Raw genomic sequence first — 53,222 nt, 5'->3', positions numbered from 1 at the left:
TGCTCAACGTGCCTGCACCGTCATGCGTCCACAAAATACTTAATTCATTCGTGATTACTGCATCAGTAACCGTGTACGCTGCATTACTACACGTCTCATCTGCTGCTCCTGCATCAACCGTTGGCTCAGCTGTAATCGTTAGAGTCATTTGATCTTGAGCATTGACACAAGGTGCTGTAGCAAAAGCTGTTAAAGTAAAAGTAATTGTTGCCCCTGCATCAGCCGGAACTGGATTGTATTCTGGGGTTAAGGTCGTTTCTGTACCGCCTGTGATCGTTCCTGATCCATCATGCACCCATGATAAACTCGCGAAATTCGAAGCACTTGCTCCAATACTCTGTGAAGAAAAATTATAAGGACTATTAACACAAGTTGCCTCATTACTGCCTGCATCAACAGTGGCGGCAGGCACTATATCTATTTCTACTGACCCTGTCATAGTTTGATCTAAGCACGATCCTTGAGATGCAATGATGGTGATGACATCACCATCCACAAAATCTGTATCAGTAAGAGAAAAGGTTAGATTACCACCATTTCCGGTTTCGAAACAATCTGCACAAGCCGCAATAGATCCATTGATATAAATGTTATACTCCACATCTGGTTCAGGGGCTACAGCCAGGTCACTTCCTAACAGCACTATGTCTGTTCCTTCACCGTCACACACTTGCCTTAATCCTGTATTTTGCAAGCTATAAGTATTTGGTGATGGATCTGACAACGCTATCGTAGCATCAATTAACTCAGCACTACAAACCGAATAATCATCAAGTACTTCGATCTCATATTGTCCTCCTGGCAAACCAACTACGCCTAAATCTGTAGCCAGATCAAGTGTAATGGATGTTGTTGCTGGAACATTATTTATTGTTAAAGGAAGACCAGTCAGTCCATTATCAGAACTCCAAGTATAACTAATCGAACCGCCACCTACTAAATCCAGTGACCCTCCGGTCACTTGCACTTCTACTTGTCCATCCGGTCCAAAAGGTGCAAGTTGACATGTACTATTGTCACCTGTGTTAGCTGTTGCTGAGATTAAGATATTATTTAAATCAAATAAAAACACTCCATCAAGAGCATTAAAAATACCTCTGTCTATATCATCTGTGCCGTCTGAAATATAAAACCTAAATTCTCCACTTTGTAGTCCGGTACCTGCCTGCCCCAGCCAAGTGAAGGTATCCCCAACATTAATTGATACTGTTCCGAAATTACTTGATGATGGGTTGGGGCCAATAATAGGATTTAAATCGGCAGATGCCGCATTCGCTGAAACTAAAGTAAAATCTATATAACCATTATTTGATCCATCACAAGGATTGCTAACAAACACATCAACTTCAAGTGCTCCAGAAGTAAAAGTAGTAGTTTGCGCTTTCAAAGATGGCGCAATTAAAACAACAAAGAGAAGAGTAATTAATTTCCTAAGCATAAAATAACTGATCAAACATTAATTAACAGTAAATTCAGACTTCTTTTTACATCCCTGTTTATCAATGACAAAATAGATGTACTTTCCCTTTTTTAAATTTTCAACTACTTTTTGATTTTTCGAGACCAATTGATCATCAGGTCCAAAAAGAAAATAACTTATTGCCTCGGAAGAACTCTCGACATCAAATTCCACTATTCCATTATCTAGTCCATTAGTAGAATCTGTAATTTTCAATTCCACTTTAAAGTTTGAACAATCCCCTAAATCAAATCCAAGAGCATTGTATCCCGACAAAGAGGAAATTAAGAAGAGTATTAAAAACAATCTGTACATCTCAAAAAAAGTAATGATTTGACACCACTATATATAGTTTAAAAAATCAAAGTAACCGTCTTTTAAAAATTGCATTTTATTAACAGTGTACTAAAAAGTAAAGATGTGCGTTTATTTCATAATTTCAAATCATAAAGCCACCTAATCGGTCAATTTAGCGATATAAGTAATATAATTATAGGAAATAAGAGGTTTTATCAAGAAAAACACCTCTTTTAAAGATGAAAAGTAAATATTTAGATAATATTTAGTATTTTCTGTTTAATATTTCAGATAAGATTATAGCCTTTTTAGCACTTTCGTCATCCTGCAATAGCTTTGCATACTCACTTTCTTCCTCCTCAGTATCTTCTTCTGAATAACCTTCAAAATGTGTGAAATTTCCGGTATGACGATCATCTCCATGGGAGGCCTCTTCATACTTTTTGGAAGCCGCTACTGACTCTTCAAATATTCGTTGGATTTCTGTCTCATCTTTATAGTCAAAATCTTCGTAATCAACCACTTCAGGCTCCTGACGTTTCGGAGCACTCGGTGGTTCTTCGGTAAACTCTTTAAGCAGGTCTTCAAAAGACATTGGCGCTTTTTTCTGGCCTTGGCCGCTTGAGTGGTTAGTCTTGCGCTGTCCCGTAGCTGGTGTTGCTGTTTTATTGGGCACTTCCTTCTTCTTCTTTAGCACCTTTGATACAATGCCAAACAGAATCAAGATTATATATACGACTATTTGAATATCATCCATAGTATGACAAATTTATCAATTTAAATTATAAATTTGTTGGCCTTTCTTCATTCTATAACTAGAATAGTGAAGAACTTCTGATCTTCTAAGAATATGCCTCATACGGCCTGTTTAGAGGTCAAAAATTAAATTCATAACACAAACTATTGTTGTTCAATGCAATTATCTAAGCTTGAAATTAAAGGTTTCAAAAGTTTTGGCGATAAGGTGACCATCAATTTCGATGAAGGTATCACCGGTATTGTTGGACCTAATGGTTGTGGAAAATCCAATATTGTAGATTCAATAAGATGGGTGCTGGGAGAGCAAAGCAGTAAAACACTACGTTCTGAGAAAATGGAGAATGTCATTTTCAATGGCACTAAAAAGCGCAAGCCTACGCAACTGGCAGAAGTATCGCTGACCTTTAGCAATACTAAAAACCTTTTGCCCACAGAGTACTCCCAGGTAACATTAACAAGAAGGTATTATAGGTCAGGTGAAAGTGAATATTTACTTAATGGTGTCACTTGCAGATTAAAGGACATCACTAATTTGTTTTTAGATACAGGTATTGCATCAAACAGCTATGCCATTATTGAGCTGAAAATGGTAGATGACCTGCTTAACGATAAGGACAACTCTCGCAGAGGCCTTTTTGAAGAAGCTGCAGGGATTACCAAATTCAAAAAACGCAAGAAAGAGACCTTAAAAAAGCTTACAGATACTGATGCTGACCTCGAGCGTGTAGAGGATTTATTGTTTGAGATAGAGAAAAACATGAAGTCGCTGGAGCGCCAGGCCAAGCAGACTGCTAAATATTATGAGCTAAAAGAAGAATATAAAGCCTATAGCATTAAGCTGGCCCGATTGACAATCCAAAAGTCTACACAACTTTATCAATCTCTATCAAAAAACATAGAGGCTGAAAATGATAAGAAGATAAGCCTTAACAAACAGGTGAAAGAAAAAGAAGCTCAGCTTGAAAAGTCTAAAGCCGATCTTATTTTAAAAGAGAAAACCCTGGCTTCCCGTCAAAAGGCGTTGAACGAACATGTCAACAAGATTCGTCAGTACGAGAGTGAAAAGAAGATCAAAAATGAGCGTCTTCGCTATTTAAATGATAAGTCTGAGAGTCTGAGAGACCAGATACAGCAGGACAAGAAAAGTAATGAAAGGGCGGCATTCAGTATTGAAAGCCTTACACAGGAAAAAAACTCTGCTGAAAAGATGTTTCTTGAAATAGAGTCTAAAGTGGCTTTATTGAAAGAAGATTATGAAAGCCAAAAGATAAAAACCTCAAGGTTACAGGAAGAACAGAATACTGTAAGGCAACTTCTTAAAAATAAGCAGGAGGAAGTTTATCAGCTGAAAAAATCTGTGGAGATAAAGGAGCTGCAGCTATCCTCTTTAAAGCAAGAGCTAGAGAAAACTTCAACAGATACTTCTGCACAAAATGCCAGTTTGTTGCAATTTGACAGAAAAGTAAATGAGCTTGAAGAGCAACTGAAAGTTAAAAACAAGGAGCAGGCAAAGAGAAAGGAAGCACAGACTGACCTTGAAAATAGAATTACCTCGACTGAAAAAACCATTGAGGTAATTAGAGAAGAGCTAAATCAAACCAACAGGAAACTTGATGCCCGTCAGAACGAATTTAACCTGACCAAATCTTTGGTTGAAAACCTAGAGGGCTTCCCGGAGGCTATCAAATTCCTGAAGAAAAAAGCAGGATGGAAAAAGAATGCCCCTCTCCTTTCTGATATCCTTACCTGTGATGAAGAATATCGTGTAACAGTAGAAAACTATTTGGAGCCTTTACTCAACTACTACATAGTTGACAAAGAAGCCGATGCCTATGAGGCCATTAATATCCTTAGCGATGCAGCAAAAGGAAAAGCCAACTTCTTTATTCTGGAGTCATTTGAAAAGTTTACGGCCGCTGATGCCAAAATTTATGACAATGCATTCCATGCTACAGAAATAATGGAGTATGACGGTAAGTATAGAAAGCTCATGGCCTATATACTTGATGGGGTTTACATTTTTGAAGGCGATTATAAGAATTTACCCCAGGATGATAACAATACGTTCATTACCAAGAATGGAAAAGTTACAAAACGGAGGTTCAGTCTTTCGGGTGGATCAGTTGGCCTGTTTGAAGGAAAGAAAATAGGTCGTGCTAAAAACCTGGAGAAGCTAGAAAAGGAAATAAAGCAGTTGAGCAAAAAGCTTAGCGAGGTTGAGCAAAGCTTGTCTGAAAAGCAAAAGGAACTGGGAAAGCTTAAGTCCAGCTCTTTAAAAGAAGAAATAGAGACTACTCAGGAGGACATTAACCATGTCAATGAAGAGTATATTTCGATAAAAACCAAGCAAGAGCAATTTAGCAAGATGCTTTCTGATGCAGATATGCGTAAAGAGGACATCATTGCTAAAATTGATGAGCTGAATGAAGAAATTCAGGAAAGCAAGCCAAGGGCTGAGCAGGAAGAAAAAGAGCTTGCAATATCAGATACCAAACTCTCTTCATTAACGGCTGACCTTACAGAACAGACAGAGTTACTGCAAGAAAAAAGTGCTGCTTTTAACGAACAAAACATCTTTTTTCATCAGCAAGATAACCGAGTTAAGAGCATTAGTCAGGAGATTGAATATAAGCAAGATGCATTTAACAGTAGTAAAGAAAGGATTGAGAAAAATCAGGATGAGCTAAAGCAAACTGATGAGGAGATAAAGGCATTACTTGCCAAAAATGAAACCAATGATGATGAGTTGGTGGAGATGTATTCTGAGAAAGAAAGCATTGAGCAAGGCGTAAATGAAGCCGAAAAAGAATATTATTCTGTTAGAGGTAGTATTGATGAAATTGATAAAAGTGAAAGGGAGATTCAGCGTAGCAGAGAGAATGTAGATGCCATTATTATGGAACTACAAAACAAACTCAATGAAACTAAATTAGAGTTAAGCTCTGTAAAAGAAAGGCTTTCTGTAGAGTTCAATATCGATTTGGACAGTCTGATGGAAGAGGAAGAGGCTGACACTAAAGAGGAGTCGGTTGATGAGTCTTCTTTGCGTGAGGATGTTCTGAAAATAAGAGATCGTATGGAGCGAATAGGGCCTATTAATCCTATGGCCATGGAAGCTTATAACGAAATAAAAGAAAGAAATGATTTCATTGTAGAGCAGCGCGAAGATTTACATAAGGCCAAGGAATCGCTACTGGCAACTATTGATGAGATAGACACAGTAGCGAAAGAGACCTTCCTTGAAGCTTATGAGAAAATCAAGGAGAACTTTGTAAAAGTATTTAGAAGTTTGTTTACGGAAGAGGATGATTGTGATCTTCGACTGAGTGATCCTGAAAACCCATTAGAATCAAGCATTGAAATTATAGCCAAACCTAAAGGTAAGCGGCCATTGACTATCAATCAGCTCTCTGGTGGTGAAAAGACACTTACAGCGACTTCACTCCTTTTTGCCATTTACCTTATCAAACCAGCACCCTTCTGTATTTTTGACGAGGTGGACGCACCCTTGGATGATGCAAATATTGACAAGTTCAATAACATCATAAAAACTTTCTCGAAAGACTCTCAGTTCATCATTGTGACGCATAATAAGCGGACAATGGCCAGCACTGATATTATTTATGGCATTACCATGATTGAGCAGGGTGTTTCCAGAGTAGTGCCAGTAGATTTAAGAGAGCTTGCTGATGATATTTAACTTCTGATTGCATTGTCGCAGACTATGGCCGCGGCCATGGCTACATTCAATGATTCAGCACCACCTATTTTTGGAATAGTAATTTTGTGATCCACCAGCTTTTCAATTCTTGGTGATATGCCATTGGCTTCATTGCCAAAAACAATTATACAGCCTTTCTTAAAACGGGTTTTATGAATATCGTCACCCGCCATAAATGTGCCATATACAGGGAGCTGAGATTCCTTAATAAGTCTTTCTAAATCCCCATAAACTACTTCTACTCGTGTAAATGATCCTTTCGATGCTGAGATCACTTTTGGATTATACAACTCTGCCGTTTCCTCCGAGGCTAAAATAGTATTGATACCATACCAGTCTGCCACCCTTAAAATTGTTCCCAGATTGCCGGGATCATTAATGTCATCCAAGGCGAGATAAAGCTTATCAGCATCTGCTTTTTTACCATCTGCAACTGGCATCTCGACTACCGCGAGAGCAGCATTGTTAGATTTTAAGGTGCCTACGTCTGTTAATTGTTTTTCAGTAACCTTTAATACTTCCAAACCTTTAAGTTGATTCGAAAACTGCTCATAAAACTGTTCTGTACACAATACCGTTCTTACATTAAAATGAGAGTTTATGACTTCCAAAGTACTTTTTGACCCTTCCACTAAAAACAGTTGTTCCTGCTTTCTGTATTTTTTTAATTGCAGTGATTTAATGAACTTCGCTACCGATTTGGACATCATAATAGAACGCTATATTGAGGCTTGATAAAAATCAATTATTACTACTTACATGCTCTTTCCTTCTCTCCGGATGTCTGGGATCAAAATACTTAAAAGAGGATGAAAAACTACTTTACAAACAAAGTGTAAAGGTTAGCAAAAATATTGATAAAGACGAGCTTAATCAGCTTTACGCCCAAGAACCAAACAGACAGTTTCCCATTCTGCCTTTTGCTCCATATGTATGGCTATACTATTGGGGGCAAAGGTCATATAACATTGAAAAATATGAACAAAAGAAGGTTGACATCACAAGTAAATTTGACGAAAAAATAGCTCAAACAGATAAAACCAAGAAGGAAAATCGACTGGAACGTAAAAAGAAAAACAAGCTAGATAAAGTCAATAAAACCATTACCGAAGGCAATTGGCGCATGAGGATTGGGGAGCCACTGGCCATATATGATTCATCATTAACTAAGAATACCAAAGACAGGTTTGACCTATATCTTGACTCCAAAGGATATTTTAATGCTAAAGTAGACTATGAGAATAAGGTAGTTGGAGATCGGGTAAGAACAATATTTACAATAGATGCAGGCCCTGCATTTAAAATTGACACCCTCTTTTTACAAACAGCCGACACAGCAATTACCAAGCTTATCAAAAAACATGCGGATGAGAGCTTCCTTGAAGTAGGCAGAAATTATGAACAGGCTAATTTGACAAGAGAAAGAGAACGGCTAGACCTTCTTATGAAGGATAATGGATACTTTGATTTTAGCAGGCAGTACATCCAATTTGAAGTTGATACATCATATCAGGAAGCTCAGAAAGTAGCCGTGCTAACACGTGTAAACAAACCAGCCAAAAGGGATTTTCATAAAATTTTTCATGTTGACTCAGTTATATTTACCACGAATGCCAATGCCAAAACACTCCCAGATTCAATAAGGCAATCTAACGAATACAAAGGCATTAACTTCAGGTACTTCGAAAAAGCGTATAGTCAAAAAGTATTAAGTAGGCGTATTTTCATCAAAAAAGACAGTTTATATAGTAAATCAAAATCTTATGGCACTCAGCGACAGCTTGCCAATTTAGACCATTTTAGATTCATCAATATCAACTATGATTCTACTGGCGGACAATTAATTGCAAACATCTTTACCAGCCCGTTGAACCGGTATCAGTGGACCAATGAAGTTGGAGTAAATGTAACACAAGGTTACCCCGGTCCTTTCTACAACATTTCCTTTAAGAAACGTAACATCTTTAGAGGTCTTGAAATATTTGAAATGAATGGCCGTATTGGTGTTGAAGGTGTAACCTCCATATCTGGTGCTCAAAATGTCTACAGAAGTATCGAAGCTGGGGTAAATGCCAGTTTAACTTTCCCTCAATTTATCTTGCCAATAAGCAATGATCTGAAGTCCCGATTAGGTCAGGTCAACCCAAAGACGCGATTACTTGCTGGTTACACTTACACAGACAGACCAGAATACAATAGGGAGAATTATAATTTTTCAAACACCTACAGCTGGCAGAATGCAAGAAACACATTTTATCAGGTGACAATTACTGATATAAGTTTAATAGAATCTGAAATTAATCAACAATCCTTTCAGGACCGACTTGATGAGCTAGAGCGACTTGGTAATAGATTAATTAATTCATTCAGGCCTTCTCTTGTTACCAATATGAGTGCCAGTGCTACCTGGAATTTCAATAGCTATGGCCTGAATTTCTCCAACTCATCTTTTTTTAGGGTTTATCTGGAAAGTGGCGGAACATCCTTGAATTTTATCAACACAGAATTTCTTGATAATGAAGCCCTTGAATTTTATAAGTACTATAAATTCAATTTCGACTATCGAAAAATACACCCGGTAAATAAAAACACAACGGTGGCCTACCGTTTTAATGTAGGTTATGTAAAGCCATATAGTGACAATGGTGTATTGCCTTATGAAAAATATTTCTTTGCTGGTGGTAGCAATGGTATCAGGGCATGGCGACCAAGGCGACTAGGACCGGGATCCTTTTATGAAGTAGATTCAGAAACTGGTCTGGTATCATACAATTTTGAACGACCTGGTGAGATTTTACTTGAGGGTAGCTTTGAGTTGCGCAAGAATCTTGTTGGGTTTGTTGATTATGCTTTTTTCGTTGATTATGGAAACATCTGGACAATTGAAGAAGATGAATCCAGGCCTGGAGCCCAGTTCAAAACAGACAATTTCTTTAGAGAAATTGCTGTAGGCTCAGGTTTAGGCTTGAGATTTGACTTCTCTTTCTTGGTATTACGGCTAGATGCAGGTCTGAAAATCTATGATCCTGCCAGGCCAGAGAAAAGCAGGTTTATCCTGAGTGATGGCTTCTATGATGCTCCATTCACCCGTGAAGCCACAGAACCAATTGTTTTTAACATTGGAATTGGATACCCTTTTTAAACAGATGAGTTCTCATTATTAGTAAGCCAACAGATTTCCTAAAGCTTCTTTTACCTTCTCAGCATTTGGTAGCATTTGCTTTTCAAGATCGACATTTAAAGGAATAGCAGGTAAACTCACCGCTCCCATAATTTCTACTGGAGCATCAAGCTGTTCAAAGCAATGTCTTGAAATTCTACCAGCCAGAGATTCAGCGAATGAATTGAGCAGAGGTTCTTCAGTCAGTACAAACGCTCGGTTATGTTTTTCAATAGCTGTTACAATAGCGTCCCAATCTATCGGATTCAAAGTTCTTAAATCCAGAATCTCAACCCTACCCTCAAAAGACTTAGCGGCAGCTTTAGCCCAATGCACCCCCATACCGTAGGTGATAATTACTGCTGTAGAATTATTAGCATCCTTATTCGCTTCCAAAACAGTATTAGCTTTACCCAAAGGGATAATATAATGCTCATCAGGCTCAAAGGTCTTGGCATCACCAGTGCCTGGCACCTTAGACCAATACAAGCCTTTGTGCTCAAGCATCACAACAGGGTTAGGGTCATAAAAAGCTGCTTTCATTAAACCTTTCATATCAGCTGCATTACTTGGGAATACTACTTTTATACCCCTGATATTTAGCAAGGTAGATTCAATGCTACCGGAGTGGTAAGGCCCTCCTCCTCCATAGGCACCAATAGGGACTCTGATTAATGACTGAATTGGAAATTTACCATTTGACAAATAACAGCTTTTTGATAGCTCCTCAACCAATTGATTGATTCCCGGCCATATATAATCTGCAAATTGTATCTCAACAATGGCCTTGGCGCCTACTGCTGACATACCAGCGGTAGAACCTACAATATATGCTTCCTGAATAGGTGTGTTGAATATTCTTTCATCACCAAATTTATGGGCCAATGTAGCTGCTTCCCTGAATACGCCACCAAGCGTACCGCCAACATCCTGCCCATAAAATAACGCTTCAGGATGCCTCTTTAAAATATCTTCAACGGCATGAAGTGCCGCATCTACCATCACTACCTTTTCAGCACCTTTGGGTTTGCGTTCCCCTTTTTCTTCTATAATTGGTGTCTCTTCAAACTCGTGTTTATCAAATGACGCCAAAGCGGGATCATCCGAATTTAAAGCATATTCATAATCTTTAACCACTAACTCATGGGCTGACTGCTTTAAGTCTTTGAGAGTTTTGGCTGTGATACCAACTGACTTTAGATAAGTTTCAAACTTAATGATAGGATCATCTTTGGAGTGCAGTTTCAAATTTGCATCGCCACGGTACCATTCTTTTCTTACCCCTGACGTGTGATGACCAAGCAAAGGACATTTGGCATGAACCAAAATTGGCCCCTTCCTATTCCTTACATGATCAATGGCCTTTTTAATTCCCTGATAGGAATCAATAAAGTCAGACCCGTCTAAACGCATACGCGACATACCAACAAATCCGGCAGCGAAATCATAAGCATCCATGGCTCTCATTTCCTTACCAGTAGCCGAGATGCCCCAGTCATTGTCCTGAATCAGATAAATGATTGGTAGGTCCTTAAGTACCGCCATTTGAAAAGCCTCAGACACTTCTCCTTCGGTGACCGATCCATCCCCTAAGGAGCAAAGCACAATGGGTTTATTATCACCTTCCAACAACCCCTGTCCTTCCAAATACTGTAATCCATGAGCCATTCCGGTTGCCGGTATGGCCTGCATGCCAGTAGCAGAGCTCTGATGGGGTATTGTAGGAAAACCATCTCTTTTCAATGAAGGATGCGCGTAATAAGTCCTTCCACCAGAAAACGGGTCGTCAGCCTTAGCCATCAATTGCATCATCAACTCATAAGGCTGCATCCCGATACCTAAGAGAATAGATTCATCCCTGTAATAAAGAGATGCAAAGTCATAAGACTTCAACTGCATACCTGCTGCCAGTTGAATGGCCTCATGACCCCTGGAGGTGCTATGCACATATTTGCTGCAAACCTCTTTAAACTCATCATAGGTATGTGCCATCCTTTCGGCTGTACACATGAGTTGATAAGCTTTTAAAAGTATGTCTGAATCTATTTTAGAAGAATTGACGCTTTTTTTATTTGATTTTGACTTAGCTGTTGCTGTTGAAGACATATATAGAAACTGATTATTTCAATCGTTTGTGAAGTTAAAAAATTTACAAAAAAGAAGGCTGTTTAAACAGGAATTAAATAATTGAAAATGATTCAATAGCTTTGCCGGCATGCCTACAAAAGAAACCATAACCGAGTGGTTTAAACAACTTCAAGATCAAATATGCACAGCGCTGGAAACTGCTGATGGGAAAGAAACCTTTAAAGAGGATGTCTGGGAACGCGAGCAAGGTGGTGGCGGGAGATCAAGGGTGCTGACCGATGGTAAAATAATTGAAAAAGGAGGTGTTAATTTTTCAGCAGTTCATGGCCAACTCTCAAATAAGATTTCTACGGCTTTAAAATTGCCAGACTCTGATTTTTATGCTACCGGTGTCTCCATTGTTTTGCACCCAAAGAGTCCAATGATGCCAATCATTCATATGAATGTCCGGTATTTTGAAACGGTGTCTAAATCAGGTGAATCGACCTGGTGGTTTGGCGGTGGCATAGACCTTACACCTCATTATGTGGTTAAAGAAGATGCGAAATATTTTCATAATACCCTAAAGGAAGTTTGCGACAAACATGATGGGAGCTACTACCCGAAATTTAAGGAATGGGCTGATGAATATTTCTTTATCAAGCATAGAAATGAGACCCGAGGCATTGGTGGTATTTTCTTTGACAGGATGAATGAATCAACGGGGAAAACCAAAGAAGAACTTTTTGCTTTTGTAAAAGATGTAGGACAGGCATTTGCCCCTATTTACACTCATTTCATGGCCAAAAATTCAGCACTGTCTTATACTGAGCAGAATGAACTGTGGCAAAAGGTAAGGCGCGGCAGGTATGTTGAGTTTAACCTTGTCTGGGACAAAGGCACCAAATTTGGGCTTGACACCGATGGCCGAACCGAGTCAATACTGATGAGTTTGCCACCTCAAGCCAATTGGATTTATGACCACAAGCCAATGGCTGGCTCCGAAGAGGAAGAGACTGTTAAACATTTGAAAAAAGGGATTAAATGGATTTGAAAACCAAATAAAAGTAGTAAATTTGTCATATGACAGAAGGAAATAAGTCATATGAGCAAATAAAGAACAAAGACATCGTTGTAAACGAGCCGGTTGGCACATTTGCGCTTTCTCAATCCCCACTTCAAACACTTATTCATATCCTGGGCTTAAATCAGCTATCAGATAAGATTAAAAACACTTTAGATTTATTAACCCTCACAGAGCAGGGCTTTCCTATTAATGTATTGAAGCGACTGCAAGCTCATACAAAGTTTACCAACAGAGAAATGGGCAAAGCTTTAGACATGTCAGAAAGTACGTTGCAGCGTAGGTTGAGGAGCAGTCAACCACTTGATAAAAGACAATCTGAGAGTGCTGTTCAACTGGCTTCTGTTTGGGCTAAAGGCTTAGAAGTGTTCGAAGATGAAGATGACTTTAGAACGTGGCTTCATGCCGAAAATCAAGCACTAGGAGGAAATAGACCCATTGCTCTTTTAAGTTCTTCTATTGGTCAAGAAGAAATCAAAAAAGTTCTTGGACGCATAGAATGGGGCATCTATTCATAGTTTTACATGCGCCTATTTCGAATTAGCAAACAACAGCACTCCTATGATCTTTCCGGGGCGGGTGGTCTATATTATGATGGCCGATGGCACAAACAAGGTACGAAGATCCTTTATTTTTCGGAGCATGTATCATTGGCTAAATTAGAAGTTATAGCCAATTCAATAGTAAGGCCTAAAAATATGATGTTAATCACCGTTTCTATTAACCCTCCATTTACTATCAAGCAAATAAACCCGGAAGACTTACCTGCGCAATGGGATGGATATCCTTACCTTGAAAGTGTGCAAGTTATAACATCAAAATGGATTGAAAGTAATGAATCCTTACTGTTAAAAGTACCTTCTGCCCAAGCAGAATATGAGAGTAACTTTCTGGTTAACCCTGTGCACCCTCAAATGGCAAAGATAGAGATAGTTTCCGTTGAGCCTATTAAATTTGATCAGCGCCTTAAGTTTTGATACTATGGATTTAATAATCGAGTTAGACAAAAGTTTATTTTTCTTCCTCAATGGGCTAAATACCCCATGGCTGGATCAGGTTATGTTTTGGATTTCTGATAAGAAAATATGGATCCCATTCTATGTGTTAATTGCTTATTGGATAGTCAAGACCTATAAATGGAAATCAATCATTTACCTTTTGGGAGTAGGACTTGCCATCACCTTTACTGATCAGGTAATATCAGGTTTTATGAAAGGGTACTTTGAGCGTTTTCGACCCTCTCGCGACCCCGAGTTAGAGGGGCTGGTACATATAGTTAACGATTACAGAGGGGGTAAATACGGGTTTGCCAGCTCACATTCAGGCAATGCCTTTGCCCTTGCCATCTTTATATTCATGCTGTTTAGAGAGTACAAATGGATTGGTCTCATGTTTGTCTGGGCAACAATAGTAGCTTATAGCAGGGTTTATCTGGGTGTGCATTACCCGGGAGATATATTGGTTGGCGGTATTATTGGATTAGGGTTTGGATACCTTTTTCAACACCTGAGCAGGAAAGTGCACACAAAGTATTTCTCCTAAGTGACTGCCTAAAGATTCATCAGTCGCTTTACATACTTACCCACGATATCAAACTCTAAGTTTACAACACTGCCAACTTTCACATTTTTGATGCTGGTGTGCTCGTAAGTGTACGGGATGATAGCCACGGTAAACTTATTCAGATCTGAATTAAAACACGTCAGGCTGGTTCCGTTTACAGTTATTGAGCCTTTTTCAACAGTTACATTTTGTAATGCAGGATCATACTCAAAGTCAAACTCCCAGCTTCCACCCTTCTCTTCTATCCTCGTGCATGTTGCAGTTTGGTCTACATGGCCCTGAACGATATGACCATCAAATCGTCCATTGTTTAACATACATCTTTCTAAGTTTACCACACTGCTAGGCATCAACTTATCCAGGTTACTTTTCTTTAATGTTTCATCTATTGCTGTCACCCAATGAGTGTCCTGATCAATTTTGGTGACGGTAAGGCAAACACCATCATGCGCCACACTCTGGTCTACCTTGAGTTCTTTGGAAATGTCACTGACCACCTGGAAGTGCTTGTTCTTCCCTTCGGTCTGTATTTGTCTGATCGTGCCTATTGATTCTATGATACCTGTAAACATGCTTCAAAGTTAATCTGCCTGATTGATAATAAAAATAAATTTGGTTTATAATATAAACTACTTTACATTTGAGAAAAATATTTAATTATGGAAGATTCTAAAAACTTAAGCAGCGAAGAAAGTTTAAAGATCATCACCAGTATGATTACAACCGCGAAAGGCAATATAAAAGGTAGCAGCTTTCATTTTTTACTTTGGGGTTGGGTGGTTGCTATCGGGAACCTTGGCCACTTTGCACTAATTGAATATTCCACCTTTGACAGGCCTTATTATATCTGGTTTATCACCATTCCAGCTTGGATCGCAAGCATGCTATACGGCTACAGACAGTCAAAGAATTCGCGTGTTTCCACCTACAGTGATGGCCTCATTCTATGGATATGGCTAAGTTTTACCTTTAGCGCTGTTATCGTCATTTTCTCTGGACAATTTGGGCCTACAATACCAGTATTGATGTTGCTACTTGCCGGTATGTCTACTTTTATGACTGGTATGGTATTAAAATTCAAACCCTTGATAATTGGTGGGTCATCTTTCTGGATATTTGCAGTAATTTCATTCATAGTCGGGCCGCTTTATAGCTTACCAGTTTCTGCACTAGCGGTAATAGTTGGTTATTTAATACCTGGCTATAAACTAAGAAATGCATAATGGCAGGGATGAACGACTTAGACCCATTAATTCATTCACAACTCAGGTTATCAATCATGTCGCTATTGATAAGTGTGCAATCGGCTGATTTTGTGTACATAAAAGAGAAAACCGGTGCTACTGCCGGAAACCTAAGCGTGCAAATTGATAAGCTCAGCAGCGCCAACTATATAGAAGTGATTAAATCATTTAAAGGAAAAAAACCACTTACCACTTGTAAGATTACAAAGGTGGGAATCACTGCTTTTGAGAACTATGTAAACCAAATGCAGCAATATTTAAAACCTTAATTTTTTTATCCTTATAGTTTATAATATAAACTACTTTATAATTAGTCAAAATAATGAATAACTAAACTTAATAATTATGAAAACCGCTCAGTATTTAATTGCCCTAATCTTCTTTTTAGGATTTACCCTAAACACGTCAGCTCAATCCAATGATTTTGAACACTTGAAACCACTTGTTGGCAACTGGTCTGGGAGTGGATGGTCTCGCACTCCAGATGGTAAAATCGAGAAGTTCAATCAAACTGAAAAGATTGAATTAAAGCTAAAAGACAACATTCTAGTAATTAACGGTATTGGCAAAAACCCCGAATCAGGAGAGATCACTTTTGAAGCTTTCGCTATTGTTTACAAAGAAGCTTCTGGCGAATATAAGATGACTGCCCATACTCAGGAAGGCGGCCACACTTTGGCCAGCTTCTCAGTCGAGCTTAATAAGTTTTCATGGTGGTTTGACGTACCGGGCGGCACGATAAAATATGATGCCGAATTTTCAGATGACACATGGACAGAGAAAGGCAACTTCTCCCCTGATGGCCAGCAATGGTATCCATTTTTCGAAATGACCCTTACCAAGAACTAAATAAACCCTAAAAACCACTATTATGAAATCGTTACAATTCATCATAATCGCCCTATTTACTTTTCTAAGTATTGAAGTACCAGCACAATCCGAGGCTGATGAAATGGCTTATTTTGCTTACACGAGCAACAATAAGAGTTTATGGAAACAACTCGTTGCTAAAGAACAGGCAAGCTACAACAAGTCTAAAACCAACAGCAATCTATATGCACTTTTATTGGCTCAGCATGGTCTGCTAAACGCTACCATGTCTGACCAGGACGAAGATCTTTTTGATGAACATTATGAAAGTGCCAAGGACAATGTAGAAAAGCTTATTGACGCTGACCATCAGGCAGGTAATTCCAAGGCCATATTAAGTGCCATCTGGGGTTGGGAAATGGGCTACAGTTCCTATAAGGGAATGTTCCTTGGAGGAAAAAGCAGCTCTAACATTGAAGAGGCAACCAAACTGGCGCCTAATGAACCTCTTGTGTGGCAAGTATATGGTTCTTCTAAGTTCTTCACGCCTTCAATGTTTGGTGGTGATACAAAAGAGGCTCAAAAGGCCTATGAAAAGGCCGTGAAGCTGTATGAAGACAACAATTTAACCAAATCCAATTGGAGATACCTTGATGCTCTCGCGTGGCTCGGAAAGGTTTATGAGAAAAATGGAGAGAAGGCATTAGCCAAAAGTACATATGAAAAGGCTTTGGCGGTAGAGCCTAATTTCGGATGGGTAAAATATGCCTTATTACCATCATTATCTAAATAAAATGAAATACGTCCTGATCATCTTATTTTCTACATTATCCTTGGTTGCCATGGCACAAGTTGCAACCAAGGGTATTGTAAAAGATGCCTCCACAAATGAAGCACTTATTGGCGCCAATATTTTTTCAAAAAGCAATTGGAAGATCGGTGCAAGCACTGACCTGAATGGAGAGTTTACAATTACGAACCTCACAAAAGGTGACACTTTGATAGTTTCATACATCGGCTATAAGGAGAAAGAGGTTGTTTTTAAGGGGGATGAACATTTAACTATTCAGCTGTTTCCTACTGTTCAGAGCATGGCTGAGGTAACAATTACCGCTGAGAAAATGGTAGCTGAAGAGTTCACATACAAAAAGGTGAAGCGTATGGACATCTATCTAAATCCAAGTGCCAAAGCTGACCCTTTGCTGGCAACTAATTCTTTACCTTCCAGCACAACACTTGACGAATCAGCAAACATTAGTTTCAGAGGCAGCAGCCCGGACGAGACAGGAGTCTTTTTCAATAATGTACCGCTTTACGATGCTGTAAGATTTTCTCAATTGAATGGCATCGGTACTTTTGGGATTTTCAATACGGCCATTGTTGATGAAATGCTGGTGTTTCCTGGCAATCCTCCTCTAGAGTATGGCAACACAACTTCAGGTCTCATAGCCATAAAAACTGCTGAAGATATTCCTGAAGAAAAAGTACGAACAGCTACAGTCTCGCTGGCCAGCTATGGGTTGCTAATGAGTCAGAAGCTTAATAAAAAACAGGCCATTACTGTTTTTAGCAATTATCAGCCTGCCGCAATTATAAAGGCTTTTAACACTGAAGCGCTAAACGATATCAAGGACTTTAATTCTGTCGATCTTGGCCTGAGCTATTTGAATGCCATTAATGAAACTACCATTCTAAAAGTATTCAATTACACCCTGTTGGAAGGATATGATTTTAACTACCAAACGCCAACGCTAACAACAACATTCGAGCAGCGTAAAAAGAGGAACTTCACGATCACCAACCTCAGAAAGAAAATTGGTAAATCGGAGCTAAGTTTTAACAATAATATCAGCTTTACTAAAACTCAATTCAACTATGCTGATGCCAATATTGAACTGAATTACTTTGATGGTTTTGCCTCTGCCAATTATAAGTATGCTACAACTAATCTAATTTTTAAAACCGGAGCTGCTTTTGATTATAGAGAGCAGCACTTTGATGGCACATTTTACATAATAGATTATGCCGAAGGTGAAGGTTACCCAATGGCAAGCGCAACTAATACAACCGAGCTAATAAGGCCTGAAGTGTATGGGTTTCTTACCTATTTCATTAATGACAAATGGACATTAGGTAGCGGACTACGTAAAAATTTACCCGTTGATAATCAAAGTAACTTTCTAAGCAGTCAGCTGAGCACAAAGTACAATCTCGACATTAACAGTTCACTAACATTCGCCATTGGCAATTACCACCGCTTTGATTTCCCTCAAAATGAAAAAGCTATCCTTAATGAAAGCAAACAAGTATCCATTGATTACAGCTATGAAAGCAATCAGGTGAATTTTACAGCTTCAGCATTTGGTAAAGAGTCAATCACTGATGGCATAACCAGCGAAGTAGCTGGCATTGAGCTATTTGTTAAGAGCAAAATCGTCAATAAACTGACAGGCCAAATTTCTTATTCTCTCATTGATGGGATATCTAAACAAAGTGACGGTCAAGAATATCCTAACAAATATGATTTAGACTATTTTGTACGTGGTAATCTTGAATGGCGCATTAACGCTAACTGGACAGCTAACTCTACATTCTCATTCCGGCAAGGAAATTTTTATCAACCGCTTATAACTAGCACATTCGATTCAAACCTGCAAGTATACAGACCTGAATATTCATCATTAACTGATCAATCCAGGTTGCCAGACTATGGCATCATTGATATGAGCATTTCCAGGATGATTCCAGTCAATGAAAACCTGAATATCATTTGCTTTGGTTCGGTCAATAATATTCTAAACAAAGAAAACATAAGAACATACCGTTACAATTTTGATTATACCGAAAGAAGCAGCTCGTTATTTTCGCAAAGGACCCTATATTTTGGTGCCATCATCAATTTCTAGGTCGCACATTACGAATGCTAACTAATTGATGTTATTTTTGAGCCCTGAAAGAAGGAATTAATTATAACATCAATTATGTCATTAAAGGACAAGTATCCAATCACGCTCTACAATACGCTTAGCAAGAAGAAGGAGAAGTTTGAACCCATTCATGAGGACCACGTGGGTATGTATGTTTGCGGGCCAACGGTATATAGTGATGTGCATTTGGGCAATGTAAGAACCTTTATGAGTTTTGATGTTATCTACCGTTACCTTCAGTACCTGGGTTACAAAGTGCGCTATGTGAGAAACATTACCGATGTTGGGCATTTGGAAAATGATGCCGATGAAGGTGAAGATAAGATTGCAAAAAAGGCAAGACTGGAACAGCTGGAGCCAATGGAGATTGTGCAGCATTATACCAATGGCTTCCATGATGTGCTGAAACAATTCAACCTCCTGCCTCCCAGTATTGAGCCATCGGCTACCGGACATATTATGGAGCAGATTGAAATGGTGCAGGATTTAATAAAAAATGGCCTCGCCTATGAAGTAAACGGCTCTGTTTATTTTGATGTAACCAAGTACAACAAAGACCATAAATATGGTAAGCTTTCAGGAAGGAATATCGAAGAGATGATGGAAAGCGGTCGTATGCTGGATAGCCAGGATGAGAAGCGCAATAAAATTGACTTCGCTGTTTGGAAAAAAGCCTCTCCTGCTCATATTATGCGTTGGAACTCGCCATGGGGTGAGGGCTTCCCGGGCTGGCATTTGGAATGTACTGTAATGAGTACCAAATACTTAGGTGAGACTTTTGACATCCACGGTGGCGGAATGGATTTGGTATTTCCGCATCATGAATGTGAGATAGCCCAGTCTGTTGGCACTACTGGCAAAGAGCCTGTTAAATACTGGCTGCATAGCAATATGCTGACTGTTAATGGTCAGAAGATGAGTAAGTCATTGGGCAACTCTTTTTTACCGCATGAACTATTTGCAGGTACGCACAAACTTCTTGAGCGTGGCTATGGCCCGATGGTGGTGCGTTTCTTTATGTTGCAGTCGCACTACTCCAGTACGCTAGACTTCTCTAACGATGCATTGACTGCCGCTGAAAAGGGCTATAAAAGGTTGATGGAGGGCTATAAAATAGCCAATGGGCTCGAATATGCGGAAGGAACCGTTGATGGGGAATTAGAAACTAATGTTAAAGCTACTATTGACAGCCTGTTTGATAATATGAGTCAGGATTTTAATACAGCTAAAGCTTTAGCTGTATTATTTGAAATGACTACCACCATGAATAACTTCAAGGCTGGTAATATCAAAACAGGTCAATTGTCTAAAGAAACTTTTGATAGCCTGATTAAGTACTACCAGGGCTTTATAACTGAAGTACTGGGTCTAAAAGAAGAAAAAGGCGAAGACAACCAGTTGGTTGATGGCGTGATGGACTTACTGATAAAGCTAAGAAACGATGCCAAGGCTGCTAAAAATTATGCTGTGACTGATAAGATCAGGGATGATTTAAAGGCTTTGGGTGTTTCACTAAAAGATGGCAAAGAAGGAACCGAATACACTATCGATTAAGGGCGTAATTTCTGCGATACTGATATTTCCGATTAGGATTTATCAGTTGACCATTAGCCCATTATTAGGTTCTAACTGCCGCCATACCCCTACCTGCTCGCGTTATGCCATAGAAGCCATCAAAATCTGGGGGCCAGTTAAAGGTTTATGGTTGGGGTTAAAAAGGATTAGCAAATGCCACCCGTGGGGAACACATGGCTATGATCCAGTGCCAGAGAGGGAGGAGTGAATTACTGATCTGTTTTATCTATATAAAGCTATCGTATCAGCATTAATTAACTCATGAACAAATGATACATCATTAAATACCCCATGGGAATATCTAATTCTATCTTGAGAACTTTCCTTAAGATCAAGAATTTTTTTTCTGAAGTCATTTTTGTTATCCACATCAAAAATACACTTAACTTTTTCAAAATGTTTCCTTGAAGATATTCTGCTAAAAAAGTCAAAAGCTTCATGCTTGTCGCCATATAAGTACGTACTTGGAAACCAGCGATCGTGATAATCCTCATTGTTCAAATAACTAACTGCATAGCAAACAGTATCCCCTAAAATAATCTGATTTTTAGATAGCTGATCAGACAAATTAGTAATCACATAGTCACCAAAACCAGTGACCTTATTATAAGTCTTCCAAAGGTAATCTTCTAAATTCTTATGATAATTATACAAGAATGCAAAAGTACTCGGCTCCTCATTTCGTTGATGGGGATCCTTAATAAAGTATTTTGAGTTAAGAATCTCCGATACGAATTCATAATTTTTATTTTTCAAACCCAATGCAACAGTATAAATAAACAACTCTTGAAAAATGATATTTAATGAGTCGAATTCTGCTGGGGACCAACCACCTCTATCATCTTTCGGCCTTAAGTATAGCGGCTGGTATTCAAAAAATTCGATAATTGGATCACTTACAAAGTCCAATTGATAACTAGTAAGAATATTTACAAACTTTAAAAAGTCCTCTCTTAATGGTTTAAAAGATTTCAAAGTATCTGTTAAAACCATTCCAAACTCATCAAGATTATTAGGTGTTTTATCAAGATTAAAATTCCACAGCTTTTCCAGAAACAGCTCGGTAAAATCGTATGCGTACTTTGGATTCAAAGTTTGGTTTCTCTTTAACTGATTTTCAATAGTTCTAATTTTACTATTAGTATCAGATAAATTGATTCTATTTTCTGTAATATAAACTGGTGGCTTTGTTCCTAATAAGGGTTTAGGAATTGATGGAACTTCCAAGATATTTCTTAGCAATTCCTCATAGCTATCTTCAAAACCTTCCTCCTGAGAGAAATCAATATATTTTCTGCTTGACAAATAAATTGGAAGATATGGTTCCCCGTTTTCATCTCTTTCAAGTAAAATAGGAATAAATTTTTCTTGTTTTATGTTTGAATATAAATTTGGAGATATAATTTGAGTTTCTGTACCTACACCTCCTTCTCTATCATCAGCCTTTTCAGAATATTTTTGATTACAAATAATCAAGACACGAAATATATCATCGGACTTAACCATTTCTTCCATAAAACTATGAATATCATGACCATCTTTTAGGCTCCATCTATCTAAAATTACGTCAACCGTATCGGACATCAACCTCCTTCCCAGGTTTACCACCCAATCTTGGTGATCGCTACTTCCCCAGCTGTACGATATAAAAACTTTCTTATCCATTCAAAAAACAACTTAATTATTATAATAGCTAAATATACGCCAATACGCCTCGAAGTAATAAATTTATTAAAATAATTATATACAAGAAGTGCCCTTCAGTTTTTGAGAATTAATGTGGAGACCTCTCACTGCGTATCGAGGAGACATTCAGCAGGCTTGATCCCCAATCTCATTAACAAGATGCTGAACCAAGTTCAGCATGACATACTAACTTAAATTGTCACCTTGGGCTTGTAGAAGGGTATTTAAAGAAAATCATCCTCATGCCTGAACCTGCTCCTTGTACAAAACAAAGGCATTACTATTGTGGTGTGGTTCTGTTGATTAGGCCAGTTTCACAAAATCATTCTCCAACTTGACATTGAAATTTATTTCTGCTTTTAACGCTTTAAAAACCTTAATAATAGTATCAATGGTAGCGCTATTGGCACTACTCTCGAGTTTTGAAATTTGTGCTTTTTTGACCCCAACCAATTGTCCCAGTTGCTCTTGTGTCAGGTGTCTCTCCTGTCGGGCAGCTTTGATCATTTTACCTAAAACATCCATCCGAAGTTCGTACTCATATTCATCACGCTCCTTAATACCATCCTTGCCGATGTACTTATCTTTCATCTCGGCAAGCGTGTAGGTTTTCATTTTTTTAGTTGCCATCTCAAAATTCCGTTACTTATTGTCAAAATATTTGTCTTTCAAATTAAGTGCCCTGTCAATTTCCCTCCCAGGCACTTTATCTACTTTCTTAATAAAACCATGCGTTGCTATCACCAAAGTCTCTTTATTATCTGTCTTATCCCAAAAAGCGAGAAGACGAATTTGTAACCCCGAGTACTTTGTTCTAAACTCCCAGATCTCATTTTTAAGTTTCTTAAAAAGCCTGGGGTCATTGGTTTGTTCAGCTAAATCAATATTATATAAGATTTTCTTGACAGTTTTTGCGTCAAGTCCAGCCATGAACTTATTGGCCTCCTCCAAAAACCTTGACTCAAAATACCTCATACATTATCGATCACTCTAACGACCACAAAATAATAAAAGTTTCTAAAAATAGAAACTTTATGTGATATAGTTTAATGAGGAGATTCTTACGCCCACTAAACGGTGGGCTCAGAATGACGTTCATGATAGCAAGATGCTGAATCAAGTTCAGCATGACATTCTAATTTAAATTATCACCCTGAGCTTGTCGAAGGGCACCTACCTTCTACAATAAATATGCTTCGACAAACTCAGTATGACAATAAAATCAAGAAATTATAACCGACTTCAGCTCACTCAACATCATAGCAGTGGCGCCCCAGACTATCCGGCCGTTAATGTCAAAATAAGGGGTTTTTAGCTTGAAGCCGTTACTGAATTCTATCACAGTTTGTTTTACTGTAGTTTCTTCAATCAAATAACTTAAAGGCATTTCTATCAGCTCTTTTACCTCATATGGGTCTATTTCAAACTGGGGTAGTCTTTCAGAAAAACTCACCACTGGAGTCACCTTAAAATTGCTGGGCGGTATAAACAAATCAGACAGCTGGCCAATGACATTTACCTCTTCATAGGTCACGCCTATTTCTTCATTGGCCTCGCGCTTGGCAGTAAATATCAAATCAGGGTCAGACTCCTCCCATTTGCCACCAGGAAAGCTGATCTGTCCGCTATGCGTGCCGCCATAATCATGGCGCTGGGTCAAAGGAATGTATACCTCACCATTCTTTTCATAAAATAAGATGAGCACGCTACTCAGTCGTGCTTTGGCCATTTTGGCTTCATCAAACCGCGACTGTTCTGCGCCTTTGGGCATCATGAGCAAGTGCGCCTCTCTTCCGGGAAGCGGCTGTTTTAGTTTATCAGAAAGCCTTTCGATTAGTTCATTCATGAAGCGCAACTCAGCGAAGTGTTCACCCGCTCTTTCCTTTCAATCGCTAATTTATAGTTTTTGCAGGCTTTTTTCAGGTCATTGGTGCTTTCATACACCTGCCCCAGGAAGTTATACACCTGATCTACAAAAGGGTCCATCTTCGCAGATCTCTCCAGCAAAGTAATGGCATTTTCTATATCTCCCGTCTTGAAATAATAAAGGCCTTTGTTTCTATACACCCAGGCATTGTCACCATCAATGGTCATACTCCTGTTAATATCTTCTTTTGCCGCAGAAAGATTGTCCATCAACAAATAAATGTACCCTCTATTGTTAAGGAAGTAAGGCTGTCCAGGCTCCAGGTCAAGTGCTTGGTTTACCAGCTTCATAGCACCTTGCAGATCATTTCGCTCTATGGCTATCAGGGCCAAAGCATTATAAGCATTAGGTTCAAGCGCATCAATTTTCAACGCCTCTTTAAGATCAGCCTCTGCCCCATCCAAATCTTTCAAATAATATTTAACCGTACCTCTATTAATAATGGTCTCAGCATTTCCAGGGTCTTTTTCTAATGCCATATTAAACGACCCAACAGCCTCTTCAAAGTCACGCATTTTGGTTTGCACCAGCCCCTTTCTGAAATACACATCGGCACTGTCAGGCAGGTTCTTCTGCACGTACTCAATATCATCTAAAGCCCTGTAAAGTTCATTGAGTTCATAAAAGGCATTGGCCCTGTTGAGAATGGCATCATAATATTCTGGTTCACATTCTATGGCTTTATCATATTGTAAAACGGCCTGTCCGTACTGTCTCTGTCTGTAGTACACTATACCCAGGTTATTATGTGCCGGAGCATAGCATGGATCCAACTTAATGGCTTCTGAGTAAAAACGTACAGCCTCGCGGAAATTCTGCTGTCTACTAGCTTCATTACCCCTTATCAGGAAACGCTGTTTTTGTGTTTCGGTGTTGGTGCCGCAGGAGAGACTGAAAAGCAATACCACTACCACAATGAAATTTTTCATATTCAAAGCTACTTCAGACTGCTGAAAAAATCTTAATCTATTAGGAGGTAATCACCTCGGCCTTCAGCTCATTGAGTAAATTATATAAACCAAAGTAAGTGCGGTTTATATAAAGTCCATGTCTGTTGCCTCGGGCCGTTTTAGAGTTTCGAATCTCCTTCATTTTAGAAACCCTATCTCCTACTTCAAAAATCTGCTTAAAGTAAGTATCATCCCCAAAGTCAAAAGTCTTTGATCTGAATGGCCTGCCCAGCAACTCAATCATTTCAGTGAAAATTTCCAAGTAGAAAGCCTTCTCTTTTTCTGTGTCCTTATCACTCAAAAAGCCAAGCTCAAAAAACAGGTCTTTTAAATTATAGTCAGGATTAAGCACATCATCTTTCATCAGTTTGAAATACTGCTCATAAAAATCTTCGGGTATTTCCTTCACACAACCAAAGTCAATGATACCGAGCTTGTTATCATCAGTAATCATAAAATTTCCAGGGTGCGGGTCGGCATGCACTTGTTTCAGGCTATGAATTTGAAAGTCATAAAAATCCCATAGTCGTTGGCCAATTTCATTCTTTTGTTCTTGACTTGGATTGGTCGCTAACCACTCTTTAATATGCAGGCCATTGATCCAGTCCATCACCAAAATCCTGTCAGAGGACAACTCAGGATAATAGGTTGGAAATTTTATCCCCTCCAAATGCCCACAAAGGCCAGTGATTTCCATTGATCTCTTAAGTTCAAGGGAATAATCTGTTTCTTCTATGAGCTTAGACTCAACTTCACCAATATATTGCTCCAATTCTGCCGTACCGATCTTGAACATTCTAGACGCTATGGGACGCACTATTTTTAAATCTGATGAAATACTATCCGCCACACCAGGGTATTGAATTTTGACAGCCAACGTTTTGCCATCTAGGGTAGCTTTATGCACCTGACCAATAGATGCCGCATTTACGGCATTTTTGGTAAATGTTTCAAATAGATCATCAGGGGTTTTGCCTAAATACTTACGGAAAGTCTGCACCACTAAAGGATAGGACAATGGAGGTGCACTGTATTGTGACATGGCAAATTTATCCTGATAGGCCGTTGGAAGTACGTTTTTATCCATGCTAAGCATCTGTGCAATCTTTAAGGCACTGCCCTTCAACTCGCTTAATGAATCATAAATATCTGCTGCATTGTCATTATCAAGTTGATCTCTTGATAATTCAGAATCAAACATCTTCTTGCCGTAGTGCTTTAAGTAATTACCCCCCACTTTGGCTCCTGTCTTCAAAAACCTTGTTGCACGCTGTACCTTCGAGGTAGGAATGCTCGTCTGTTCGTCTTTCATCTACCTGTTCTGATAAAGAAATTTTCCAAAGTCCAGCATTAAATCCAAAGGCCCTCTGCCCATCAGCTCAAATGACAGATTTGCAGATTTTTCAATGGCAGCATCAGTACGCTCAAAACCCTTACTAGTGTCTTTCAACCAAAAAGATATGATGAACAATATCTGAAGCCATAGACCATCATAGTACCTTTCAGAAAGTATCGGTCTTTTTACAATCTCTTCACTGCCAATCCCCTCTTCTATTACTTCCATAGAGAAAGCGTCAAATTCCTTTTTAAAATCCCTGAGCCATGCAGGAACCAGCTCCGGTTTATCTGGTCGCTTAAAAGTGAGCTTAACATAACTTCTGTCTTTTTTCAACACCTCAACCAGTGTAAATAGAAATGCAAGCATCTTTTCCCTTGCACCATACCCATTATAAGCCTTATCAGATTTTATTGCCTTAATGGTTCTTTCAGCAAAGGACTTCCACAACTCGGCATCAATAGCTTCAAAAGAAGAAAAGTATTTGTAAAATTCTTCCTCCTCTTCATTGAGGTGCTCCATAAAAACAAAAACTGATTTAGGTTGGCTTCCTTCAGTTAACAGGTGTTTTTTATAGGCCTTCATTATTGCCACAGCTGACAATGATGCTTTGGTTGCCTTTTTCTTAACAGCTTTTTCCATGCCTTTTTAACAATGACTTGCTGCATTAGTTTAGGCCTGATAAAAATAAATTAAGTTTGGGTATGGAATTTGATTTATCCCTGCATCATATAGAAAAACGAAAAAACATTATGAAAAAGTTATTGATAGTTACAACAGCAGTTTTGATGTCATTCACAGGAATGGCGCAGTCAAACAACAGTTCGAAAACAAAGCAGATTGAGGTTAATGGAAGTGCTGAAATGGAAATAGTGCCTGATGAGATTTCAATCAGAATAACATTAAAGGAATACAAAAACGGTTCTAAGACTGTAAGTATGAATACGCTCGAAGGTGGGCTTGTAAAGGCTGTAAACCAATTAGGTTTACCTAAAGAAAGCTTAACTGTGGACAATATTTATGGCTACAATTGGGACTGGAAGAAGAAAAAGGCAGATGATTACTTATCTACTAAAAGTTTCCTTCTAAAAGTTAAGGACGTAAAAATGATTAATGACCTGGTGGATAAGCTTGACGCTGAAGGTGTAAATGGGATGAATATCGCGGAGGTATCGCATTCAAAAATTGAGGAATACAAAATGCAACTTAAGATTAAGGCATTAAAGTCTGCTAAAGAAAAAGCCACTGCTTTATTAGCTTCTATTGATGAAGAAATTGGTGGAGCCATTGAGGTGCAAGATGTTGATTTTGGTCAGCAGGCTCCTATGTATCGAAGCAATATGATGATGGATGCCAAGATGGAAAGCAGCGGCTACCAAAGCAACTTAGATTTTAAGAACATTACTATCAATGCTCAGATTAGAGCAGTGTTTGAGATAAAGTAAAGTTTTTTATACTAGTTACTTCACTTAGTAACGAAACGAGAGGTCTCCATCTTAATAGGAGACCTCTCACCCTATCGGGATTCAAGGTGGCGTTACTCATACAGTTTCCTATAATCCTCTCTTACAGGGTGGAAAACATCAATGATCTTACAGTCTGTTAAAGCCACAGCGGAATGCTTTGCATTTGCCGGAATAACGGCCACCATTCCGCTTTTGAGTATTGTCGTTTTCCCTTCTACGGTCATCTCCAGTTCACCTTCCAACACGTTAGTAACCTGTTGGTTTATATGGTGATGTTCTGGTAAAATACCTCCTTTTGATGCATCTACATAGGCAACAGTAAGTTCATCCGTGTGAACAAATCGGGCATTAAATCCTTTAACTAGTTCATGAGAAGGCAAATCTTTATTATCTACAAATGGCATGGAAGTTCTATTCTTTAAAAGTGGTTAGCAATGTATTTCAACTAAATTAATCAATTGAAAAATCTTATTGCCATGAAACTTTCGTATTTACGAAATGAAGTTTATACTTTTAATTTTATCACTACTTACTGCCTTCAGCCAGGTTAGTGCACAAAAAATCAATCACACCTCCGCTTTTAGAGATACTGAAGGTGATCATTATTTCAGATTCCACTACGATAACGACTACTTTTCTTCATCTGATGAGAATTATACACAAGGCTATAATATTGAATTTGTAGCTCCTGCATTGATAAAAAACCCAATCAACCATATACTATTCAAAAATCAAGATTGGGCTAATAAATACGGACTATCGATTGAGCACATTGGCTATACGCCAAACAAAATTGGTCGGTCAGAGATTCAATATGGAGATAGACCCTTTGCCTCAGCGATAATGCTAAAGAGCTTTATCATTAGTACTGATACCGCAGGCAGATCGAGGATATGTACAAGTTTGAGCCTTGGAGCAATTGGCCCGTTGGCTTTTGGCAAAGAGATGCAGACCGCTATTCACAGGGCTATTGATGGCACAATACCTCAAGGTTGGAAACATCAGATAAGCAATGATGTTGTTGTAAATTATCAGCTAAGCCATGAAAAGCAAATGCTTATAATTGATAACCTATTTGAATTACAAACTTATGCATCAGCCAATCTAGGTACACTTTTCACCAATGCATCAGCAGGATTTACAACGTTGCTCGGGCAGTTCAACTCAATATTAAATGGCAATGACAGGTCGAAAAGGTTTGACTTCTACATCTATTCACAACCTGTTGTTAATTTCATAGGATTTGATGCTACACTTCAAGGTGGCATGTTTAGTGTTAGTCCCTATACGATTGAAGGTGACTCTATTCAAAGAATCACCTTCCAATATAATTTTGGATTAGTCATTAAATCAAAAAAACTGTATTTTGAATATAGTAGAATCTACATTACACCAGAGTTTAATAATGGCCCAACTGCAGGCTGGGGTGGATTAAGAGTTGGGGGTAAGTTCTAAAACTCCTGACAGTATTTTCTAAATAATATCTTATGGACAAACGAAATAGATAATTTAAGTTTGTCAACTATAAAAATTGATTATACCATTCTGTACATGCGAACATTGTTGATATTCCTATTTATCGCTAATTCTTTTCTAGCCCATTCACAAGAAATTATAATTACCCTCAAGGAAGGTAAGAAAATAAAATCTATCGTTTCTGCACATAGTGACCACACTTTATATACAAAAAATGGAACTTTTGAGTATAGTAAAATTGATGCCATCGAATTTCTTAGCAATGAAAAAAGATATTTATCGAAGCAGGATGATATTTATCATGATTTAAATTTTTCGAAAGATCAAAATTATAAAAGGCACTTAAACCTGACAGAGCATGAGAAGAGTTTGATAATCAATGCCGACACGCTAAAAAAAGGAATCTATCTGTCATTTAATGAATTTAAATACAACAACCCTTCTCTTCCTTTTGACTATGATATCTCTTCAACTGAAAAGAAATATGAGGAAGCATTTTCAGGGCATAAGGAATTAACGTTTTACAAAATCTTTATAAATAAAACCAAGTCTAAGTCAATAGGTAAAATATTCGGATTCTGCGATGGTAATAATATATATCTACACCCTCAATATGAGAAATATGGCTCAGCAGACAAGGGTTTTGCTAAATTCGATTTGAATACACTTTTTAGTAAAATAGAATATTTAGGCAGGTATTGTTTTTTTGAGAACATAGCAACAACTCGCTTTACAAGTCCAAATAGCAATTTTGCCACCACTGTAACAACCTCTACGGAAAAAGTGTATAAAGTGATGGACGCCATTTATGGCTCTGTTCAAATTTTAGATAAAGATTCTCTAAGGAATCTAATTGCTGATGATCCGGAACTCCTCAATGACTTTAATGAGGAAAAAAATAAATCAAAACTGCTAAAGGAATACTTTTTCAAATATATGGAGAAACACGAAACGGATTAGCCCCTATTCATTTGACTACTCCAATTTCATATGATGCTGTCAGGTTTCTCTAAAACTCCTCGCCCCCACCATCATAATCACCATCTTCTCCACGTTTGCCACCTCGCTCTTTCTTCTGGTTGATACGATAGGTAAATGATAATCTCGCCTGTCTTGATCTCCACTGAAACTCGCTAGTCTCAACCAATGTCTCCGTAACCAAATCACCACGGTATTTTCTTGTATTGAACAAATCCCTTATGCTAAGGTTAAGTGTGCCTTTACCTTTCAATACATCAATATTGGCTCCTAAATCCATTGAGTACATGCTTCTTCTTTTACCCTGAACTGTATTTTGTGGTGCCCTGTAATTTCCACTTACCTGAAAGTTCATTTTACCAACCTTAGCCCTGGTATTTAATCTAAAGTTAGCGGTAACAGCATCACGCTCAAGCTTCTGTCCTTCGAAAGAACCCTCTGTAATTGCACGATAAAAATTGGCGTTACCATTAATATTAAACCATTCAGTTGGGTCAATGCTAAAATTACCTTCAATACCAAAGGCGTCTTCAATACCTATATTGTATGGTGTTGTAATTGTACTTGGGTTCCCAGCAAATTCTCCCGCCACACTTATTCTGTCAATAACCCCCGTAGTATATCGGTAATAACTACCTATATAGATAGAGGCCTTTTTGAGATTGTTCAGAATACCTAATTCATAAGAATCGGTATATTCAGGATTTAAGTCGGTATTACCCCTTCTAATATTTCTTGGATCGCTAAAAGATGAGAAAGGGTTTAAATACCAGAACCTTGGTCTTGACAACCTTCGGCTATAGCTCGCTTGTATGGTTCTGATTTTACTTAGGTTGTAGGAAACGAAAGCACTTGGAAATGCATTCAGGTAATCCTTTTCATCAGTTAAATTACCTTCGCGTTGAAAAGTAGTAATATAAGTCTGCTCCATGCGCAGGCCAAGCTGATAACCCCATTTAGTCATCTTATTTTCAAAAATGGCATATCCGGCATGTACATCCTCATTATAGATAAATTCATTACTAAAATTGAGATCTTCAAATATTTGTTCAATGGGAACAAATTCTCCCTGATCATTTATCTCCAAAACGCTATAGTCACTTGAAATCTCCCTTAATGTTCCTCTATACCCGGCTTCAAACTTTTTGCCCTCGCCCATTGGATATACATAATCAACCTGTGCTAATATGTTCTTATCACCCTGAATATTAATTGATCTTTGATATTCACTGAGCGACTCATTTTGTTCTAAATCAGCCTGCCCAATAGTAGAAGCCTCTGTTTCATCATTATCACGATATTGAAACTGTGCGGTAAGCTCATGGCCTTCTTCCTCGAAGGTTCTTGTATAATTCAGTTGATACTCATAGTTGTCATCATCTTCCTTTTCAAAATCCTGACGGAGTGTATTTCCAATAATGTCTAAATTTTCGTCTCTATCCGTATATTGAAGGTCAGTAGTATTTTCTTCATCAGAGACTCTCACCATTGCCGAAGCAGTAATAATATTTTTGTCATTTAAATAAAAGTCTGCACCAAACCTGAAGTTGTGAGATACTCCCGATCTTACTCTGTCATTATCAATATAAGTGTAGGTAGTGGTGTCATTGAAAACAGATTTTCTGTCTGTAAATCCACCGCCTGGATTTTCCCTGTAGTTGATGCCATAGCTACCAAATAAGTTAAATGCTCCAGACCTATAATTAGCGTTACCTGTAAATCCATAATTGGCTGGCAATCCTAAATTGGTGGTAAAAGCCCCATTAAAACCCCTTTGCCTTTCCTTTTTCAAAATAATATTGATTATACCTGCAGAACCTTCTGCGTCATATCTTGCCGAAGGATTAGTAATTACTTCTATTCTCTCAACCAAATCGCCCTGTAATTGACGAAGGCCGTCCTGATTATTAATACCCACTAAACCGGAAGGTTTGCCATTGACTAAAATCCTTACATTCTGACTACCTCTCAGGCTAACATTTCCTTCTACATCCACCGCAACTGAGGGAAGTTGCTCTAATATGTCAGAGGCATTGGCACCGATGTTATTTAAGTTTTCTGCAACATTAAACACCCTTTTGTCAAGCTCCAGTTGCATTTGGTCTTTCGCCCCTGTAACCACCACTTCCTGGAGTGTTTCGGTATCAGGGCTCATCACCACCTTGCCAATATCCACAGTCCTGTTTTCCCTACTTAGACTAACAGTTTTGAAGACATCTCCATAAGAGATGAATTGCAATTTCAATATATATTTACCTGGTTTCGGCTTGAGACTGAATATACCAGTAGCATCCGTTATAGTTCCATCTACTAAAGCACTATCAGAAGCATTTAACAAACTTATGGTGGCAAACTCAAGTGGTTGCTGGGTTGATTCATCAATAAGTTGTCCTTTTATTTCAAAAGGTGAATCGCCTCCACCCGGTCTCTGGGCAAAAATTGGAGAAACAAAAATCAATAAAAAAATGGCTGAAAGTAACTTTCTATGCATAATAACTATTTAACTGATGAGACCCGTTATTGTTTTGGTCTTCATTTAACTTTATGTTTAAACAACGAATACAAAGGTTGGATGCTTTTGAGAATTAAAACTTGCGGTCTGATAAATTTTAATCAAAAGTTTTTGCGAAAGGCATAATAAAAGGGACAGTCGGTCCCTTAGTTATTTATTATTGCAAGATTGGTTTGTGTTCTTAGCCCTGTTACATTTCACTATCTGCGCCATATTCCAACACTGTAACCTTAGCATTTCCTAATTCAGAAAAAGTAACAATGTATAGGTTGTCATAGTCGGATTCATCAAGGGATTTAAACTTATCCTCTTTTATGATTTGGTTAATTATAGCCGGTGTGGTATTTGAATGTCCTGAAAAAACCAATGTTTTGCCTTTGGAGTTGGATATTAGATCAACAACCTCCTGCATTTTAAAAGGGTTGTAATCTTCAATTTTAAGCTGCTTAGCTTCTGCCAGAGGTGCTACAGTTTGTCTGGTTCTTTTGAAGGGTGTAGAATAAATGCCATCTATTGGCTGCCCTTGAAGCACCCGCACCAACTCCTTAGCTCTTTCTATTCCCGACTCCGTCAGATCAGGATCCCCAGCTTCATCCACACCTTTCTCAGCATGTCTCACAAGTATAACAGTAGTCAATTCTGACTGTGCCATGGCACTAGTACTAAATAAAAGAAGCGCAAAAGATATTATTAACTTATTCATTAGTTTCATGTTTATATTCAAATATACAATTTCCTGACATCCATTATAATCTATATTTCTAAGTTCATTACCTTTCAATTATAATGCTAACTTTACTATACCAACTAAAAAATCTATGAGAAAAGGTCTTCTTATTTTGTTAATGGTCTTTTTGGCTTTTAAATCTGACGCATTTCAAAATTTAGACAGCTTAGAGAATGCGTTAAAAACGGCTCAGGGCAAAAACCGGGTTGACGTTCTAAATAAGCTATACATTGTTTACAATCGCCTGAATCCCACCAAAGCGCTGGAGCAGTCTATACTGGCACTTGAACTGGCCAACGAAATTTCATATCCTAATGGAAGGGCGGCTGCACTAAATAATATTGGTGTAATCTACAAGAATCAAGGTGTCTATGATGAAGCCTTGGAGTACTACATTGAATCGCTAAGAATAAGTACAGAAATTGATGATAAGAAAGCACAGGCATCTACCTTGAATAATATAGGCACTGTTTATTCTTTAAAAAAGGTATATGATAAGGCGCTAATATATTTTATTGAGTCGTATGATCTTTTTAAATCCATAGGAGCCAATGGAAGTCTGATCGATGCCATTAATAATATCGGAAATGCATACATGGAAATGGGCCGGGAAGATTTGGCTTTGGACTACTATTCTGAAGCCATGGCGCTATCCTCCAAAAAGGATATTCAATTAGAGGGGTCATCTAATTCTCTAAATAATGTAGGTAATGTTTACTTCTACCGTGGCGATTATGCAAATGCACTTTTATATTATCAGAGAGCACTGGAACTAGAAGAATCCAGCGGTAATATATTGGGAGAAGCCTATTCAAAATCGAATCTAGGGGCAACATATATAGAGATAAAGGACTTTAAAAGTGCTAAAGCTAATTTGGACTCTGCGTTGGTCATTGCTCAAGAAATGAGCGCATATCCTCTTTTACAAATAATCTATAAGAATCAGGCCAGATTGTATTATGAAACCAAAGATTACAAAAAGGCTTATGAAACGAGAATGTTATTTGACCAGGCCAAAGACTTTGTTTTCAATGATGAAAGCAGCAGAATGATGGCACAAATGGAGGTTGCTGTTGAACTTCAGGAAAAAGAAAAGGAACTTCAGCGTCTTAGAACAGATCAGCAGATTCAATCTTTACAAATAGAGAACAGTAGAATAGTAATTATTTTGGGTGTAATGGGAAGTATTATTCTGTTGGGCGCAGGTTTTATAATATTGAAAGTGAGAAAGAAAGCTATTACATAAATGAATAATGAAAAGAATGTTTTCTTTTCAGGATTTATAAATTAAATTTGAAAACTTTATAACCATTAACCTGACTTAGAAATGCAACAATATATCGGAGATGGAGCAAGCTTATTTATTACAATAGTAGCTTGTATCATAGGATTTTTAGCAGCTGTAGGCAAGCTAGACCAAATGAAGACTGAAAAGGAAAACCCAAAGGAAGAGTAATTTCGTCTTCCTGAATTTTAATATAATACAATAGGCCATCTGTTCTCTAGCGGATGGCCTATTGTATTTTGATATAGTTTGAACAAGACCTCTTGAGAGATGTTTGTTAACAATACCCGTAATAATCCTTTAAACGATGTTAGATTCCGCTTAAAGCAAATAATCCAAACAAATCATTTTAAAATTTTAATTTAGAGTACCTATAACCAAAAATAAATATTTATGAAACTCGGTAAATCAATTTTAAGTCTTGCCTTGGTAGCAGTACTGGCCTTTCAGGCCTGTCAGCCAGAAAACAAGGAAGATGAATCGAAGGCAAAATTGTCGGTAGAGTATGAAAAATATACACTGCCTAATGGTCTTGATGTAATTCTGCATGAAGACAAGTCTGACCCTATTGTTGCAGTAGCTATACAAATGCATGTTGGCTCTAACAGAGAACTTCCTGGAAGAACCGGATTTGCTCACTTTTTTGAGCACATGCTTTTTCAAAAGTCAGAAAACGTAGCTGAAGGCGCATTCTTCAAAAACATCAATGACTTAGGCGGTCAGTTTAATGGTGGCACCTGGACTGACGGAACTGTTTATTATGAAGTTGTTCCTAAAGATGCACTGGAAAGAATCCTCTGGATGGAATCTGATAGAATGGGATATTTTATCAATGCCGTTACAGAAAAAGATCTTGAAGGTGAAAAACCTGTTGTGCAAAATGAAAAGAGACAGCGTGTTGACAATGTGCCTTATGGACACAGAAACTACGTGATTAAAAAGGCCTTGTACCCTGAAGGGCACCCTTACAACTGGGAAGTGATTGGTGAGTTGGATGATTTACAGGCAGCTACTTTAGGTGATGTAAAAGATTTTTACAACAAATGGTATGGGCCAAATAACGCCACTTTAGTTGTAGCTGGTGACTTTGATAAAGAGGCACTTAAAGCTTGGATAGAAAAATATTTTGGTGAAATTCCTTCCAGAGGAGATGACACTCCAATGAATCCGCAGCCTGTTACATTAGAGGCATCTAAAATGTTCTATCATGAAGATGACTTCGCTAAGGTTCCTGACTTAAGAATGGTATACCCATCTGTAGAGCAGTTTAATGATGATGCCTATGCTTTAGCAGCTTTGGGTGAAATCTTAACTGAAGGCAAGCGTGCTCCACTTTACAAAAAACTGGTTGAGGAAACCGAATATGCCGAAAGTGTATTTGCCTATAATGGTGACAGTGAGCTGGCCGGAGAATTTAATATTGGCGTAAGGGCTAAGGACGGTGTTGACCTGGACTCTGTTTATGTTGCTATTCAACAAGCGCTGGATTCATTTGAAAAGGATGGCTTTTCTGATAAAGACCTACAAAGAATTAAAGCCCGTCAAGAAACGAATTTCTACAACGGAATCTCCAGTTTATTAGGTAAGGCATTCCAATTGAGTAATTACAATGAGTTTGCTGGTTCTCCTGATTATATTACCACTGATATTGATAAGATTCTGGCCGTAACAAAAGAAGATGTTATGGCTGTTTATCAGAAATACATCAAAGGCAAGCCTTTTGTAATGACAAGCTTTGTGCCTAAAGAACAGTTAGAGCTTGCTGTAGATGGTTCTGAGAAAGCCACAGTTAAAATTGAGGAGGTTGTTCCAAACGAGGAGCCAAAAGAAATTGCTGATGCAACTACTGAGATTGAAAAAACCGAAAGTGTTATTGACCGGGCAACAGAACCTGCTTTGGGAGAGGCTCCTTTAATAACCCCTCCGGTGATTTATGAAGCAAGCCTAAGCAACGGTTTGAAAATTTATGGTATCCAGTCAGATGAGTTGCCGCTTGTTAATTTCAGTCTGAGAATAAAAGGAGGTCAGTTGTTGGATAATCCTGAACTGCCTGGAGTTGCTAACCTTATGACTGACATTATGCAGGAAGGCACAGCAAACAAAACCCCTGAGGAACTGGAAGATGCCATTGGCCAAATTGGTGCTAACATCTCTATGTACACATCCAGCGAAAGCATTACAATATCTGCCAATTGCCTTGCGAGGTACTTTGATGAAACTGTGGCTTTGGTTGAAGAAATGCTCCTTGAACCAAGATGGGATGAAGAAGAATTTGACAGAATCAAGAAAAACCAGATTAACAGTATCAAACAAAGAACGGCTAACCCTAACATAATAGCCTCTCAGGTGTCTGATAAAATGATTTATGGTGACGATCACATTCTTTCGAAACCTATAAGTGGAACATTGGAGTCAGTAGAGAAGATCACTATTGAAGACTTGAAAAACTACTACCAGAAAAATTACTCACCTAATGTTTCTGCATTTCATATTGCAGGAAGTGTAAGTGAAGAAAGTGTGACCAGCGCCTTGAAAAATATTGAGGCCAAATGGGCAGCAAAAGAAGTTGACTTCCCTGTTTACACTATTAAAGAACCTAGCGCAGAAGATAATATCTACTTTGCCAACTTTAATAATGCCAAGCAATCTGTTATCAGGGTTCAGCGACTGACTGTTCCGAGAAATGACCCCGATTATTTCCCATTGACCGTAGCCAACTATGGGTTAGGCGGGAATTCTGGTGGTGAGCTTTTCCAGGTGCTTAGGGAAGAGAAAGGCTATACCTATGGTGCATATTCTTATGTAGAGGCCAGCACATTAGCGGCTCCTTTTACTGCAAGTTCTAGTGTTAAGTCCAATGTTACACCTGAATCGATTCAGGCATTCAAAGATGTGATGGAAGGTTATAAGGCTAACTATGACTCAGCCCAACTTGAAAAAGCCAGAACTGCTTTGATCAGACAGGAGGCGCGTGCCTATGAGACATTGGGTCAGAAATTAAGTATTCTTCAAAACATATCGTCTTATGATTTACCTAAAGACTATATCAGACAAAATCAGGAAGAGCTTAAAAAGTACACTGTTGAAGATATGAAGGCGATAATGGACAAATACCTTCAGGTTGATAAAATGTCTTATATCATTGTTGGTGATGCTAAAACTCAATTAGAAGGAGTTGAAGCTCTAAATATCGCTCCGGTAACAAAGGTGGACGAAAACGGTAATCCAGTTGATAAAAAGATAGAAGCTAACTAATAGCTGAAGCTATCCAAATAATAAAGGCCATCCGCTTACCAGCGGATGGCCTTTTTATTATAATTCGGTTGATTGTTACAGACCCAGCACTTCAACACCCTGTTCAAAAACAATGTCAACAGGAATTCCGGCCTGCGAGAGTTTGTATAAATCCATTTTAAGCTCCTCACCTATCATGGCTTTTTCATCAACTAAAGCTTTAACCCCTTCATAGTCACCATCACCTTGAAGCATTAATATCTTTTCAGAAAGCGCATTCATGGCCTCATTCATCTTGTCAAAATTAATGCTATATAAACCTGTTTCGGCATTTTTAGAAAAAGCGCCCATTTCCTGAAAGAAATTAAACCTGATCATATTGGCTTTACCATGAGCGCTGCTTGCTCCAAACCTTACCGAACGGAAGATACTGGCCATAAATGTGGTATAATACTCCTTCAAGTCTCCCTCTACTTCTCCTTGCTCATGAAGTTTAGTAATCATATATAATCCTAAAACATCCGCCTTACCTTCTTCCAATGCAGAAGAAAACTCCTTCAAGGCTTCCCTTACTGTACCCTTATCATTAATAGTATTTTTTATGCCCAAGCCATGAGCCACTTCGTGAAACATGGTGTTGGCAAAAAATGCATCGAAAGTGATATACCCCCTTTGTGATTCTTCAATCAATAAATCAGCAATAGGCACTAAAATTTTATCGAATTTTGCACGCATTGCATTTTTAAGCTGCGACCTTCTGGTACCCTTCTCCAGTTGAACTTTTTCATCATTTGGCAAGTTGACAGCTATTGTCTTACTGCCTGCGTTACAATCACCGGCATAATAAACCACATCAAAAGCCGCTAGCTGTGAATCTGTTCCAGGAGTTTCAGCTTTATATTCATCTGCTACAGGAAGGCCTTTTTGAAGCTCTGGAAGCAGTTCTGCATATTTTGACAAGCGCTCGCTCCATTCCATATCTTTAATAAGTACATAAGCTTCATGCGCTGTTTTGTAAGCAAAAAGTTGATCTTCATAATTTTCGATAGGGCCGGCAATAAGATCTATCTGGTTGGTCTTCATATCCATCCAGGCAATGTCACTGGCATAATAATCATCAGTAAGTAAAGCATCAGCCCTTAGGTTCAGATAATTTTTCAACTCTTCATTTTCGGCTAATTCAGCAGCCTCCTTCATCAAATCACTGGCCTTCTGAACTTCTTCAGCAAAATATTCATGATAAGGAATAGCAATCAGATTACCATCTTCATCCCTGTCAATCATAGTATAAAGGGATGTTTTTCCTTCAAGGTCAGCTTCTTCAAATTCCTCCTTGGTCATGTCTTGAGGATAATATGTGGCACCCGCTGGCTTCTCTCCAAACCCGCTAATGAAAGGCTTATTGCCATCTAATCTATCCCATGGCCCATAGTTAATTTCCGTAAATCTTTTAGCTAAAGGATTTGAAATTGTATCAAGAAGCGCACTTTTATCGCCAAAGGCCTCTTTCCAAAATAGCCCATCCATAATTTTAGCTATTTCTATAAGCTTAGGAATCATCAGTTTTTGCTTTTCAGAAAGCTGGGAAAGATCGGTAGTAAGCTTTACTGTGGTGTACTTATCATTAAGCACTTCGTATTTACTTTTTACAGCAGTTTCTGTTTTTTCTTCAGCTTGTTTATTTTCACAAGCCGAAAAGATTATCAAACCACTAAGAGCAGTAAGTTTTATTGATTTTGATAACATGTCAATTGATTTTGGTTTAGAATGGGAATTTAACCAAAAATGAATTAAGTCATATAACCATTATTGTCAAACTGTTATTGATCTCACAGTAGAAAAACTAAATACATACCTAATAAGTAGTTTTAGGTTAATATTTTATTGCCTTGGCAAACCAACTAAAACCAGTATGAACTAAGTCCTATTGACTGGTGAAATGAAATTTATTCTATTGCTGCCTTTAAAAGTAATTACTAGAAAAATAGGTCTTATTTTGAATGATTTAATCGCTAATGCCCTGAAATAAGCCTTTATTGAAGAAACTGAAGTTATACTTTCCATAAGTTTTGAGAGAAAAAATGAGCAATGCATCCTTAGTGTTCAAGACTCGGGTATTGGTTTACCCATGAACTTAAAAGAAGCTAAAACAACGGGAGTGCGCATAATCAATGCTCTTTCGGAACAAATTGAAGCTACATTAGATATTAAAACAAATCTGGAGCCTCATTTGAATTGAGGTTTAAATCTTCCTACAACACTTTTTAATTAACAATTGCCCAAAAAAATAAACACCCGTGAAATATATCACAGGTGTTTTATATAAACACTAAACCCTAACTTACTTAAGGAGTTGCCTCAACAATAGTGTACAAATCACTACCGTTTATTTTGAACTTATAAGTAAACACATCAATACTAAAGCTTTCCCCAGTTCCATTTTTGGTTAAATATACACTCCAATCATCTCTAAGGTTTTCTGTAAATGATGCTATTAAAGTACCATTTGGTTGACGTTCTTCCCAAGTATTTGAGCCTATGTATTCAATATAATTTCCATTTTCAAATTTAGCATAACTCACATTTCTTCCAACAACACTGCCGTATTCAGTAAAACCAGAGGTGGCCGAAGTTTGAGAAATATCCAGAATGTTATTGCCTGCACTTCCCCTGGCTTTTATCCAAAATGTTTTAGTTGATTCAGATGATGTTCCTACTACTTCATAAACGTCTTTACCACTAATTATCTGCATTGAAACATCCTTAAATGGATCATAGTAATAAAATTTATTACCTGTTCGCACGTATTTACCTTGACTATCTTCATCAATTCCGTAAATCCATGTACCTGCTACATTATACCATTTGTTGGTAAAAAAATCAGGCAAATTAAGCGCTACAGCAATTTCTACATCCTTAGCCATTTGGTTGCTACCATTTCCATTAGCTGTCAGCGTTACAGTATATGTACCATTTGCGCTATACGTTTTTGATGGATTTTCTTCAGTTGAAGTGGTTCCATCACCAAAATCCCAGCTATAAGAAGTTCCATTTGAAGATGTATTAGTGAATGTCACTTGAAATCCGTTAACTGAAAAACTAAAATTCGCTTCTGGTGGCCCTTGCTCCGTGGTAAATCTTGAACTAAAAGTAGTTGACATTGGATTACCATTTAAATCTTCCAATTCGGATAAAACAATTAAATATTCGGTTTCATAATTAAAATCTTCTGATGGATCAATTGTCATTGAACTACCAGAAATACTAACGTTAGCAACAATAGAGTTTGATGCTCCTCCGGATAAAATTACAGAACTATTGTTCACTGAATTAATATCAACAGCCTCAGAAAATGTTACTACAATATTAGTATTTAAGGCTACCCCAGTGGCATCAGAGGAAGGGCTTATGTTAGTAACTGTTGGCCCTTCTGTATCCAGTGCTTCTACGTTTATCAGTCCTGATTTTGTTTCTGTATCAGAACCACTGGAATTAACAACTGTGAGTATAACATCGAAACTACCAGCAGCAGGATATGTTACTGTTGGTGATTCACTAGTTGAAGTTGAAGGTGAACCACCTGGAAATGACCATAATATTGTTTCTTCGTCTTTCGAAGTGTTTGTAAAAGTTACTTGTTCTCCTTCTTTAATTGATGTTGTACTTTGTGAAAAAGAAGCCGAAGGTGCAGGCACTGGTTCAGAATCTTCCTCTGACGAGCATGCTTGAGTGATAGTTAAAATAACAGCTACATATAGGGCGTAAGCTGAAATTTTTGTAATTAGATTTTTCATAATATTTAAGAGGTTTGTTTCCACCAATTAAAATATTAATGTGATCTCATATTTAGATTTAGGGATGAAACGCAAGATTATGTTGTTTAACTACTAGATTTTGTAGTAAGCGCTTTTCACTGGTAGTTGTAATACTGTTACTCCATCAACTTCCTGCCTCTTCCGGATACTGAAGAAACATTAAAGAAGCCAATAACCTTATTGATCTGATCTGGCGTTTGATCCACAATGTTTGTACTTACATTTTCTAAAGGCTCAGCAAATATTTCGTCAAAACCACCATCGCGCTGTGTTTGAATCTGCACTTCTTGCAAAAAGTAGAAGGCTTCATTTGTGATTGAATGTATTTCAACATACAGCGAATCTCCAATTATATAGGGCTCTATAGCATCTAAGTCATCGTTTAGCGGTGTAACGGCATCTTGAATAGGTTGTATAAATACAACGCCATCAATATTTCCTCCAGCATTGAAGCCAGCATCATATGCTATATTCAAATCAAAAGGATTGTTTAGAAATACCCCATTCTTATATGCTTTTATCCAATAGGTATCACCCTGACCTCTAAAATCCGTGGCAACAAATTCACCATAATACCCCTCTGGCTGAAACACGTTCTGCTCTTCTTTAAAAGTGAATTTCAAAGAATCGATTATTGGCACTCGATTTAGTGAAGATGATGCAGTATAAACTTTACCATTTAACTCTATTCGCAACTGGTATAATGTTCCTTCGCTCTCAATTTTCTCAGCTACATTGGTTGGATCCCAGGTATATTTGCCATTTAAATTATCTCTAAATTCAAATGTATTACCCTTAGAGTCTTTAACCTCAACAGTAGCTCCAGCTATGCCTCTGGGTTCTTCACTGTTAAAATAACCCTGTGTTGCCGTAAGGCTTATTACCTGAGGTTCAGGCTTATCATTGATCCAGGCATCAACAACCAAAGCTGAGGGAGCATCTTTAAGGTCAATCGATATTTCATCCTCACATGAATAAAAAACAAAACCGATCAGTATAATTATTAATCTTTTCATTTTTTAAAAGACAAAATTGTATGAGATAGCAGGTACCGGAGCACCTATAATTGAGAATTGATTTGCTAGGGTATTTACCTGATCCCCCATAACCACACGGCCCTGATCCTGAGAGAAGAATATGGAAAATGGATTCTTATTTCCATAAATATTGTACACGGAGAAAACGAAGTAGTCATCCACTCTACGCTCTTTCCCAGGTTTTCCAGGCAACCATTTGAGGCCAATGTCCAATCTGTGTGTGGCAGGAATTCTCAGGTTATTTCGCTGATTAAAATAGTCATATGGAATGGTAACACCTTGAATTGTAAATCTTGAGGTAGGTGCCGTGATAGGTGCTCCTGTTATATAAGTGAAATTAGCTGAAAGCGATGTTCTTTTGGTAAGTTGATACTCCCCAAACAGTTTTAAATTATGAGTTTGATCATACCTTGTTGGGTACCATTCATTATTGTTAATACCGTCCGTTTTTAATTCAGACCTTCCTAAAGTGTAACTGATCCAGCCATTAAGGTTTCCGGCATTTTTCTTAATACTAAATTCCACACCATAAGCACGTCCATCTCCACTAATCAAATCGCCTTCAAGGTATTCGTTAATGAATATATCAGCACCACGAACATACTCTACTTGCTTTTTATTATCGCGATAATAGCCTTCAATACTCGTTTCAAAACTGTTACCTCCTCCAAAATTTCTGAAATAACCAAGTGCGTATTGATCACCCAATTGAGGCTCAACATTATTAGTACTTGGAGTCCACAGGTCAATTGGTGTTGGGGCAGCTGTATTGGACACAAGGTGTATGTACTGCGCAGTTCTTGTATAGCTAGCCTTAACAGACCCATTGCCTACTTTATACCGCAATGAAGCACGCGGCTCCAGGTTGTAATAGGTTTTAATAGATTCACGGCCATTTACTTTATTTGCCGAAATCAATTCCTTTCTTTCTCCGGGCGATGTAGCCTGAAACTCGTAGACATTTCCGGGGCCCATGTACTGAAATGATGAAAACCTTAGACCATACCGTAAAGTAATTTTGTCACTTAGCTTCTGGGTATTATCAATGTATACAGCACTTTCCAATGCAAATTTATTATCTAGGCTTATATCACTCACCTGACCATCTGAAACACCAACAGCCTCAGCTGGTCTGAACTTATAATAGGTGGCTTCCCCGCCAATTAGCAGCTCATTATTGGTGTTAAGAAAATAGTTGAAGTATGGTTTAAAAGTGTAGGTGACGATCCTCGAGTTCCAATCAAATTTGTCCAAATCGTTTTCACCAAAACTGAAACCATAGTCAAAAGAGCTAACTATAAATGCGAAGTTTGAGAATAACCGGTCATTAAAAAGGTGATTCCATCTGAGCGTACCTGTTACATTTCCCCAGTCAAAGCCCTGTCTTTCATCAAACCTAAAGACGTCACGACCGAAATACCCTGACAAATACAGCTTGTTATTATCGTTAAAATCGTAATTGACTTTGGTGGTCAAATCATAGAAAAACAATGTGGCGTCATTGGTAAAAGGCTTTGCCAGAATATCTATATATGACCTTCTGCCAGCTACAAAAAATGATGACTTGTCCTTTTTTAAAGGACCCTGTACAGCCAGGCGGCTAAACACAGTGCCAATACCTCCGGATATACTTCTTTCCTTGGAATTTCCTTCCTTCATGCGAACATCCAGAATGGACGAAAGCCGGCCTCCATAATTGGCTGGTATACCCCCTTTTATCAGTTTTATATCCTTTACGGCATCAGGATTAAAAACTGAAAAGAAGCCAAAAAGGTGTGATGAATTATAAACAGGGGCATCATCCAGCAAAACGAGGTTTTGCCCTACACTTCCACCTCTTACGTTAAACCCAGAAGATCCTTCTCCAACGGAACTAACTCCCGGTAAAAGTTGAATGCTTTTGAGCACATCAACCTCACCAAGAAAAGCGGGTATTTTTTCAATTGTCTTAATATCCAGTTTCTCAACACTCATCTCCACATCCGAAACATTGGCATCAAGTGCTTCACTGGTGACCACAATTTCATCCAGCTGCTTGCTTTCAGTCACTAACTCAACATCCAGCCTTTGATTTTCAATTAATTCAATGGTCTTTACCTGCGTTGAAAAACTTACATAACGATATTGAATTGTATAGGTACCAGAAGGAAGCGTAATAGAATAGAAACCGTAAATATTAGCAGCAGTGCCTGTACCAAGCTCCTCAATAAAAACAGTTGCACCGATGAGTGCCTCTCCATCAGCTTCATTTTTTATGTAGCCACTGAGAGTAACTTTCTCCTGCGCAGAAAGAATGGAAACACTGAAAATTGATAATAAGAAGATAAAAATTAGCTGTCTGCCAGAATCCATGACGCAAATCTATGTTGTCAACATTAGCTATGACAGCTAACCTTTAAAAATGTTCAACCTTTAGCCTTCTATTCTTCAACCTTAATACTTTCTGAAACTACCGAACTGGCCTGAAAGAAGCCCAGGGCACCCCCTTCAATATTGGTTCTGGGGTTAACTGGGGGTGAACCAAACATGCCACCATCGCTTTGCAATAAATTGATCAGATCATTATAATAAATGAACCCAGCATTAGAAATACTGTACATTTCCACTTTTCCTATGTCACCTAATTTATAAAAAGATGCCGTTGGAATGCCATTAATCTCTTCGGCCAGCAAATCGTCATTGCTGAAATAAATGTCTGTTGGACTATCCAATACAAGTGTATCATTTCTGTAAAATTTAAAAAGATAGAAGTCTTTTGTTTCTTGTGGCTCATGAGCATAAAATAAAATCTCATAGAAATAATTCTTTCTTTCGGGCTCGTCAAACTCATCTTCATTTACAATAACAGTTAATGAATCAATAGCCGTTACTGGGTACAGGTTGTCTTCAGCGGTATAATTTGTGCCATCAACCTGAACAGTCAATTGATAAGTTTTACCCACCTCTCCAGAGAAAGGAACTGTTGAAAAGTAAACCCCATCATTGTCAGAGTCAAGCGTAGGATTATGAATGTAATTATAAGTAGTTGCACCATCAGTTACAGAAACAGTAGCGTTGGTGATAGCCTTAGATGTACCTTCAGCATAAAAATCAATCGACCTTGATACTTTTACATATTGGTTTTTGAATTGATCTGAAACCAGTCCGTCAATGATTACAACAGACTCCGATTCTTTCAAGTCTAACTGAACAGTTTCTTCACATGCTGTAAAAACTACTATGGCTATTATAGCTATGATATATTTTTTCATCTTTAAAATCTTATATTATAAGTTACTGATGGCAATATTGGAAAGAGCGATATCTTAACTGCCTCTTTTTCATCACTATAGACACCATCTTCTATTTCTTTTAATCTTGTATAAATGGTAAAAGCATTTTTTCTACTATAGATATTGTAAATGGAGAATACCCAGCTGCTTTGCCATTTTCTGTCTTTGTTCTTCTTAGGAATGTAAGTAGCAGAAAAGTCAAGTTTATGAAAATCTGGTAGTGCATAGCCATTTCGCTCGGTAATATAATCTACCTGGTAGCCATCGTACTCATATCTACCTGCCGGCACTGTAATGGGCCTGCCCGAAGAATAGCTAAAGTTTGCACCAAACTGCCACTGATCACTTAGGTCATAGGTTCCGACAAGATTCAAGACATTTCTCCTGTCATAATTGGCCAAAAAAGTCTTGTCGTTATTTACTCCCGGCACATCTCTTTCCGCCTTGGACAATGTGTAACTCACAAAACCTGTAAACCTGCCTTCTTTCTTTTGTGCCATGAGTTCAAGGCCGTATGACCAAGAGTTTCCCTGTCGATATTCAGTGGTTAAGTCATCGTTGAAAAACAATTGGGCATTATCAGCAAAATCAGTCACATTTTGAATGTCCTTATAATACACTTCTGCAGAAAGCTCTATTGAATTGTCCTTTATATTTCTGAAATAACCAGCGGCTACCTGATCGGCTATTTGTGGTTTCAGGTATGGACTGCTTGGGCTCCAGGTATTGAACGGAATAGGCACAGTACCACTGGAAATTAAGTGTGTATTCTGAACCATTCTATTGTATGATAATTTTACTGAACTGGTCGCATTCAACAGGTACCTTGCAGAAAATCTTGGCTCAAGGTTAACATAGGTTTTGATATTCTCAAACGCTCCATATGAGACAGTGTCAATTCTGGTAGGGTCAATATTATCTTTAGGGTCTTCATATATGAAAACATCTTGCTTACCAATATTCTGAAAAACAGATAGCCTCAGCCCATATCTAAAGGTCAATCGATCTGATATTTTTTGTTGATTGCCAACATAAAAAGCATGATCCAATGCGTACATCTTGTCAATTGCCTGCTCTGTAAATAGTGAGCTTTCAGATGTTGGGGTAATTCGGCCAGGACTAAACTGCCTGTAGGTCAAGTGATAGCCAAATTCAAATTCATTGCTTGTATTTAAGAAATAGTTAAAATCCTGTTTTAACGTGAGCTCCTGAAGATTGGATTTCCAATCAAAGCCCTGGGCATCATCTTCCAACCCTAATTTATAATCAAAATGGCTGGCTATTATTGAGGTATTGGAAAACAACCTGTCATTAAATAGGTGATTCCACCTGAAAGTCCCTGTTGTATTGCCCCAATCAAAGCCAAATACATCTTCAAAGCTAAAAACATCCCTACCTAAATAAAGCGCAAAGAAAAATCTGTTGTTGTTATTATGCTTCCAGTTCACCTTGGCATTTACATCATAAAAATGCACCAGGTTATCCTGATTAGCTGCCTTTAAAAAAAGGTCGACATAAGAACGCCTGCCCGAAACAATAAAAGAACTCTTATCCTTTCTAATTGGCCCTTCCAACATAAACCTGCTGGCCAGCAAACCTATACCTGCTGCACCGCCTAGTTTTTTATTATTTCCATCTTTGGTCCTCACCTCCAATATTGAAGAAAGCCTTCCTCCATACCTTGACGGAATACCTCCTCTATATAATTCAGAATCCTTGATAACATCGGCATTGAAAACTGAAAACAAGCCAAACAAATGGGAAGGATCATAAATCGGTGCCTCATCAATGAGTATTAGGTTTTGGTCAGCGCTTCCTCCCCTCACAAAAAAGCTTGACGTTCCTTCGCCAGCGCTAATCACACCAGGAAGCAATTGTATTGTTTTGATAATATCAGGCTCACCGAACAATGCAGGAAGCTTTTTCACCTGTTTGATATCCAATTCGTTTTTGCTCATTTTAATATCACTGACATTGGCATCTATTGCTTCATCAGTAATGATCAGTTCTTCCATTTGCCGAGCTTCTACAGGAAGTTCAATATTGAATTCAACGTTTTCCTTTAGCTCAAAAACCTGTTCTACCGTCTGATAGCCTAAATACGAAAATTGAAAAGTATAGGTGCCTGGTGGAATGCTCACCGCATAGAAACCATAAACATTGGTAACGGTTCCTGTTCCCAGCTCCTTAACCAATACTGTAGCTCCAATAAGTTCTTCGCCATTTTCAGCATCTTTTACATATCCATTGACCGTATGGCGCGTCTGTGCTGTGGACTGATGAGAGATAAAAAAAATCGCAGCCAAAATTGCTACGAGAGAAATTTGTTTCATGTGTAGTGTTTGTTGTTTTTGTTATAACATGACCCTAAGACTTACTTACATTTCAAAAGGCTGCCTGTACCTGTAATTAATTTTTAATTTGATGTCATGCTAACGTTGTGAGAATTTAATTATTTTAAGTTCTGATAGGCTTTAATTCAAGATTGAAGTAAAACTATGGAGACTTCACGAAAAAAAGTAGAAATGGTTTCTCAAATCATTAAAATTACATTGAATGGTAATTTTACCTTAACGAAGTGACAATATACTGTATGAACTATAGGCCTCCGAAACTATATTTTAACCCGCACATGGAAACTATCCTGCCTGCCTTGCTTCGAAGGGTAAAGTTCATACCCTATCAAAGGGAAAGGATAACAACTCAAGATGACGACTTTTTAGATCTTGATTGGGTTGTAAATAACAGCGAGAGACTGGTTATTATTTCGCATGGACTTGAAGGCAACAGCCATAAGCCATATGTGCGGGGAATGGGCAAGGCCTTTTATGAAAATAACTATGATATACTGGCTTGGAATTACAGAGGATGCAGTGGAGAAAGTAATCGGCAACTGCGCTTCTACCATAGCGGGGCAACGGATGATCTTGATCTTGTAATTCAACATGCGATAGGCAAAGGATATAAGCACATTGACCTTGTAGGCTTTAGTTTGGGAGGAAATATGACACTGAAGTTTTTGGGTGAAAAGAAAAATGAAGCCTATCCTGAAATTCGAAAAGCCGTGGCTATTTCTGTGCCTTTAAATCTCCATTCTAGCTGTATAAAAATCTCGGAGCCTGATAACATAATTTACTCTAAGAGATTTCTTAATAACCTTAAGCAAAAAGTTAGCCTGAAGGCTAAGGCCATGCCTGACCTACTTGATACAAAGGGGCTCAATAAAATAAAAACCTTAATGGCCTTTGATGATGCTTACACAGCCCCAATTCATGGTTTTAAAAATGCAGTTGACTATTACAACAAATGCAGCTCCCTCTATTTTTTAAAAGATATACAAACCCCGACTTTAATTATTAATGCGCTAAATGATCCTTTTCTGGCTGCTGATTGCTACCCAATAGAAAAGCTTTACGGGCATGAATATGTAACCTTAGAAACACCTACCTATGGCGGTCATGTGGGATTCACAGCCTTCAACAAACAGAAAATGTTTTGGTCTGAGCAGAGAACATTGGCCTTTATCACTAAAACCGATTCCTAAGCATCAAAAATTATTAATTTAGCATTATGGGAGATAGATATACCATTTCAGCATCAATAGAAGCACTAAAAAAACGTTTTGGTGTTGAGGTTGGTGATTGGTATCAACCAAGGTATAACGCTGCCCCTACGCAACTGCTGCCTGTTATTACACAAGGAAGCAAAGGAATTTCCATGTTTCACTGGGGGCAAATACCGGGCTGGTCTAAAAACAAAACCATTAGTGGTAAGCTCATTTTTGCTGAGCAAGAAACATTAATGGAAAAAGCTTCATCCAAAATTGCTCTCCAGTCAAGAAGGTGTTTAATCCCTGCCGATGGGTATTACGATTGGAAGAAGATCAGCAAAAAAGGCAGGGTAGCACACCGGTTGATTTTTGGAAATAATGATATTGTAGGCTTCGCTGGTTTGTGGGAAGAGTTTGAAGATGACAAAGAGGAAGTGGCACATACTTTCAAAATAATAACCACTGCTGCCAATGGTGTAATTGCCCCCATGAACCATAGAATGCCAGCCATAATTGCTGCAGCTGATGAGAAAGCCTGGTTAGATCAAAATACAACTGCTGAAAAGGCGTTAGAGCTTATAAAAAGCTATCCTGCCAGTTCAACAAGTATGTATAGTGTATCACCTAAAATTGAGCAGGACATCGACAATGAATATTTGATCAAACCCTTTGCCCCTGCCGACCAGTTTGGTAATTACTCCCTATTCGATTGAAAAAACTGCTACTACTTTTTACAATTCTTTATAGCACTACAGCATTTAGTCAGAGCCAAATTGATCTGTTATTTAGGTGTGAAAAAATACTGGCCGAAGGAGACACTGCACGAGCTCTGGATGCTTTTAAAGAAACACTGAGATTTTACCCTCAAAGTTTTTCTGCGGCACTTCGTTTGTCTGAGATTAACTTCTCAAAACGTGATTACTTTCTTGCACTTCAATATTGCAATATAGCACTGGACATTACAGATAACTTTATCACGGAACAGGAAAGTGCTTTGGCAAAACTTGGTTTTGCCCCCGAAGAGGCCAAAGCCCAGATTAAATTCTTTCAGGATCAGGCATATATGCACCATTTGAAGGGTATGATAAGAATTGAGCAGGAAAGGTATCTGGACGCTGAATTTGAATTCAGGAGGTCAATTAATCTGGATAGCACTGTTATGCAAGTCTATATCGATTTGGCAAAGCTATTGGCATTACAAGGCAGGTTCAGTGATGCTAAAAAAGAATTAAAATATTCTATTACTTTAGACAGTACCAGCACCAAAGCAAAAACTCAGTTGGCCACGCTCCATTACCAGCTGAAGGAAGTTGATTCTGCTATCTTTTATTATCAAATAGTACGTGAGAACAATCCAAATAACAAATGGCCTTATTATTATTTGGGCAACATCTATGCGGAGCAGAAAAAGCATGCTGATGCTATTAGTAATTTCGAATCTTATTTGAAGCTGGATTCGGCATCCGAAGAAGTACTATACCGTAAGGCAGTTGAACATATTGAGCTGGCACAGTGGGAAAAAGCCTTAAAAGAATGGAATAAAGTAGTAGCGATAAACCCCGACAATTCTGAAGCCTGGAGAAACAAAGGACTCACAAATTTCCAGCTTGAAGCCTATGATAGTGCCATTATTGATTTTAGCCAGGCACTAAAACTTGAACCTGAACAGGCTTACACTCAAATAAACAGAGGGTATTCCTATTACCTGATTGGTGAGCCAAAAATGGCACTCCAAGATATTGATCAGGGGCTTGCGCTCGTACCTAAGTATTATCTCGGCTATTACTTTCGTGCACTCGTCTATCGACAGCTTCGTAAAAAGAAAAAGGCTTGTGCTGATTTGAAAACCGCTGTAAGTTTAGGAATGAAAGATGAAGAAATAGATAAAGACCTTCTATCAAAATGCTATTGACACGATTGATATTTTTTTGTTAATTCGATTCCAACGAACTAATATCTGTAGATAGTGTTATCTTTGCAACTTTAAAGGAATAGAATGCCCACCACAATGAATTACAAGAATCTTAAATTTTCCAGAGACACGCACAATAACTTCATAGGGGTTTTGAGGAAACGCGTTGGAAATTATTTTGAAACCAATAACATTTCAAAATTCGGCAATGCACACATGGTTTGGAAGACAATCATCTTGATTGCCGCTTACTTCTTGCCTTATGGGCTTATGCTTGCTGGTGTTGTTACGAACATATGGATAATGCTTGCCTGCTGGATGGTTATGGGAGTAGCTATGTCAGGTATTGGCTTTTCTATTATGCATGACGCTAATCATGGTGCCTATTCCAAGAATCAAAATGTAAATAAATACCTTGGGTATATCATCAATCTGGTTGGTGGTAGCTCTGTAAACTGGAAGCTTCAGCACAATGTGCTTCATCATACTTACACTAATGTTGAAGGTGTTGATGAAGATATTGATCCGGGAATATTGATGCGCCTTTCTCCACATGCCAAGCATTACAAATTGCACAGAATACAGCACATCTATGGCTGGTTTTTATATACATTAATGACCTTTCTTTGGATTACGACTAAAGATTTTAGACAGTTATTCAGATACAGGGAAATGGGCTTGACAAAAACCCAAAACATCAATTTCGGATGGCAATTGGTGAAATTAACCTTAAGTAAGGTAGTATATTATACCATTTTCCTGGTCATTCCTTTGCTGGTTCTTCCTATAGCCTGGTGGCAAACAGTGCTGTTCTTTATCATTATGCACATGGTAGCCGGATTTATTCTTGCCATTGTTTTCCAACCAGCTCATGTAATGCCAACTACACAGTTTCCTATTCCTGATTCAGATGGGAATTTGGAAAATGATTGGGCGATACATCAGTTATTTACTACCACGAATTTTAGCCCAAACAACTACCTTTTGAATTGGTATGTAGGTGGATTAAATTATCAAGTGGAGCATCATCTGTTTCCTACCATTTGTCATGTGCATTATAAGAAGCTTTCAAAAATTGTGAGAGAGACAGCACAAGAATTTGGTTTACCGTACCATACCCAACCTACTTTTGCTAAAGCACTATGGCTACATGCCAAGATGCTCAAGCAGTTGGGCAAGCCGGATTTGGTGGTGGCTTGATCGCCTGACTAAATCAATAGTTTTGATTTAAAATGAAAGTATTCATTTCTATTGGTAATGGTGCCAAAAATGGTTGGTGATTTTTAGTGGATCATTGTATTATTTTGTGATTGTAAATCTGAAGAGGAAGTAGGCTCTGCTGAGGAGCAACCTGCCAGCAATAGGACTTACCAAGTGGAATGAACCTCTCTTC

Annotated in this window: 45 protein-coding genes; 23 read left to right on the top strand and 22 right to left on the bottom strand. The window is 38.2% G+C overall.

The genetic code is table 11. The features are described from left to right. The 3 genes from RIB54_RS22020 to RIB54_RS22010 form a co-directional block, all read right to left on the bottom strand. Positions 1-1,438 (bottom strand): hypothetical protein (locus RIB54_RS22020; protein ID WP_502879627.1); only part of this gene is annotated, 1,438 nt, incomplete at its 3' end. Between the two features lie 18 nt (positions 1,439-1,456). Further along, positions 1,457-1,681: a hypothetical protein gene (locus RIB54_RS22015; RefSeq protein WP_350103048.1), complete on the bottom strand. Its 225-nt coding sequence runs from the start codon at positions 1,679-1,681 to the stop codon at positions 1,457-1,459. A gap of 340 nt (positions 1,682-2,021) precedes the next feature. After that, positions 2,022-2,513 (bottom strand): hypothetical protein, encoded by a 492-nt coding sequence (locus tag RIB54_RS22010; protein WP_350103046.1) that lies wholly within the window; start codon positions 2,511-2,513, stop codon positions 2,022-2,024. 156 nt (positions 2,514-2,669) lie between these two features. On the opposite strand from RIB54_RS22010, the gene smc reads away from it, so the two are divergent. After that, on the top strand, positions 2,670-6,215 hold the full coding sequence (gene smc / locus RIB54_RS22005) for a chromosome segregation protein SMC (protein ID WP_350103045.1): 3,546 nt from the start codon (positions 2,670-2,672) through the stop codon (positions 6,213-6,215). Here smc and RIB54_RS22000 read toward each other — a convergent pair. Beyond that, positions 6,212-6,946, bottom strand: coding sequence for a TrmH family RNA methyltransferase (locus RIB54_RS22000; RefSeq protein ID WP_350103043.1), 735 nt, complete (start codon positions 6,944-6,946; stop codon positions 6,212-6,214). The genes smc and RIB54_RS22000 overlap by 4 nt on opposite strands. Positions 6,947-6,960: 14 nt before the next feature. Between RIB54_RS22000 and tamL the strand changes: the two genes are divergently transcribed. Then, positions 6,961-9,378 (top strand): translocation and assembly module lipoprotein TamL, encoded by a 2,418-nt coding sequence (gene tamL / locus RIB54_RS21995; protein WP_350103042.1) that lies wholly within the window; start codon positions 6,961-6,963, stop codon positions 9,376-9,378. A gap of 18 nt (positions 9,379-9,396) precedes the next feature. Here tamL and RIB54_RS21990 read toward each other — a convergent pair whose 3' ends face one another. Then, positions 9,397-11,502, bottom strand: a complete 2,106-nt coding sequence (locus RIB54_RS21990; protein ID WP_350069826.1) for an alpha-ketoacid dehydrogenase subunit alpha/beta — start codon at positions 11,500-11,502, stop codon at positions 9,397-9,399. 109 nt (positions 11,503-11,611) lie between these two features. Between RIB54_RS21990 and hemF the strand changes: the two genes are divergently transcribed. The 4 genes from hemF to RIB54_RS21970 are packed head-to-tail and all read left to right on the top strand — an operon-like array spanning position 11,612 to position 14,089. After that, positions 11,612-12,517: an oxygen-dependent coproporphyrinogen oxidase gene (gene hemF / locus RIB54_RS21985; RefSeq protein WP_350069823.1), complete on the top strand. Its 906-nt coding sequence runs from the start codon at positions 11,612-11,614 to the stop codon at positions 12,515-12,517. A 29-nt stretch (positions 12,518-12,546) separates the two neighbouring features. After that, the gene (locus RIB54_RS21980) at positions 12,547-13,065 is read left to right on the top strand and encodes an Xre family toxin-antitoxin system antitoxin (protein WP_350069820.1); all 519 of its coding nucleotides are present in this window, start codon (positions 12,547-12,549) and stop codon (positions 13,063-13,065) included. A gap of 6 nt (positions 13,066-13,071) precedes the next feature. Next, the gene (locus tag RIB54_RS21975; RefSeq protein WP_350069817.1) at positions 13,072-13,524 is read left to right on the top strand and encodes an RES family NAD+ phosphorylase; all 453 of its coding nucleotides are present in this window, start codon (positions 13,072-13,074) and stop codon (positions 13,522-13,524) included. A gap of 4 nt (positions 13,525-13,528) precedes the next feature. Further along, a complete protein-coding gene (locus tag RIB54_RS21970; protein WP_350069814.1) occupies positions 13,529-14,089 on the top strand; it encodes a phosphatase PAP2 family protein in 561 nt (186 codons plus the stop codon). A gap of 8 nt (positions 14,090-14,097) precedes the next feature. Here RIB54_RS21970 and RIB54_RS21965 read toward each other — a convergent pair whose 3' ends face one another. Next, complete coding sequence (locus RIB54_RS21965; RefSeq protein WP_350069811.1) at positions 14,098-14,682, bottom strand: riboflavin synthase; 585 nt, start codon at positions 14,680-14,682, stop codon at positions 14,098-14,100. Positions 14,683-14,769: 87 nt separating this feature from the next. Between RIB54_RS21965 and RIB54_RS21960 the strand changes: the two genes are divergently transcribed. The 7 genes from RIB54_RS21960 (at position 14,770) to yidD (ending at position 20,874) form a co-directional block, all read left to right on the top strand. Then, positions 14,770-15,333 carry a hypothetical protein gene (locus tag RIB54_RS21960; protein WP_350103040.1) on the top strand — a complete coding sequence of 188 codons (564 nt, stop codon included), beginning with the start codon at positions 14,770-14,772 and terminating at the stop codon, positions 15,331-15,333. Beyond that, positions 15,333-15,623, top strand: a complete 291-nt coding sequence (locus RIB54_RS21955) for a winged helix-turn-helix domain-containing protein (protein ID WP_350069806.1) — start codon at positions 15,333-15,335, stop codon at positions 15,621-15,623. Before RIB54_RS21960 ends, RIB54_RS21955 begins: the two co-directional genes overlap by 1 nt. Positions 15,624-15,699: 76 nt before the next feature. After that, positions 15,700-16,203, top strand: a complete 504-nt coding sequence (locus RIB54_RS21950; protein ID WP_350069803.1) for a hypothetical protein — start codon at positions 15,700-15,702, stop codon at positions 16,201-16,203. A 22-nt stretch (positions 16,204-16,225) separates the two neighbouring features. Continuing rightward, positions 16,226-16,957 carry a tetratricopeptide repeat protein gene (locus RIB54_RS21945; RefSeq protein ID WP_350069800.1) on the top strand — a complete coding sequence of 244 codons (732 nt, stop codon included), beginning with the start codon at positions 16,226-16,228 and terminating at the stop codon, positions 16,955-16,957. Position 16,958: 1 nt separating this feature from the next. Continuing rightward, complete coding sequence (locus tag RIB54_RS21940; protein WP_350103039.1) at positions 16,959-19,070, top strand: TonB-dependent receptor; 2,112 nt, start codon at positions 16,959-16,961, stop codon at positions 19,068-19,070. Between the two features lie 75 nt (positions 19,071-19,145). Continuing rightward, a complete protein-coding gene (cysS, locus tag RIB54_RS21935) occupies positions 19,146-20,645 on the top strand; it encodes a cysteine--tRNA ligase (protein WP_350103037.1) in 1,500 nt (499 codons plus the stop codon). Beyond that, positions 20,611-20,874, top strand: coding sequence for a membrane protein insertion efficiency factor YidD (gene yidD / locus RIB54_RS21930; RefSeq protein ID WP_350103036.1), 264 nt, complete (start codon positions 20,611-20,613; stop codon positions 20,872-20,874). The genes cysS and yidD overlap by 35 nt, the downstream gene beginning before the upstream one ends. Positions 20,875-20,888: 14 nt before the next feature. Here yidD and RIB54_RS21925 read toward each other — a convergent pair whose 3' ends face one another. The 7 genes from RIB54_RS21925 to RIB54_RS21895 all read right to left on the bottom strand — a co-directional run bounded on the left by RIB54_RS21925 (position 20,889) and on the right by RIB54_RS21895 (position 27,207). Beyond that, on the bottom strand, positions 20,889-22,331 hold the full coding sequence (locus RIB54_RS21925) for a toll/interleukin-1 receptor domain-containing protein (protein ID WP_350103034.1): 1,443 nt from the start codon (positions 22,329-22,331) through the stop codon (positions 20,889-20,891). Between the two features lie 324 nt (positions 22,332-22,655). Next, entirely contained in the window at positions 22,656-22,982 is a 327-nt protein-coding gene (locus RIB54_RS21920) for a helix-turn-helix domain-containing protein (RefSeq protein WP_350103033.1), read from the bottom strand. Between the two features lie 12 nt (positions 22,983-22,994). Further along, on the bottom strand, positions 22,995-23,327 hold the full coding sequence (locus tag RIB54_RS21915; protein WP_350103032.1) for a type II toxin-antitoxin system RelE/ParE family toxin: 333 nt from the start codon (positions 23,325-23,327) through the stop codon (positions 22,995-22,997). 247 nt (positions 23,328-23,574) lie between these two features. Further along, a complete protein-coding gene (locus tag RIB54_RS21910; RefSeq protein ID WP_350103031.1) occupies positions 23,575-24,198 on the bottom strand; it encodes an NUDIX hydrolase in 624 nt (207 codons plus the stop codon). Beyond that, the gene (locus RIB54_RS21905; protein ID WP_350103030.1) at positions 24,195-25,208 is read right to left on the bottom strand and encodes a tetratricopeptide repeat protein; all 1,014 of its coding nucleotides are present in this window, start codon (positions 25,206-25,208) and stop codon (positions 24,195-24,197) included. Before RIB54_RS21905 ends, RIB54_RS21910 begins: the two co-directional genes overlap by 4 nt. A gap of 40 nt (positions 25,209-25,248) precedes the next feature. Further along, positions 25,249-26,541, bottom strand: coding sequence for an ABC1 kinase family protein (locus RIB54_RS21900; protein WP_350103029.1), 1,293 nt, complete (start codon positions 26,539-26,541; stop codon positions 25,249-25,251). Next, positions 26,542-27,207 carry a TetR family transcriptional regulator C-terminal domain-containing protein gene (locus tag RIB54_RS21895; protein ID WP_350103028.1) on the bottom strand — a complete coding sequence of 222 codons (666 nt, stop codon included), beginning with the start codon at positions 27,205-27,207 and terminating at the stop codon, positions 26,542-26,544. Between the two features lie 110 nt (positions 27,208-27,317). Here RIB54_RS21895 and RIB54_RS21890 point away from each other — a divergent pair, with 110 nt between their 5' ends. Continuing rightward, complete coding sequence (locus RIB54_RS21890) at positions 27,318-28,010, top strand: SIMPL domain-containing protein (RefSeq protein WP_350103027.1); 693 nt, start codon at positions 27,318-27,320, stop codon at positions 28,008-28,010. Between the two features lie 92 nt (positions 28,011-28,102). On the opposite strand, the gene RIB54_RS21885 is transcribed toward RIB54_RS21890, so the two are convergent. After that, positions 28,103-28,435 (bottom strand): cupin domain-containing protein, encoded by a 333-nt coding sequence (locus RIB54_RS21885; RefSeq protein ID WP_350103026.1) that lies wholly within the window; start codon positions 28,433-28,435, stop codon positions 28,103-28,105. A gap of 94 nt (positions 28,436-28,529) precedes the next feature. On the opposite strand from RIB54_RS21885, the gene RIB54_RS21880 reads away from it, so the two are divergent. Both RIB54_RS21880 and RIB54_RS21875 read left to right on the top strand, forming a co-directional pair. Beyond that, positions 28,530-29,486, top strand: a complete 957-nt coding sequence (locus RIB54_RS21880; RefSeq protein WP_350103025.1) for a lipid A deacylase LpxR family protein — start codon at positions 28,530-28,532, stop codon at positions 29,484-29,486. A gap of 60 nt (positions 29,487-29,546) precedes the next feature. Continuing rightward, positions 29,547-30,467, top strand: coding sequence for a DUF6563 family protein (locus tag RIB54_RS21875; RefSeq protein ID WP_350103024.1), 921 nt, complete (start codon positions 29,547-29,549; stop codon positions 30,465-30,467). Between the two features lie 49 nt (positions 30,468-30,516). On the opposite strand, the gene RIB54_RS21870 is transcribed toward RIB54_RS21875, so the two are convergent. Beyond that, on the bottom strand, positions 30,517-32,976 hold the full coding sequence (locus tag RIB54_RS21870) for a TonB-dependent receptor (protein ID WP_350103023.1): 2,460 nt from the start codon (positions 32,974-32,976) through the stop codon (positions 30,517-30,519). 211 nt (positions 32,977-33,187) lie between these two features. Then, complete coding sequence (locus RIB54_RS21865; RefSeq protein ID WP_350103022.1) at positions 33,188-33,700, bottom strand: phosphoglycerate mutase family protein; 513 nt, start codon at positions 33,698-33,700, stop codon at positions 33,188-33,190. 115 nt (positions 33,701-33,815) lie between these two features. On the opposite strand from RIB54_RS21865, the gene RIB54_RS21860 reads away from it, so the two are divergent. From RIB54_RS21860 to RIB54_RS21850, 3 genes are all read left to right on the top strand, one after another. Beyond that, the gene (locus RIB54_RS21860; protein WP_350103021.1) at positions 33,816-34,970 is read left to right on the top strand and encodes a tetratricopeptide repeat protein; all 1,155 of its coding nucleotides are present in this window, start codon (positions 33,816-33,818) and stop codon (positions 34,968-34,970) included. Between the two features lie 81 nt (positions 34,971-35,051). Then, positions 35,052-35,180: a hypothetical protein gene (locus RIB54_RS21855; protein ID WP_350064795.1), complete on the top strand. Its 129-nt coding sequence runs from the start codon at positions 35,052-35,054 to the stop codon at positions 35,178-35,180. 222 nt (positions 35,181-35,402) lie between these two features. Beyond that, entirely contained in the window at positions 35,403-38,264 is a 2,862-nt protein-coding gene (locus RIB54_RS21850) for a M16 family metallopeptidase (RefSeq protein ID WP_350103020.1), read from the top strand. Between the two features lie 75 nt (positions 38,265-38,339). On the opposite strand, the gene RIB54_RS21845 is transcribed toward RIB54_RS21850, so the two are convergent. The 6 genes from RIB54_RS21845 to RIB54_RS21820 all read right to left on the bottom strand — a co-directional run bounded on the left by RIB54_RS21845 (position 38,340) and on the right by RIB54_RS21820 (position 48,700). After that, positions 38,340-39,989, bottom strand: coding sequence for a DUF8614 domain-containing protein (locus tag RIB54_RS21845; protein ID WP_350103019.1), 1,650 nt, complete (start codon positions 39,987-39,989; stop codon positions 38,340-38,342). A gap of 599 nt (positions 39,990-40,588) precedes the next feature. Continuing rightward, positions 40,589-42,037, bottom strand: coding sequence for a PKD domain-containing protein (locus tag RIB54_RS21840; protein WP_350103018.1), 1,449 nt, complete (start codon positions 42,035-42,037; stop codon positions 40,589-40,591). Between the two features lie 137 nt (positions 42,038-42,174). Next, on the bottom strand, positions 42,175-43,074 hold the full coding sequence (locus RIB54_RS21835; protein WP_350103017.1) for a DUF4249 domain-containing protein: 900 nt from the start codon (positions 43,072-43,074) through the stop codon (positions 42,175-42,177). 3 nt (positions 43,075-43,077) lie between these two features. Next, entirely contained in the window at positions 43,078-45,447 is a 2,370-nt protein-coding gene (locus tag RIB54_RS21830; protein ID WP_350103016.1) for a TonB-dependent receptor, read from the bottom strand. 68 nt (positions 45,448-45,515) lie between these two features. Continuing rightward, positions 45,516-46,346 (bottom strand): DUF4249 domain-containing protein, encoded by an 831-nt coding sequence (locus RIB54_RS21825; RefSeq protein ID WP_350103015.1) that lies wholly within the window; start codon positions 46,344-46,346, stop codon positions 45,516-45,518. A 2-nt stretch (positions 46,347-46,348) separates the two neighbouring features. Then, positions 46,349-48,700 (bottom strand): TonB-dependent receptor, encoded by a 2,352-nt coding sequence (locus tag RIB54_RS21820; protein ID WP_350103014.1) that lies wholly within the window; start codon positions 48,698-48,700, stop codon positions 46,349-46,351. A 299-nt stretch (positions 48,701-48,999) separates the two neighbouring features. Here RIB54_RS21820 and RIB54_RS21815 point away from each other — a divergent pair, with 299 nt between their 5' ends. From RIB54_RS21815 to RIB54_RS21800, 4 genes are all read left to right on the top strand, one after another. After that, on the top strand, positions 49,000-49,911 hold the full coding sequence (locus RIB54_RS21815) for a YheT family hydrolase (RefSeq protein ID WP_350103013.1): 912 nt from the start codon (positions 49,000-49,002) through the stop codon (positions 49,909-49,911). A gap of 26 nt (positions 49,912-49,937) precedes the next feature. Beyond that, on the top strand, positions 49,938-50,630 hold the full coding sequence (locus tag RIB54_RS21810) for an SOS response-associated peptidase (RefSeq protein WP_350103012.1): 693 nt from the start codon (positions 49,938-49,940) through the stop codon (positions 50,628-50,630). Further along, a complete protein-coding gene (locus RIB54_RS21805; protein WP_350103011.1) occupies positions 50,627-51,829 on the top strand; it encodes a tetratricopeptide repeat protein in 1,203 nt (400 codons plus the stop codon). Before RIB54_RS21810 ends, RIB54_RS21805 begins: the two co-directional genes overlap by 4 nt. A 96-nt stretch (positions 51,830-51,925) precedes the next feature. After that, positions 51,926-53,029 (top strand): fatty acid desaturase family protein, encoded by a 1,104-nt coding sequence (locus RIB54_RS21800; protein ID WP_350103010.1) that lies wholly within the window; start codon positions 51,926-51,928, stop codon positions 53,027-53,029. Positions 53,030-53,222: the final 193 nt, after the last annotated feature.

The organism is Fulvivirga sp. (assembly GCF_040218215.1).
Taxonomy (GTDB): Bacteria; Bacteroidota; Bacteroidia; order Cytophagales; family Cyclobacteriaceae; genus Fulvivirga.
Note: the sequence above shows the minus strand (reverse complement) of the source record. Positions and strands in the feature narration are given on the sequence as shown.

Excerpts from the sequence above, each read along its gene's own strand:
- RIB54_RS21905 (WP_350103030.1), bottom strand. The coding sequence starts at position 25,208 with ATGAAAAATTTCATTGTGGTAGTGGTATTGCTTTTCAGTCTCTCCTGC.
- RIB54_RS21855 (WP_350064795.1), top strand. The coding sequence starts at position 35,052 with ATGCAACAATATATCGGAGATGGAGCAAGCTTATTTATTACAATAGTA.
- RIB54_RS22000 (WP_350103043.1), bottom strand. The coding sequence starts at position 6,946 with ATGATGTCCAAATCGGTAGCGAAGTTCATTAAATCACTGCAATTAAAA.
- RIB54_RS21845 (WP_350103019.1), bottom strand. The coding sequence starts at position 39,989 with ATGTTATCAAAATCAATAAAACTTACTGCTCTTAGTGGTTTGATAATC.
- RIB54_RS21925 (WP_350103034.1), bottom strand. The coding sequence starts at position 22,331 with ATGGATAAGAAAGTTTTTATATCGTACAGCTGGGGAAGTAGCGATCAC.
- RIB54_RS21895 (WP_350103028.1), bottom strand. The coding sequence starts at position 27,207 with ATGGAAAAAGCTGTTAAGAAAAAGGCAACCAAAGCATCATTGTCAGCT.
- RIB54_RS21955 (WP_350069806.1), top strand. The coding sequence starts at position 15,333 with ATGGCAGGGATGAACGACTTAGACCCATTAATTCATTCACAACTCAGG.
- RIB54_RS21990 (WP_350069826.1), bottom strand. The coding sequence starts at position 11,502 with ATGTCTTCAACAGCAACAGCTAAGTCAAAATCAAATAAAAAAAGCGTC.
- RIB54_RS21940 (WP_350103039.1), top strand. The coding sequence starts at position 16,959 with ATGAAATACGTCCTGATCATCTTATTTTCTACATTATCCTTGGTTGCC.
- RIB54_RS21880 (WP_350103025.1), top strand. The coding sequence starts at position 28,530 with ATGAAGTTTATACTTTTAATTTTATCACTACTTACTGCCTTCAGCCAG.
- RIB54_RS21810 (WP_350103012.1), top strand. The coding sequence starts at position 49,938 with ATGGGAGATAGATATACCATTTCAGCATCAATAGAAGCACTAAAAAAA.
- RIB54_RS21965 (WP_350069811.1), bottom strand. The coding sequence starts at position 14,682 with ATGTTTACAGGTATCATAGAATCAATAGGCACGATCAGACAAATACAG.
- RIB54_RS21870 (WP_350103023.1), bottom strand. The coding sequence starts at position 32,976 with ATGCATAGAAAGTTACTTTCAGCCATTTTTTTATTGATTTTTGTTTCT.
- RIB54_RS21840 (WP_350103018.1), bottom strand. The coding sequence starts at position 42,037 with ATGAAAAATCTAATTACAAAAATTTCAGCTTACGCCCTATATGTAGCT.
- RIB54_RS21825 (WP_350103015.1), bottom strand. The coding sequence starts at position 46,346 with ATGAAAAAATATATCATAGCTATAATAGCCATAGTAGTTTTTACAGCA.
- RIB54_RS21820 (WP_350103014.1), bottom strand. The coding sequence starts at position 48,700 with ATGAAACAAATTTCTCTCGTAGCAATTTTGGCTGCGATTTTTTTTATC.
- RIB54_RS21975 (WP_350069817.1), top strand. The coding sequence starts at position 13,072 with ATGCGCCTATTTCGAATTAGCAAACAACAGCACTCCTATGATCTTTCC.
- RIB54_RS21960 (WP_350103040.1), top strand. The coding sequence starts at position 14,770 with ATGGAAGATTCTAAAAACTTAAGCAGCGAAGAAAGTTTAAAGATCATC.
- smc (WP_350103045.1), top strand. The coding sequence starts at position 2,670 with ATGCAATTATCTAAGCTTGAAATTAAAGGTTTCAAAAGTTTTGGCGAT.
- RIB54_RS21970 (WP_350069814.1), top strand. The coding sequence starts at position 13,529 with ATGGATTTAATAATCGAGTTAGACAAAAGTTTATTTTTCTTCCTCAAT.
- RIB54_RS21865 (WP_350103022.1), bottom strand. The coding sequence starts at position 33,700 with ATGAATAAGTTAATAATATCTTTTGCGCTTCTTTTATTTAGTACTAGT.
- RIB54_RS21815 (WP_350103013.1), top strand. The coding sequence starts at position 49,000 with ATGGAAACTATCCTGCCTGCCTTGCTTCGAAGGGTAAAGTTCATACCC.
- cysS (WP_350103037.1), top strand. The coding sequence starts at position 19,146 with ATGTCATTAAAGGACAAGTATCCAATCACGCTCTACAATACGCTTAGC.
- RIB54_RS21980 (WP_350069820.1), top strand. The coding sequence starts at position 12,547 with ATGACAGAAGGAAATAAGTCATATGAGCAAATAAAGAACAAAGACATC.
- RIB54_RS21800 (WP_350103010.1), top strand. The coding sequence starts at position 51,926 with ATGAATTACAAGAATCTTAAATTTTCCAGAGACACGCACAATAACTTC.
- hemF (WP_350069823.1), top strand. The coding sequence starts at position 11,612 with ATGCCTACAAAAGAAACCATAACCGAGTGGTTTAAACAACTTCAAGAT.
- RIB54_RS21950 (WP_350069803.1), top strand. The coding sequence starts at position 15,700 with ATGAAAACCGCTCAGTATTTAATTGCCCTAATCTTCTTTTTAGGATTT.
- RIB54_RS21885 (WP_350103026.1), bottom strand. The coding sequence starts at position 28,435 with ATGCCATTTGTAGATAATAAAGATTTGCCTTCTCATGAACTAGTTAAA.
- RIB54_RS21860 (WP_350103021.1), top strand. The coding sequence starts at position 33,816 with ATGAGAAAAGGTCTTCTTATTTTGTTAATGGTCTTTTTGGCTTTTAAA.
- RIB54_RS21830 (WP_350103016.1), bottom strand. The coding sequence starts at position 45,447 with ATGGATTCTGGCAGACAGCTAATTTTTATCTTCTTATTATCAATTTTC.
- RIB54_RS21915 (WP_350103032.1), bottom strand. The coding sequence starts at position 23,327 with ATGAGGTATTTTGAGTCAAGGTTTTTGGAGGAGGCCAATAAGTTCATG.
- RIB54_RS21945 (WP_350069800.1), top strand. The coding sequence starts at position 16,226 with ATGAAATCGTTACAATTCATCATAATCGCCCTATTTACTTTTCTAAGT.
- RIB54_RS21890 (WP_350103027.1), top strand. The coding sequence starts at position 27,318 with ATGAAAAAGTTATTGATAGTTACAACAGCAGTTTTGATGTCATTCACA.
- RIB54_RS21850 (WP_350103020.1), top strand. The coding sequence starts at position 35,403 with ATGAAACTCGGTAAATCAATTTTAAGTCTTGCCTTGGTAGCAGTACTG.
- RIB54_RS21910 (WP_350103031.1), bottom strand. The coding sequence starts at position 24,198 with ATGAATGAACTAATCGAAAGGCTTTCTGATAAACTAAAACAGCCGCTT.
- RIB54_RS21920 (WP_350103033.1), bottom strand. The coding sequence starts at position 22,982 with ATGGCAACTAAAAAAATGAAAACCTACACGCTTGCCGAGATGAAAGAT.
- RIB54_RS21900 (WP_350103029.1), bottom strand. The coding sequence starts at position 26,541 with ATGAAAGACGAACAGACGAGCATTCCTACCTCGAAGGTACAGCGTGCA.
- RIB54_RS21835 (WP_350103017.1), bottom strand. The coding sequence starts at position 43,074 with ATGAAAAGATTAATAATTATACTGATCGGTTTTGTTTTTTATTCATGT.
- yidD (WP_350103036.1), top strand. The coding sequence starts at position 20,611 with ATGGCAAAGAAGGAACCGAATACACTATCGATTAAGGGCGTAATTTCT.
- RIB54_RS22010 (WP_350103046.1), bottom strand. The coding sequence starts at position 2,513 with ATGGATGATATTCAAATAGTCGTATATATAATCTTGATTCTGTTTGGC.